Annotated in this window: 38 protein-coding genes and 1 pseudogene; 19 read left to right on the top strand and 20 right to left on the bottom strand. The window is 61.7% G+C overall.

Translation table 11 applies throughout. The annotated features are described in order from the left end of the window. Positions 1 to 224 precede the first annotated feature (224 nt). A complete protein-coding gene (locus DXB98_RS08445; protein WP_199407164.1) occupies positions 225 to 1,505 on the top strand; it encodes a hypothetical protein in 1,281 nt (426 codons plus the stop codon). A 2-nt stretch (positions 1,506 to 1,507) separates the two neighbouring features. Continuing rightward, positions 1,508 to 2,959 (top strand): hypothetical protein, encoded by a 1,452-nt coding sequence (locus DXB98_RS08440; RefSeq protein ID WP_117743808.1) that lies wholly within the window; start codon positions 1,508 to 1,510, stop codon positions 2,957 to 2,959. Between the two features lie 126 nt (positions 2,960 to 3,085). On the opposite strand, the gene DXB98_RS10480 is transcribed toward DXB98_RS08440, so the two are convergent. The 3 genes from DXB98_RS10480 to DXB98_RS08425 form a co-directional block, all read right to left on the bottom strand. After that, positions 3,086 to 3,625, bottom strand: a complete 540-nt coding sequence (locus DXB98_RS10480; protein WP_233505138.1) for a ParB N-terminal domain-containing protein — start codon at positions 3,623 to 3,625, stop codon at positions 3,086 to 3,088. Next, entirely contained in the window at positions 3,612 to 4,376 is a 765-nt protein-coding gene (locus DXB98_RS08430; protein WP_117743807.1) for a ParA family protein, read from the bottom strand. Before DXB98_RS08430 ends, DXB98_RS10480 begins: the two co-directional genes overlap by 14 nt. A 203-nt stretch (positions 4,377 to 4,579) precedes the next feature. Further along, entirely contained in the window at positions 4,580 to 4,951 is a 372-nt protein-coding gene (locus tag DXB98_RS08425) for a YraN family protein (RefSeq protein ID WP_117743806.1), read from the bottom strand. 548 nt (positions 4,952 to 5,499) lie between these two features. Between DXB98_RS08425 and DXB98_RS10475 the strand changes: the two genes are divergently transcribed. Next, positions 5,500 to 5,877 carry a hypothetical protein gene (locus DXB98_RS10475; protein WP_233505137.1) on the top strand — a complete coding sequence of 126 codons (378 nt, stop codon included), beginning with the start codon at positions 5,500 to 5,502 and terminating at the stop codon, positions 5,875 to 5,877. On the opposite strand, the gene DXB98_RS08415 is transcribed toward DXB98_RS10475, so the two are convergent. The 5 genes and pseudogenes from DXB98_RS08415 to DXB98_RS08395 all read right to left on the bottom strand — a co-directional run bounded on the left by DXB98_RS08415 (position 5,861) and on the right by DXB98_RS08395 (position 9,270). Next, positions 5,861 to 6,856 carry a nucleotidyl transferase AbiEii/AbiGii toxin family protein gene (locus tag DXB98_RS08415; protein WP_117743805.1) on the bottom strand — a complete coding sequence of 332 codons (996 nt, stop codon included), beginning with the start codon at positions 6,854 to 6,856 and terminating at the stop codon, positions 5,861 to 5,863. The two genes, DXB98_RS10475 and DXB98_RS08415, sit on opposite strands and share 17 nt — an antisense overlap. Further along, positions 6,840 to 7,457 carry a DUF6088 family protein gene (locus tag DXB98_RS08410; RefSeq protein WP_117743804.1) on the bottom strand — a complete coding sequence of 206 codons (618 nt, stop codon included), beginning with the start codon at positions 7,455 to 7,457 and terminating at the stop codon, positions 6,840 to 6,842. The genes DXB98_RS08415 and DXB98_RS08410 overlap by 17 nt, the downstream gene beginning before the upstream one ends. A 156-nt stretch (positions 7,458 to 7,613) precedes the next feature. Beyond that, complete coding sequence (locus tag DXB98_RS10325) at positions 7,614 to 7,994, bottom strand: hypothetical protein (protein ID WP_199407163.1); 381 nt, start codon at positions 7,992 to 7,994, stop codon at positions 7,614 to 7,616. A 1-nt stretch (position 7,995) separates the two neighbouring features. Then, positions 7,996 to 9,068, bottom strand: a pseudogene (locus DXB98_RS08400) (site-specific integrase). Continuing rightward, a complete protein-coding gene (locus DXB98_RS08395; RefSeq protein WP_117743803.1) occupies positions 9,055 to 9,270 on the bottom strand; it encodes a hypothetical protein in 216 nt (71 codons plus the stop codon). The pseudogene DXB98_RS08400 and the gene DXB98_RS08395 overlap by 14 nt, the downstream one beginning before the upstream one ends. Before the next feature lie 139 nt (positions 9,271 to 9,409). On the opposite strand from DXB98_RS08395, the gene DXB98_RS08390 reads away from it, so the two are divergent. Beyond that, positions 9,410 to 9,823: a helix-turn-helix domain-containing protein gene (locus DXB98_RS08390; protein ID WP_117743802.1), complete on the top strand. Its 414-nt coding sequence runs from the start codon at positions 9,410 to 9,412 to the stop codon at positions 9,821 to 9,823. Positions 9,824 to 10,380: 557 nt separating this feature from the next. On the opposite strand, the gene guaA is transcribed toward DXB98_RS08390, so the two are convergent. Continuing rightward, positions 10,381 to 11,979: a glutamine-hydrolyzing GMP synthase gene (guaA, locus tag DXB98_RS08385; RefSeq protein WP_117743801.1), complete on the bottom strand. Its 1,599-nt coding sequence runs from the start codon at positions 11,977 to 11,979 to the stop codon at positions 10,381 to 10,383. Between the two features lie 267 nt (positions 11,980 to 12,246). On the opposite strand from guaA, the gene DXB98_RS08380 reads away from it, so the two are divergent. Then, positions 12,247 to 13,260, top strand: a complete 1,014-nt coding sequence (locus DXB98_RS08380; RefSeq protein ID WP_117743800.1) for an asparaginase — start codon at positions 12,247 to 12,249, stop codon at positions 13,258 to 13,260. 22 nt (positions 13,261 to 13,282) lie between these two features. On the opposite strand, the gene DXB98_RS08375 is transcribed toward DXB98_RS08380, so the two are convergent. Then, the gene (locus DXB98_RS08375; RefSeq protein WP_099432713.1) at positions 13,283 to 13,501 is read right to left on the bottom strand and encodes a helix-turn-helix domain-containing protein; all 219 of its coding nucleotides are present in this window, start codon (positions 13,499 to 13,501) and stop codon (positions 13,283 to 13,285) included. Between the two features lie 76 nt (positions 13,502 to 13,577). Here DXB98_RS08375 and DXB98_RS08370 point away from each other — a divergent pair, with 76 nt between their 5' ends. Continuing rightward, on the top strand, positions 13,578 to 13,967 hold the full coding sequence (locus DXB98_RS08370; RefSeq protein WP_117734622.1) for a hypothetical protein: 390 nt from the start codon (positions 13,578 to 13,580) through the stop codon (positions 13,965 to 13,967). 9 nt (positions 13,968 to 13,976) lie between these two features. Here the strand turns inward: DXB98_RS08370 and DXB98_RS08365 are convergent, their stop codons facing one another. The 3 genes from DXB98_RS08365 to DXB98_RS08355 form a co-directional block, all read right to left on the bottom strand. Continuing rightward, complete coding sequence (locus DXB98_RS08365) at positions 13,977 to 14,360, bottom strand: DUF1648 domain-containing protein (RefSeq protein WP_089572786.1); 384 nt, start codon at positions 14,358 to 14,360, stop codon at positions 13,977 to 13,979. 11 nt (positions 14,361 to 14,371) lie between these two features. Next, positions 14,372 to 15,448: a redox-regulated ATPase YchF gene (ychF, locus tag DXB98_RS08360; protein ID WP_035136922.1), complete on the bottom strand. Its 1,077-nt coding sequence runs from the start codon at positions 15,446 to 15,448 to the stop codon at positions 14,372 to 14,374. A 114-nt stretch (positions 15,449 to 15,562) separates the two neighbouring features. Beyond that, a complete protein-coding gene (locus DXB98_RS08355) occupies positions 15,563 to 16,816 on the bottom strand; it encodes a 4Fe-4S binding protein (protein ID WP_117743799.1) in 1,254 nt (417 codons plus the stop codon). 257 nt (positions 16,817 to 17,073) lie between these two features. On the opposite strand from DXB98_RS08355, the gene DXB98_RS08350 reads away from it, so the two are divergent. Then, complete coding sequence (locus tag DXB98_RS08350; protein WP_199407162.1) at positions 17,074 to 18,318, top strand: alanine--glyoxylate aminotransferase family protein; 1,245 nt, start codon at positions 17,074 to 17,076, stop codon at positions 18,316 to 18,318. A 195-nt stretch (positions 18,319 to 18,513) separates the two neighbouring features. Here the strand turns inward: DXB98_RS08350 and arcC are convergent, their stop codons facing one another. The 4 genes from arcC to fdrA all read right to left on the bottom strand — a co-directional run bounded on the left by arcC (position 18,514) and on the right by fdrA (position 24,551). Then, entirely contained in the window at positions 18,514 to 19,452 is a 939-nt protein-coding gene (gene arcC / locus DXB98_RS08345; protein ID WP_117743798.1) for a carbamate kinase, read from the bottom strand. Between the two features lie 108 nt (positions 19,453 to 19,560). Next, positions 19,561 to 20,613: an ureidoglycolate dehydrogenase gene (gene allD, locus DXB98_RS08340; RefSeq protein WP_117743797.1), complete on the bottom strand. Its 1,053-nt coding sequence runs from the start codon at positions 20,611 to 20,613 to the stop codon at positions 19,561 to 19,563. A gap of 91 nt (positions 20,614 to 20,704) precedes the next feature. Further along, positions 20,705 to 21,547, bottom strand: coding sequence for a DUF2877 domain-containing protein (locus DXB98_RS08335; protein WP_117743796.1), 843 nt, complete (start codon positions 21,545 to 21,547; stop codon positions 20,705 to 20,707). A gap of 4 nt (positions 21,548 to 21,551) precedes the next feature. After that, positions 21,552 to 24,551, bottom strand: coding sequence for a DUF1116 domain-containing protein (gene fdrA, locus DXB98_RS08330; protein ID WP_117743810.1), 3,000 nt, complete (start codon positions 24,549 to 24,551; stop codon positions 21,552 to 21,554). Between the two features lie 265 nt (positions 24,552 to 24,816). Between fdrA and DXB98_RS10320 the strand changes: the two genes are divergently transcribed. The 9 genes from DXB98_RS10320 to DXB98_RS08290 all read left to right on the top strand — a co-directional run bounded on the left by DXB98_RS10320 (position 24,817) and on the right by DXB98_RS08290 (position 34,910). Next, positions 24,817 to 25,533 (top strand): hydantoinase/carbamoylase family amidase, encoded by a 717-nt coding sequence (locus DXB98_RS10320; RefSeq protein ID WP_199407161.1) that lies wholly within the window; start codon positions 24,817 to 24,819, stop codon positions 25,531 to 25,533. A 15-nt stretch (positions 25,534 to 25,548) separates the two neighbouring features. Then, entirely contained in the window at positions 25,549 to 26,043 is a 495-nt protein-coding gene (locus tag DXB98_RS10315; RefSeq protein ID WP_199407160.1) for a M20/M25/M40 family metallo-hydrolase, read from the top strand. A gap of 30 nt (positions 26,044 to 26,073) precedes the next feature. Further along, positions 26,074 to 27,558 carry a putative allantoin permease gene (locus DXB98_RS08320; RefSeq protein WP_117743795.1) on the top strand — a complete coding sequence of 495 codons (1,485 nt, stop codon included), beginning with the start codon at positions 26,074 to 26,076 and terminating at the stop codon, positions 27,556 to 27,558. A gap of 156 nt (positions 27,559 to 27,714) precedes the next feature. Further along, on the top strand, positions 27,715 to 29,079 hold the full coding sequence (gene allB / locus DXB98_RS08315) for an allantoinase AllB (RefSeq protein ID WP_117743794.1): 1,365 nt from the start codon (positions 27,715 to 27,717) through the stop codon (positions 29,077 to 29,079). Positions 29,080 to 29,113: 34 nt separating this feature from the next. Beyond that, complete coding sequence (locus DXB98_RS08310) at positions 29,114 to 30,415, top strand: MFS transporter (RefSeq protein WP_255413332.1); 1,302 nt, start codon at positions 29,114 to 29,116, stop codon at positions 30,413 to 30,415. Positions 30,416 to 30,515: 100 nt separating this feature from the next. After that, positions 30,516 to 31,304 (top strand): (S)-ureidoglycine aminohydrolase, encoded by a 789-nt coding sequence (gene allE, locus DXB98_RS08305; RefSeq protein ID WP_117743792.1) that lies wholly within the window; start codon positions 30,516 to 30,518, stop codon positions 31,302 to 31,304. Between the two features lie 174 nt (positions 31,305 to 31,478). Beyond that, positions 31,479 to 33,077: a PucR family transcriptional regulator gene (locus DXB98_RS08300; protein ID WP_158553184.1), complete on the top strand. Its 1,599-nt coding sequence runs from the start codon at positions 31,479 to 31,481 to the stop codon at positions 33,075 to 33,077. Next, a complete protein-coding gene (locus DXB98_RS08295) occupies positions 33,078 to 33,935 on the top strand; it encodes an alpha/beta hydrolase (protein ID WP_117743790.1) in 858 nt (285 codons plus the stop codon). A gap of 18 nt (positions 33,936 to 33,953) precedes the next feature. Continuing rightward, complete coding sequence (locus DXB98_RS08290; protein ID WP_117743789.1) at positions 33,954 to 34,910, top strand: 2-hydroxyacid dehydrogenase; 957 nt, start codon at positions 33,954 to 33,956, stop codon at positions 34,908 to 34,910. A gap of 102 nt (positions 34,911 to 35,012) precedes the next feature. On the opposite strand, the gene DXB98_RS08285 is transcribed toward DXB98_RS08290, so the two are convergent. The 3 genes from DXB98_RS08285 to DXB98_RS08275 form a co-directional block, all read right to left on the bottom strand. Beyond that, a complete protein-coding gene (locus tag DXB98_RS08285; protein ID WP_117743788.1) occupies positions 35,013 to 35,534 on the bottom strand; it encodes a nitroreductase family protein in 522 nt (173 codons plus the stop codon). A 287-nt stretch (positions 35,535 to 35,821) separates the two neighbouring features. Then, the gene (locus DXB98_RS08280) at positions 35,822 to 36,922 is read right to left on the bottom strand and encodes a glycerol dehydrogenase (protein WP_117743787.1); all 1,101 of its coding nucleotides are present in this window, start codon (positions 36,920 to 36,922) and stop codon (positions 35,822 to 35,824) included. Positions 36,923 to 36,998: 76 nt separating this feature from the next. After that, positions 36,999 to 38,213 carry an iron-containing alcohol dehydrogenase gene (locus DXB98_RS08275; protein ID WP_117734630.1) on the bottom strand — a complete coding sequence of 405 codons (1,215 nt, stop codon included), beginning with the start codon at positions 38,211 to 38,213 and terminating at the stop codon, positions 36,999 to 37,001. A gap of 500 nt (positions 38,214 to 38,713) precedes the next feature. Here DXB98_RS08275 and DXB98_RS08270 point away from each other — a divergent pair, with 500 nt between their 5' ends. From DXB98_RS08270 to DXB98_RS10470, 3 genes are read left to right on the top strand one after another with little or no spacing between them, the layout of a single operon-like run. Next, positions 38,714 to 39,790, top strand: coding sequence for a hypothetical protein (locus tag DXB98_RS08270; RefSeq protein WP_117743786.1), 1,077 nt, complete (start codon positions 38,714 to 38,716; stop codon positions 39,788 to 39,790). Next, positions 39,790 to 40,833, top strand: a complete 1,044-nt coding sequence (locus DXB98_RS08265; RefSeq protein ID WP_117743785.1) for a hypothetical protein — start codon at positions 39,790 to 39,792, stop codon at positions 40,831 to 40,833. The genes DXB98_RS08270 and DXB98_RS08265 overlap by 1 nt, the downstream gene beginning before the upstream one ends. 45 nt (positions 40,834 to 40,878) lie before the next feature. Continuing rightward, entirely contained in the window at positions 40,879 to 43,056 is a 2,178-nt protein-coding gene (locus DXB98_RS10470; RefSeq protein ID WP_233505136.1) for a MurT ligase domain-containing protein, read from the top strand. Positions 43,057 to 43,330 lie beyond the last annotated feature (274 nt).

Below are 43,330 nucleotides of genomic sequence, written 5' to 3'. Positions count from 1 at the left end.
CATTGCAACCTCCATCTCTCCTGATGATGGAATTGTCGCAATTGGGGGTCCTGCTGCGTGTACTGTGCATAGGACACTTATCCAAAGCGGTCTAACACAACGATAATGCTGTACACCGACGACGCTTTTCGCGCAGATAATGACCGGTGGTTAAATCACTGATAGAGACCAAATCCATCGGTGGGATAATGGCCTTTGATTGCAAATGGAGAAAGGCAGGGACGATGGGCTTCTTCGATAAAGGCTTCGACCCAATAAAAGAGGCGCAGAAGGCTGCGGCCGCTGCAGGAAAAGGAATCGCAAGCGCTGCCGAACAGGCATCGAATGCCGCCAAAACCGCCGCCGATCAGGCGGGACAGACCATCGGGGACATTGCAGGCAAGGCAAAAGGTGCCGTTCAGAGCATTGGAGATGCGATCAAGGACGGTCCAGAGCCGAAGAGCTTCAAATACAACACTGAGTTTGTCGATGAGCAAGACGCTGACGCATCGACCCAATCTCAAAGTCCAGCTCCCGAACATATGGCGAAAATGCTCGGCGGTGTAGCTGAAGGAGCCGCAAATGCCGCGAGCGCTGCGGCCGCCGGTGCTCAAGGCGCTGTCGCCGCCGTCGCAGGCAAAGCGGGAGAAATCGCCGACGGGATCAAGCAAGGTGTCGAGAATGCAAGGGCGAAAGAACCAGATGAGTACGAGCTCGCCGTCATCGAATACAACCAAGCCTATACAGATCTGGAGTCGGGAGGGATCGAACTCTACCAGTCCAGGCTGAGGAGCATCGACCTGCTGGACCTCGTTACCGACCTGGTGAACTCGATCGCGAACACGCCGAAGTCGTTCGTGGAGGATGTCGAGGAGGTGTCCCACAAGAAGCGAAGCTTCAAGGAGTCGGAGTCCTTCGCCCGCGAAGAGCTGGACTCGGCGCGGAAATCGGCGGCCAGCGCCGGCGCCGGCGTCGCAGCGGGCATGGCCGTTGCCAGCATAGCCCCATCCGCCGCCATGTGGGTTGCCACAACTTTCGGCACAGCCTCCACGGGCGCCGCGATCTCCACGCTGTCGGGCGCTGCCGCGACGAACGCGGCGATGGCCTGGCTCGGCGGAGGCGCATTAGCCGCCGGAGGAGGCGGGATGGCCGCAGGCAGCGCTTTCCTGGCAATGGCCGGCCCCATTGGATGGGGCGTCGCAGGCGCCACGTTGCTGACCTCCATCGCGCTTTTCGTGAAAAAACAGCACAAGATCGCTGAGGAAAAGCACGAGGAGCTCTTGTCGGTAAAGAGAAACACCGAGGCTCTTAGGGAGACGTCCGCAGCGATTGGGGCGCTTAGGGCGAAGACCGACGCCCTTCGCGAAGAGCTATCCGGGTCCTTCATGTCCTCATGCCGCCTGCATGGCGCCGACTACCTTTCCATCTCCGACGACGAGAAACTGGCCCTGGGCTCCTTGGTAAACAACGCGAAGTCCCTGGGCAGCCTCATCGTCGAGAGGGTGGCCACCCGGGACGGTGAATAGCCATGAAAGCAGAAAAGGTACTCAAGAGCTCACAGGAGCAGGCCGTCGCCGCATGGATCGGCTTGATCAACCAGATGAGAATCGACGACCTAATCGAGAATCTTAACCGCCAAGACCAGAACCTCGATTCCGCAATGGAGTCCATGAACTGGGCGCTCGGGAAGATCGAGGACCTCGTCGTTGCGAACAGGGGCGGTAACAAGGGCGTCCACGGGTTCATCGCCGAGGTGGCCGAATGCGGGCTGGAGAACGCGCAGAGCCTCGTCCATGGCGATAAACCGGTAATGGAATGGGTTAATGACAACGGCCCCGCCGACCTTTTGCGCAACGGCGTCGAGATACAGGTCAAGTTCGTGAACGCCGGCGGCAAGTTCTCCCTAGACGCTGTGGCCGCCCATTTGCAGAAGTACCCCGATTTCCTCGACAAAGACGGCATCTACCAGATTCCGAAGGACCATCTCGACGCGGTGCGCTCCCTGTATGAGATGCCAAAGGAGGAAGCGGCCAAGCTGGCGTCCTCGACCGGCGGCCCGTCTTACTCAACCTGGAGAAGCATCCATGAGTTCTTCGACTCAAGCGGGTTCAGCATCGATGACCTCGAGGCCTCCAAATTCGAGTACTCGGAAGTCCAGAAGAACGCTATCGCCGACAAGATGACCGAGGAGAAGAGCAGGCTCGCAGACGAGAGCGAGCGAATAAAGAAGGACATCTACGAGGAGCACAAGCCCACGCCCCAAGAGGGCGCGAAGGCCGCGGCGGCTGGTGCCGTTCTGGAAGCGGGAACGGCATTCGCCATTTCAATGAATCGCCATCTCGTGAACGGAAAGCGTATCGGCGACTTGACTCAGGATGACTGGGAGGAAATCGCCATAGATTCCGGCATGGGACTCGTCAAAGGTGGCGTTCGCGGCGGAGCTGTTTATTGGCTGAATAACTACACGGCTACCCCCTCATCTGTTGCAAGCGCGCTGGTTACGGCATCATTCGGCGTCGCTGAATGCGCTTACAGGTTCCGCAGCGGCGAGCTTACGGAGATTGAGTTTATAGAAAACTCCGAAATCGCGTGCCTCGATGCGTCTGTGAGCGCGTTCTCGAGCTTCGTGGGCCAGGTTGCCATTCCGATCCCGGTTCTGGGCGCCCTCGTCGGCAACGCCGTAGGCACGACCGTGTACGAATTGGGAAAGGATTTCTATAACAAACGAGAGGCGGAGCTGCTCGCGCACTATGCCCAGGAATTGAAGGTCCTCGATACTGAGCTCGATGGCGAATACGACGCATGCATCAGCGGCCTTCGTGAGAATATGAGCGCATACATCAGCCTTCTCGAGAAGGCTTTCTCCCCGAATGTCGCAATGGCTTTTTCCGGCTCCGTTGAGTTGGCGGCAAGCCTTAACGTCCCGGACGGCGAAATCCTGCACACGCGCGAAGAAGTCGATGATTTCTTCCTGAATTAGAATCAGTCAGGTTAAAGAAACAACGGCCGAGCGAAACCCAATCGCTCGGCCGTTTGCCGTTTAGAACGGATGAATCTCCTGTATTACCATCATGCTCACTTGCCTAGGCAGGCAAACTGCAATGGCCTACATCACCCACTTGAACACGGCGCGGAACAGCCAGACGAAAAAGCCCAGCGTGACCTTAAGCGCTGCCATGAGGAACCTACCAAGCCTCTTCATCGACGTCACCCCAATCTTCCTTGACCTTGCGGGCGCCCTCGTCGGCGCCCTCTTCCTTCTCTTTCGCGAGCAGCCTCGCCAGTTCGTCGGGCACGCCCGGGACCTCCGCCCTCCCCAGAGCGCGCTGCAGGGCATCCTCTCGTAGGCGGGGTCGTCCTTCGCGAGCAGCGCGTAGGCGGCCTTGCGCCGGTGCCCAGAGACCATCTGCCACGAGCCGTCGCCGACCTTGCGCACGAGCGGCAGGTCGGTGAGGCCGTCCTTGCGTATGGACTCGGCGAGCTCGGCTATGCCAGCCGGGTCCATGGAGTAGGCGGCGTTCGCCGGGTGGTCGGCGATGTCGGCCACCGCTATCTCGGACACCGGGTAGCGCCCGCGGGTGCGAGACGCGCCGTCGAGAAGCCCCGTGATAGTGAAGCCCGCGGCCACCTGGCTAGGAGAGCTCACGGGACACCTCGTCTGCGAGCGCCTCGTAGTCGCGCGCGGGGCGGCTCCCCGGCTCGAAGGCGGCCACCGGCTTCCACTGCCAGCTGCCCTCGCAGACCTTGCTGCTCGCGTGGATTACCGTCTCGAACTGCTCGCCCGGGAAGAAGCCGTCGAGCACGGCCGCGCCCGTGGCCTCGGCGTTGGTCATGCGGCCGGGCACGCAGGTGCGCAGTATCTTCCAGCGGGGCGTGGGCATGCGCAGGGCGTCCGCGATGGAGCGCGTCGCCTCCACGGTGAGCGCCGTGCCGCGCATCACGGTGGAGTCGAGCTTGACGGGGATGACGACCATGCCGCCCTCCGCTGCGGCGAGGTAGGCATTAAAGGCGAGCCTGCGCATCACTGGGCTGCAGTCGATCAGGCAGACGTCGTAGGAGCCCGAGGCGTCGTCGAGGGCGAACTTGAGGCGCTGCTCGCGCAGGAGCATCTCGTTCTGGTCGACGAGGTCGATGGTCGAGGCCACCACGTCGAGGCCCTCCCCGGCGGCGTAGGCGACCTCCTCCACGGGCACGCCGCCGTAGAGCAGCTCGACCGAGGTGCGCCGCTCGGAGGCGGCCCGGTCGTAGAGGCCGAAGAAGTCGGTGGCCGACGCCTGCGGGTCGAGGTCGACGAGCAGGGTCCGAAGGCCCCGGGCGGCGAAGATCGCCGCCAGGTTCACGGCGGTCGTCGTCTTGCCGACGCCGCCCTTGTAGTTGGAAATGGCTATCGTGCGCATGGGTCGCGTCCTCTCTAGCGTGGGGCGCGCCTCGCCGCATCCGGTCCGACGCGCCCCGAGTCTCGGAGCGTCGGGACAAAACCGTACGGATTTGTCCGACAAGCGGAGTGTACCATGAAAACGTACGGATATGTACGCTTTCATGGTACAAGGGGCGGATTCGGGGAAACCCGACCCCGGGAACCCGGGGCCGGGCGTGCCGCCTAGGAGAGCGGCTCCATCTCGCCGAAGCAGTTGATGTGGTGGCGCAGAAGCGCTCGGTTCTCCTTGACGACCATCATCGCCACCTCGTCGAAGCGGACCGGGGTGTCGGCGTAGTCGTCGCCGTTGCCGGCGAGCCACGTCGCCGCCAGCGCCTCGCGCAGCCCGCGCGCCCTGCGGGCCTCGGGGAAGCCGTCCGTCCCGATTCGGACCGTGGCGTCGACGAACACCAGGGTCCCGTCCTCGTCCACCGCCACGAGGTCGATCCCGCCGATGCCCTCGGGCCCCTGCCAGGCCTCGTCGACGATCTCGTAGCCCTTGCGCTCGAGGAAGATCCTGATCGCGCCCATCGCCTTTTCCTTCATGTCGTTCATGTCTTGCTCCTTAGACTCGGAGGCCCGCCCCTGTGGCGTGCCTTGCGTCGCGTGAGTCGCATGCAGCGCGGGCGTGCCGGCAAGGGAGGAAGCGGAGTCGGGCGTGGAAATGGAAGTATCCCGACGGCAGTTTTTCGCGTTGTTCGCGCGCGCAGCGCATGGGGCGAAGAACCCGAAAAAGTGTCGCGGCCCTTGCCGGCCGCCTGCCGGCGTGCGACCCTGCGCGTCCAAGGGGCGCCGGGGCGGGTTTCGGATCGGAGGGGCGCAGGCGTGCGGCATAGAATCGGGCATGGGTGCCGGGGCCCTCCGGGCATGGGATGCGGGCCCGTCGGCGGTTGCAGGGGCGCTCAAGGGAGTTAGCGGCGGCGTCGCGGCGAGGACGATTGCGCGCCCTCGTGTCCCGACGCCGCGGCATGAGCCGGCACGGACGGCTTTCCCGTGCCGCCTGCGGCCGATATGCGCACGGGATCGCTGGCGGTGAGACTTTTCGTTGCGCGGAACGGCTACGGTGCTGCGCGACACGTCCGTTGAGAGAAGGAGGCAAGCAGATGTTGGGCTACGAAGAGAAGGTGGAGCGCCTCGAACTGCTCGACGCGGTGGCGGAAGCCGGGAGGTTGGCGAGGGGCCTGGACCAGCTGCTCGAGTCCCTGGCGCACGCCGATCAGCTGGACCCGCTCGACGTCGAGGGCACCCTGGCCCTGAGGTCGATAAGCGAGAGGTGCGCCGGTCGCATCGAGGACGCCGCGCGCATTCTGGAGGCACAGAACGAGGTCTTTATGCCGAAGGGCAAGAGCCTGCTCTCAACGCCGCCCGTCGAAAGGGAACGCTCCGCTCTTGGCGGGGAAGCCGTCGCGTTGCTCGCTCCGCCTCTTCGATTCTGGCAGGCGCCCGGAATTGGGGCGGCCTTGATCAGCTTAGCCCGTTGATGGTCTCCTCGAGCTCCGCCATGTAGGCGACTATCTCATCGATGCTTGGGTAGCTGCCGAACAGCATCGGCCTCATCGAGGCGTAATCGGCCGCCAACTCGTCGAGCCTGCCCTTTGGAGGGGCGAGCCTGAGCGTGCCGGGCCTCGCGTCGGCCAGCTTGGCCCACGGCGTGCGGTAGAACTTCTCTTTGAACCTGACGACCTGTTCGAGGAGGCCAGGCTGCGCTACGGCGCGGCCGAGCACGAACGAGTGGCCAAGGCGGTACATGTCGTAGTAATGGCGGGAGTAGCGCCTGGGCATAGCCTTGCCCTCGGGCCTGTTGGCCTCCTGGTGCAGGATGGTGGCCTTCTCCCAGAACGTGCGCTCGGGGCTCGCGGTGCGCACCGTGGTCGACAGCTCGGGCCCGAACGGAACCACGTCCGCCGCGTACGGGGTTATCGCCGCCTCCTCGGAGGGCGACCATGCCGCCATGGGCCCTATCTCCAGCTTGATGGTGTCGAGCGTGCCCGCCGACTCGAAGGAGCGCGGGTAGTCGAAGTACACGGTCTCCTCCTCGGCCCCGCACCTAACGGACGCTTCGGTGCCGAGGGACTCGGAGAGCGTGGCCCTGAGCTTCGGGGCAAAGGCGTCGGCCAGGAAGGCGTTCGTGCGCTCGATGCTGTCGGCCTTGAACCGCTCCTGCGCCGAGTTGCTGCGCGGCTCCCACGGTTCGTCCTCGCCGTAGCCCAGGAGTCGCCAATCGAGTATGAGGTCGATGTCCTCCGAGAAGCGCTCGATGAGCCCGAAAGCCTTCGACAGGCTCGTGCCGCCCTTGAACACCATGGACTCGGCGAAGCCGCTTCTGTGGAAAAGGTGGTCCAAGGTGTAGCACACCCAGAAGTCCTTCTCGACGACGGCCGGCGCAAGCGCCATCCTCTGCGCGGCGGCCTCGAAGACCAGTCTGCGCTCGTCGGTCGAGGCCCTAGCGATCCTGTCCATGCTTCGCCTCCCATATCTTCTTCGCGGCGTCGGCAACCCAGGAGGTGAGCCCCGCCGACTCTTCCAGGAACGCGCCGGCCTGCTCCTCCGTGAGGTTGCGCGCGAGCGTTCCGATTTCCTCGTCGCCCACGTTCTCGCGCCCGAGCGCCTTGAGGGCCTGCACGATGGTGCAGGTGATCTGCGAGCAGTCGAGCAGGTCGCGGTTGGCGCGGTGCTGGAGCTCGATATCGTACGGCCCGTACTCGTAGCGCTTGTACGGACCGCTGCTGACGTAGACGAGCTTTGCGGGCACCTGCGTGTCGAGGCCCAGCGCATTGAGCGCCGCGTCGCCGGACGGTGCGACGATCCACTTGTTGGCACGGGCGACGGCGCGCACGACCTCGTCGGCGCTGGCCGGCACCTCGGTGCCCATGAGCGCGCTGCGCTCCGGCGCGTAGTAGACGCCGCGGATGGCGCGGGCGATCCCTCCCTTTGCATGCAAGCGCCCGAGCGCGTTGGCAGCGTTGCGTCGGCCTGCGACGTCGGAGAAGTCGGCGGCTGTGAAGGCCCTGCCGGCGCCGAAGCTCTCTATGCGCTTAGCGATGGCCTCTGCTTCTGTCATAGCGTTCCTCCTTTTTGATGAAAATAGTATATACCTTTTTCATCAAGTTGCCTCTGATTGCCTTGGTTGCCCACGCATCGCGCCTGCGGTCCCTCGCCGCGCCGGCACGCGCGCGTGCGCCCGGAAGCGGTTGAGTCTCCCAATCGCGGCCCGGGATTAGCATCGAGACATCTCGAAGAGATCGTCGCTGGGCCCTTTCTCGCGCTTTGCGCGCCTTCCGGGCGGCGGCGCCTCGCCGAACCCGTTGAAGATCTCCATGACCAGGGCGAGCTGCCTTTGGAGGTCCGCATCAAGCTCATCGGCGTCGCACACGGCGAGGAGCCGCTCCGCCAGTCCCTTCATGGAGTCGCGCAGCGCCCGCTGCGTCCGCGACGACGGCCTCACCGTTATCTCGGTCCCGGTCAGCCTCGCCATGATGTAGTCCTGCCTGCTCATGCCGCTCCAGGCGGCCATGTTGGCGATCAGCTCGTACTCCTCCGGGGTGCAGCGGAACGCCATCGTCTTGCTGCGCTTTCGGGCGCTGTTCTCGCACGGCATCCTATTCGCCCCTCAGCTCGGAGAGCGCGTCGGCGATCTGCGCGCGCTTGGCGGGGAAAAGGTGCGCGTAGCGGTATGTGATGTCGATGGCCTCGTGTCCCACGCGCTCGGCGATGTCGAGGGCGGAGAAGCCCATGTTGATGAGCAGGCTCACGTGGCTGTGGCGAAGGTCGTGGATGCGTATCCGCTTGACGCCCGACGCCTTGCAGCCGCGGTCCATCTCGTGCACGAGGAAATGCTTCGTGAAGCCGAAGAGCCGCTCGTCGGGCGCCACGTCATCGCGCATCTCGATGAAATCCGCCATCTCGTCGCGGAGGAACGCGGGCATCTTGATCGTGCGCACCGATTTGCGCGTCTTCGGCTTCGTGACCACATCCTCGCCGTGCAGCCGCTGGTAGGATTTGTTTATGCGAAGCCCGGACGTTTCCAGCGGGAAGCCCGAGGGCGTGAGCGCCATGAGCTCGCCGCAGCGTATGCCCATCCAGTAGAGAACCTCGAACGCGTAGAGGGCGAGCGGCTTGTCGGAGATTGCGTCTGAGAAGCGGAGGTACTCGTCCTTGGTCCTGAACTGCATCTCGCCGGCCTCCTTGCTACCCATCTTGTCCACCTTGTGCACCGGGTTTTTCTCCAGGTTGTAGTAGCGCTCGGCGTGGTTGAAGATGGCCTTGAGCTGGTTGTTGATGGTCCTCAGGTTGTGGGCTTGAAGCCGTCTCCGTCCGCCCTTGTGGACCCCGTGAGGGAGTTCTGCCACCTGACGATGTCGACGGGCCGAATGTCGCACATGCGCATGTCGCCGAAGAACGGGATGAGCTTGCTCTCGATGATGTTCTCCTTGGTGAGCCAGGTGTGCTCGCGGACCCTCGGCCTCACCTCCGCCTCGTAGACCTTGCCGAAGTCGGCGAAGGTCATGTCCATGGCGTCGTCCTTGAGGGCCTTGAAGTTCTTCTCCCACAGGAGCGCCTCGAGCTCGGTCTGGAAACCCTTCTTCGTCTTGTGTCGCTTGGCCCCGCGCGCGTCACGGTAGTAGAACTGCACGTAGAAGAGGCCTGTCTTCTTGTCCTTATAGGCCGGCATCGTCCACCTCCGGGAAGTAGCGGGCATCGAACAGGTCGCTGCGGACGCGTCCGCGGATCACCACGCGCCCGAGGGCCTCCTGCTCCTTGTTCATCTGGCGGATGACCTCGTAGGCGCTGCCTTTCTTGATCTTCAGGCGCTCCGCCACCTCGTCTGCGGTGAGCATGCTCGGTCTCGGCGTCCTCGCAACCGGTTGTTCCATCTTGAACCTCCTGTCTATTCGTACATATCCGTACGTTGATATTCCAGAGAATAACCGTACGAATCTGTACTGTCAATAGAATTGCGTACAAACCCGTACGCTGATAGAATGGTCGCCGACGAAATCTATAGGAGGGCACATGGCGACAGGCGACAACATCCGGCGGTACCGCAAGGCGAAGAGCTTTACGCAGGCCCAGCTCGCCGATGCCGTGGGGCTCACCGAGGGCGCGATCAGGCACTACGAGAGCGGCATCCGCGCTGTTAAGCCGGAGCTGCTCGAGAAGATCGCGAAGGCGCTCGAGGTCTCCGAGGGCGCGCTCAAGGATTACGGCGTCGAGACGTCGCAAGACCTCATGGCCCTGCTGCTGCAGCTGGAGGGGGGCTACGGCCTCGTGCCCAGCGAGGACGGCATGGGCCTGACGGTCGACCCCAAGGCGCCGCATGCCCCCAAGCTCGCGCAGTCGATCAAAACCTGGGCGGAAAAGCGCGCAGAGTTAGAGCGCGGCGAACTCGACGAGGACGCTTACGCTGACTGGAAGGCCTCTTTCTGACATCTTCCCAGGTGAATTGACGTTTCCTTGCGAACGGCCTCCGGTTTTCCGGGGGCTGTTCCATTATTCCCGTATGAAATCGGCACCCCGGAAGCCCTGTTCGGGGAATAATTGCATACCCGAGTACGGCAGAGTACGCGGCGTTATTCGGCGGTATTCTGGGTTGTCGAAACTGCGGAAACCGATTTTCGCGTTTTATTATTCCCGTTTGTTGACCTGGGCAAATGCGATTAACGAGGGCTTGAATCCGCCTCGCAGTTTCAACTTAGTTTCACTCGCTCGAAATAGGCCCTCCGGGGACCCGAATTGTGAATTATTCCCGCAGGGCCCTATTATTCCCGTACCGCCGAGTGCTCCGCCGTGCCGCCCAGTAGGGGTATGCGGGAATAATTGGGCCATTTCCCCAGGTAGGCATGCAAAAAGAAGGCCCCCGAACCAAAGGGTTCGGAGGCCGTTATTCCCGTTATTTCGCTGGTGGCTTTGCGCTATGGCGACATCGAAACAGCATCAGGCGATACTCGGCAGCACCAAAATGCGAGTTCAGAAGCCAGTTCCCATTATTCCCACTCGATCGTCGCGGGCGGCTTGGACGTGATGTCGTAGCACACGCGGTTGGCGCCGGGAACCTCGGCCACGATGCGGCCGGAGATGCGGGCCAGAACGTCATAGGGCAGCTTGGCCCAGTCGGCGGTCATGGCGTCGCTGGACTCGACGGCGCGCAGGATAATCGGACGCTGATAGGTACGCTCGTCACCCATAACGCCGACGGACTTAATGTCGGGCAGGACCGCAAAATACTGCCAGCAGCTGTGTTCGGAGTTGCGCTCGCCGGTCTGCTCAAACAGGCGCTGGTTGTAGGCGTCGAGCTCCTCGCGCACGATAGCGTCGGCGTTCTTGAGAATCTCGAGCTTCTCCTTATCGACCGCGCCGATGATGCGGATGGCCAGACCCGGGCCCGGGAAAGGCTGACGGAACACGATGTGGCCCGGCAGGCCCAGCGCCAGACCAAGTGCGCGGACCTCGTCCTTAAAGAAGTGGTCGAGCGGCTCGATGAGGTCGAAGTGCACGCCCTCGGGGAACGGGATCAGGTTGTGATGGCTCTTGATGGTGGCCGTCTTGCCGCCCGTCTTACGAGCGCCGGACTCGATGATGTCGGGGTAGATGGTGCCCTGAGCCAGGTACTTGACCGGCTTGCCATCGCACTCGAGCTGCTGGGCCACAGCGAAGAACTCTTTCCAGAACTGCGTGCCGATGATACGGCGCTTCTCCTCGGGCTCGGTCACACCGGCCAGAAGTTCGGCATAGCGGTCCTCGGCGTGGACGTGAATAAAGTCGACGTCGAACTGCTTGGTGAAGACCACCTCCACCTGCTCGGGCTCGCCCTTGCGCAGCAGGCCGTGGTTGATGAACACGCAGGTCATCTGCTTGCCCACGGCGCGGGCGCCCAGCGCAGCCACGACGGAAGAGTCGACGCCACCGGACAGGGCCAGAATCACGCGGTCGTCGCCGACCTTCTCGCGGAACTCGGCCGTCATGGTCTCGACCAGGTTGTCCATGCTCCAGTTGGGCTCCAGGCCGCAGATCTCAAACAGGAAGTTGCTCAGCAGCTGCTGACCGTACTCGGAATGCTTGACCTCGGGGTGGAACTGCGTAGTGAAGATCTTGCGCTCAACGCACTCCATGGCGGCAACCGGGCACACGTCGGTGCTGGCGGTGACGGTAAAGCCTTCGGGCACCTCGGAAACGGCGTCGCGGTGGCTCATCCACACGGTCTGCTCCATGGGCGTGGAGTTAAAGAGCTTGGCGCCAGCCGTGCGCGTAATGGTAGCGCGGCCGTACTCGCCCACCTCGGAGTGACCGACCTTGCCGCCGAGCGTCACGGCCGTGATCTGATGGCCGTAGCAAAAGCCCAGGACGGGAAGGCCCAGGTCAAAGATGGCAGGATCGATGGACGGAGCGTCCTCGGCATACACAGAAGCCGGGCCGCCAGAAAGGATGAGCGCAGAGGCGTTCATCTCGCGAATCTCATCGGCCGAGATGTCGCAGGGAACGATCTCGGAATACACGTTGAGGTCGCGGACGCGACGGGCAATGAGCTGACCGTACTGCGCACCAAAGTCGAGTACGAGGACCTTTGCGGAAGCCTTTTGATCCATGGTTTCCCCCTCTTGTTGGCGGGGAGCCGGTGCCCACCCGCGTGAATGAACGAAAATAACTTTCATAGTGTACACGTTATATGGGGTTTCTCGTCCCTCGCAGCCATCAGCGCACGGCAAACGCACGACCGGGGCCCTATTTGACGGCAATTGGAGTGATACTAAACGTTACAGATGATGTAATACGTTTGAACATTGGACGCCCTGTGCCACAATACTGCCGAACGACTCCGCCTCTGCGGCGGCAAATACGATAGGAATACCAGCATGAAGCGCATCCTTCTCATCGCCACGGGCGGCACCATCGCATCGACCGAGGACGGCAATGGCCTCTCCCCCGCCCTGACCGGTGAGGAGCTCGCCCAGAGCGTCCCCGAGATCTCGGGCCTCTGCGAGCTCGACGTCGTGCAGCCCATGAACATTGACAGCACCAATATGCGCCCCAGTGACTGGATGCGTATCCGCGACGTCATCGTCGAGGGTTATGCCGACCACGACGGCTTCGTGATTCTGCACGGCACCGACACCATGAGCTACACCGCGGCAGCGCTTTCCTACCTGATTCAGGACAGCCCCAAGCCCATCGTGCTCACCGGCTCGCAAAAGCCCATGGGCAATCCCTTTACCGACGCCAAGCTCAACCTGTACCAGAGCCTGCTCTATGCGCTCGACGAGCACTCGCATGACGTCTCGATCGTGTTTGGCGGCGTCGCCATTGCCGGCACACGCGCCCGTAAGCAGCGCACCATGAGCTTTAACGCGTTCATTAGCGTCAACTATCCGCCCATCGCCTATATCCGCAACGACCGTATCGTGCGCAGCGGGCTTCACGGCACGCATCGAGGCGAAAACCCGGTGCGCTTCTACGACCACATCGACCCACGCGTGTTTGTACTCAAGCTCACGCCCGGCGTGAACCCTGGCGTTCTGGACGCTCTGGCCGATAGCTACGACGCCGTGATTCTGGAGACCTTTGGCATTGGCGGCATCCCCGAGTTCGGCGAGTCCGGCGAGTCGTTCCAAGAGGCAATTTTCCGCTGGGTCGATTCGGGCCGCACCGTCGTTATGACCACGCAAGTCCCCGAAGAGGGCCTTGACCTGGGTGTTTACGAGGTCGGCCGTGCTTACGCCGATCATCCGGGCATTCTGCGCGGCGACGACATGACCACCGAGACGCTCGTGGCCAAGACCATGTGGGCACTCGGTCAGTCACGCGATGCCGCCGAGATCCAGCGCCTGTTTTACAGCCAAGTCAACCACGATCGCATCCCGATGGCGTAATTCAGCTGTCGACGGGTATCCCCTATTCGATACCCTCGAGAAGCTCTGACACCGTCATGCCAAGGGCGGGCGCGATCTTAAATAGAACCTTGAGCGTGAAATTTGCCGTTCCATCTTCGATTCTGTCGAGATAGGGGCGGCTGATTCCTGCTGCCACACAAAAATCGACCTTGGAGATACCAAGGTCCCTGCGCGTCTCTTCGACCCGCCTGCCAAGAATCTGTTTAGCACGTTCGTCCATGCAGACGAGTTTGAAATGGAGCCGAACATAAACGTAAACTATAGTTTACGTTTTGCCGAATACACAGGAGTTTTCTATGTCGGGTTCTTCGGTCCGCACGTACCGAGCCACGCTTCGCACAAACAGCGCACCGCCCAAGCTCGTCGTCGTTGAAGCAGAATGTCTTTCGCCCGATGAGCGCACAGCATTTGCATTGCTATCAAGTCGCGTCGCCGCCGTTCTGGTCCCTTGCCCGGCGCAAGGCGAACTTGCCATCCAATGCCAAGCGCACAGCTGCTCGCTCAATCAGGCTGCCGTAATCACAACCAGCCAACGCGGTCTGCCCCTTCTCCTAGAAGCCGGTACCGCGCTCACCCTTCGCGGCGCCGGATACGAAAACGAGGCCGCCGCCGATATGGTCTTTAAACCACGATCGAGCGGCGGCCTCGCAGCAGCCATTGAATATGCGTGCAGGCTCGTTGCCTAGAAGAACAAGTTAGAAACCAAAGCCAAAGCCCGTTCCGGTAATCGCCGAGTACATAAAGTAGACGTTGATTACGTTGAGAAACACACCCGTGATGCAGCCGTTTCGCAGGTAGCGCTCGCACACGATGCGCGCCATGGCGGCGGAGTCATCATTGTTTTTAGCCTGGCGTCCTGCCGTAAAGTACGTCGCCACGCTCAGCAGTAGGTTGAGCACCGGCAGTGCCAGCAACTCGTAGCTCTTGCCCCAGCGCGTCACCTCGCCGGCTGCGTTAAACTTCGTTGCCACCTCGGGACCAATGTTGGGGATAACACACGCTGCGACCACCAGCGGAATCACCGCAAGTACGAGCAGAGCAATACCCATGTAGCCAGCTTTTTTGCCATACTTAAACATATGCGTCGTCCTTACACGTTAAAGCGGAAGTGCACGACGTCGCCATCGGCCATGACATAGTCCTTGCCCTCAATACGCAGTTTGCCGGCGGCCTTGGCGCCCTGCTCACCGCCGAGCTCGATGTAGTCGTCATAGCCAATGACCTCGGCCTTAATAAAGCCGCGCTCAAAGTCGGTATGGATGACACCGGCAGCCTGCGGAGCGGTCGCACCCTGACGCACCGTCCAAGCCTTGACCTCCATCTCGCCAGCCGTAAAGAACGACTGCAGGCCAAGCAGCTTGTAGGCGGCCTGCGCGAGCACGTCCAGACCGGGCTGCTCCAGGCCCAAGCTCTCCAGGTAGTCGGCCGCATCCTCGGGATCGAGCTCGGAAAGCTCAGCCTCGATCTTGGCGCAGATGGGCAGTGGCTTGACACCATCGATGGGCGCCAGGTCGTCGTTGAGCATATCCTCGTCCACGTTGGCCACATACAGGATGGGCTTCATGGTGAGCAGGAACAGGCCCTTGGCAGCGGCGCGCTCCTCGTCGGTCATCTCCATGGATGCGGCGCGCTTGCCCTCGTTGAGCCAGGCAAGCAGGCGCTTGGCGACCTCAAACTTGGGCATGAGCTCCTTGTCGCGCTTGGCCTCCTTCTCGAGCTTAGGCAGCTGCTTCTCGAGCGTGCCCATGTCGGCCAGGATGAGCTCGGTCATGATGGTATCGGCGTCACCGGCGGGGTCGACGAACTCGCCCGTGCGGCCCACCTCGCGCATGACGTTGGGATCCTTAAAGTAGCGCACGACCTCGCAGATGGCGTCGGTCTCGCGAATGTTGGCCAAGAACTGGTTGCCCAGGCCCTCGCCCTCGTTGGCACCCTTCACCAGGCCAGCGATGTCGACAAACTCGACCGTAGCCGGCACAATGCGGCCGGGGTTAACGATGTCGGCGAGCTTTTGCAGGCGGCTATCGGGCACATCGACGATACCCACGTTGGGGTCGATCGTGGCAAACGGGTAGTTGGCGGCAAGGCCGGTCTTTTTGGTAAGCGCGGTGAACAACGTCGACTTGCCCACGTTGGGCAGGCCCACGATACCGATGGAAAGGGACACGACAGCTCCTTTTGGTACAGGTACTTCAAACTTCATAAGTATAGCGCCGCCGCAGCATCCGGGCGAATCCGGACACCGCGGCGGCGCAAATGAAGCAGAGATAGGGGTCGCTGACTAGTCTGCGAGCTTTTCCACCTGATCGAGCATCTTGTCAAGCTTGGCCTTTGCCTCGGCCTTGACCTTCTCTGCCTCCTCGTGGGCCTTGGCCTTCTGAGCGGCCTTTTCCTCGGCTTCGGGGTCGACGACAACCAAGTTGGACGCATCGTGCTCGACCAGCTTGAGCGCATGTTCGGGACAAACCTTGACACAGGCGCCACAACCCAAACAATACGTGGACTCCAGTGCAAAGCGACCGCTTCCCACCAAATCGCAGGCGGACGTGGGGCACGCGTTAACGCACTCGCCGCACGACGTGCACTTGTCAAAATCGCACTCCGGCGTGCTCACCTGCATGTTCTGGGCAAGCTCGGGGTGGTTTTGCAGCGTCGAGAGCACCAGCTGTCGTCCGTGTGTGAGCGAGCGGCGACGCTTGGTCGTTGTGGTACCGCACATGGTGTTGAGTGTGCGCTCCAGCTGGGTGATCTGATGGCGATGGGCTTTGAGCTTCTGCGTCACCGAAGCCAGTGCCGCCGTCGCCGGATTGAGTTTGGTCACGGTCAGGCCCGTGGTACGGGCAATCTTTTCCATGTATTCCTTGCGCTCGTACTCGCGACGCTTATGGCACTTGAGGCTCTTGGGATCGACCTCTAGGCCCATACCCGTACCGGCCCATTCCTCGGCCTTCGCAATCGCCTCGCCCAGCATGTCCTCGCCACCGGTGTTGCGGCATTTATCGCACACGCCCAGCGGCAGATACACGCTCACGTTGGGATAGTCGGCCAGTACCGAGAACCAAGTCTCGGCCGTAATATCGCCCACGCAGGCAACGACGACCTCATTCTCGCGCGGCATGCGCTTAAGGGCACGCGTGCAGGTAACGTAGGCGGTCTCGTGGCTCGTGGCCGCCGAGACAATGTCGTCATACAGGTTTTTGGGCGCCAGGCGCGGCGAGATAATCGCCTCGGTCGGGCAGGCGGCGGCGCACAGGCCGCACTTGCGGCAGGAGTCGAGAATCTCGATGGCGTCTTCCTCGACCTCGATGGCGTCCACCGGGCACACGTCCATGCACGCGGTACAGCCGCTCTTTTCGTTTTTGCAAGCCAGGCACGGTATGGTGTTACCGCGCGGGCGCTCCTTGTAGTCAGCAGGATTCCACTGCGGAGCCGACGGATCGAGCGCGTCGGTCACACCGCCAAGCGGGTTTTTAAGAAAGTCGAAACCCTTGCTGATCTCGATAATGTCATCAAACAGATCGTGTTCCTGCGCCATGCGCGGCCCCTCCCTGAGCAGTGCAAACAAGCGATAGATAATGATACGCTAACAGCTCACACGTCGGCCAAAATACATGCAGAGTATCTTTTGCGGAAACCGGCGGAAACTAAAAGCGAAAACCGTTCGACCCAACAAGATTCCCGTCTGTCAATTGCTCACCTGGATAAATTTCGACATAACTTCTTATCGTATCTTGCACCTTGTCTTGCTCTAACCTTTTGACGTCAACATACCTAAATCTTGGGAGACAGATTATGGACCAGACCGCAACCGATGTGCGCCATATCGAGCGCATCAACCCGCCGCACCGCCTGCTCATGGCGCCCGGCCCCACCACCGTCGACCCGCGCATCCTCTCGGCGATGGCCACGCCCACCGTGGGCCAGTTCGACCCTTACATGCTCAAGATCATGGGCGAGGTGCAGGACATGCTGCGCTACACCTTTAAGGCCCCCGGTTATGAGGCCCTGATGGTCGATGGTTCCTCGCGTGCCGCCATCGAGTGCGCGCTCGTTTCCATCATCGCCCCCGGCGACAAGGTGCTCGTCTGCTCCGCCGGCCGCTTTGGCTCGCTGCTGGCCGAGATCGCCACGCGTGTGGGCGGCGACGTCACCGTCATCACCAAGGAGTGGGGTCACGTCTTTGAGCTCGCCGAGATCAAGGCAGCCATCGACGAGGTGCAGCCCAAGCTCGTCTGCACCGTCGCGGGCGACACCTCGACCACCATGCTGCAGCCGCTCGAGGGCCTGGGCGACATCTGCCACGCCGCCGGAGCCTTCCTCATGACCGACGCCACCGCCTCCTTCGCCGGCAACGACCTGCGCTGCGCCGAGTGGGGCATCGATATCGCCACCGCCGGCATGCAGAAGTGCATGGGCGGCCCGGCCGGCATCTCCCCCATCGTCGTCTCGCCCGAGGCCTTTAAGGCCATGGTCGCGCGCAAGTCCATCGAGGAGGGCATTGCCGACTCCCCCGAGGACGTCCTGCCCGTCGAGAAGCGCATTCGCTCCAACTACTTCGACTTCCCGCAGCTCGTCGATTACTGGGGCCCGCGCCGCATCAACCACCACACCGAGGCCACGCACATGCTCTACGCCGCGCACGAGACCCTGCGCCTCATCTGCGAGGAGGGCATCGACGAGGACATTGAGCGCCACCGTCTGAACGGCGCCGCCATGGCCGCCGGCGTTGCCGGCATGGGCCTTGAGCTCTACGGCGACCAGTCCACGCGCATGAATGACGTCATCGGCATCGTCATCCCCGAGGGCGCAACCGACGCCGTGCGCGCCGCGCTGCTCGAGAACTACGCCGTCGAGATCGCCAGCTCCTTCGGCCCGCTCAAGGGTCACATCTGGCGCGTGGGCGTCATGGGCTGCAACGCCCGCAAGGACTGCATCATGACCACGCTGCTCGCCCTGGGCTCGGCCCTGCTCGATGCCGGCGTACAGGTGGACATCACGGCCGGCGTCGCCGCCGCCGAGGCCGTCTACGCAGCGTAGCGGCCACCAGCACAAATCAACCACGCAAAAGGGGGCAGGCCACATCGATGGCCCGCCCCCTTTTATTGAAGGAGCCGAGCAGACAAAACCCAGCACCATCGCACAAAAAAGCACCTGCGACTGTCAGCCTGTCGCAGGTGCCCCATCTATACAAACGCTGCCCGTGCCTCCCAGAGCTGCGTAAGTACCAAGTATTTAGCGCACGATCGTGGTGCCGGCGCCCTCGTTGAGCTTAGCCAGGCACTCGAGCGAGGTGATCGTGGCGCGACGGCCCTCGCCGGACTGCACAAAGCGCATGCAGCCGCGAACCTTGGGCAGCATCGAGCCTGCGGGGAACTGGCCCTCCTCGATGAACTGCTCAGCCTCGGCGATAGAGATCGTCGAAAGCGCGCGCTGCGTGGGCTTGCCGAAGTCGACGCAAACATTGTCCACGCCCGTGCAGATCACCAGGTGATCGGCATCGACGGTCTCGGCGATCTTCTCGGCCGTAAGGTCCTTGTCGATAACACCCTCGACACCATAGACGCCCTTGTCATCCTCGAGCACGGGGATGCCGCCGCCACCGGTGCAGATGACCACGATGCCGGCATCGGCGAGCGCGTTGATGCCCGCGCAGCCGGGAAGCTCCATGGGCTCCGGCGAGGGCACCACGCGACGCCAGCCGCGACCGGCATCCTCGATGTAGGTCTCGTTGGGGTTGGCAGCCATAAGCTCGCGAGCCTGCTCCTCGGAATAGAACGGGCCGATGGGCTTGGTGGGGTTCTTGAACGCCGGGTCGTCCGGGCTCACGGTCGCCGTCATGGCGAGCACCTGAACGAGCTTCTTGATGCCGGCACGCTTAAGGGCACCGCGCATGGCGAGCATAGTCCAGTAACCGATGGAGCCCTGAGTCATGGCGACGCAGGTGTCGAGCGGCATGGCCGGGTTCTTCTCGGAGTTGGCGGCCTCCTGCTGCAGCAGCAGATTGCCGACCTGCGGGCCGTTGCCGTGGGTGATGATAACCTCGTCGCCGGCGGCAATGAGCGGCACGATGTAGTCACACGTGGCGTCCAGCGCCTTCATCTGGGCTTGTGCGGTGGGGTCGTCGGTGAGGATGGCGTTGCCGCCCAGAGCGATAACGATACGCTCAGCCATAGATGGCCTCCTTCAAAACTGATGTCATATGAAACCCTGGGGCCGATCGAGCGAACCGGCCCCAGAAATCAAGCGGCGCACCGTACAGGCGACGCGCCGAGAAACCTGCTACTCGGCGAAGCGGTTCTTGTGGTCCCAGCTGTTGATGTACAGCTTGTCGGAGACCAGGTAATCGTAGATATCGTCGACGATCTCGATACCGCCGGCAGCGTCGCACTTGGCCTTACGGATGAGGGCGCGCTCGCCGGGGTAGTACACCTTGTCGTAGCCGGGAGCAGGCTTGACGGCGCCCAGCTCGTCGAGGGTCTTGGACATATGCTGCTTGAACTCGTCAAGACCGCAGAAACGGCTCGGGTCGATGACGATGTGCAGGTGACCAAGCTCGCGGCCCTCGGACAGATCGTGGTACATGGAGGAGACGTTCTGGCCGGCCGGCACGCCCAGCAGGATGCCGGAGAGGATGTCGACGACCATCATGAGGCCATAGCCCTTGGGGCCGGCGATGGCGCGCAGAGCGTTGACCTGGTGCGGGTCGGTGGTGGGGTTACCGTCGACGTCGACCGCCCAGTCATCGGGGATGGAACGACCGGCGCTCTTGGCGTCGAGGATCTTGCCCCAAGCCTGAACGGTGGTAGCCATGTCGAAGTTCACGAATCGATCGTCGGCCGTGGGGGCACCGAAGGCGATGGGGTTGGTGCCGTAGAAGGGCTCAGCGCCGCCGTAAGGAATAACCATGGGGTCGGACTGGCACATGGTGAGGCAGCACAGGTCGTTCTTGGCGGCCATCTCGGTGTAGTAGCCCAGAGCGCCGGTGTGGGAGACGCGCTTGACGCCCACGACGCCGATGCCGTTCTCCTTAGCGAGCTCCATGGCCTTCTCGAGGCCCAGGATAGCGAAGGGATAGCCGCAGCCGTTGTCACCGTCGACGATGCCGGTGCAGGGGCCGGTCTGGGTCCAGGTCCACTTGGGATCGGTGGTAATGCCGCCCTTGGAGATGCGCTCGGTGTAGTACTCGACACGAACCTCGCCGTGGCTGTGCAGGCCGCGCTCGGACGACCAGGTAAGCACCTCGGCGGTCTTCTCGGCGTGCTCCTCCGAAAGGCCGGCAGCCATGAACTTGTTCTTCATGAGGGTCTTGAGTTCTTCGCGCTTGACGAGCATGTTGACCTCCTATGGTCTACTTGAGGCAAGGCTAGGCGCTTGCCTCGGGTTTTAAACAAATCAAAAGATGAATCCAGTAACAGGCAAATCGTTACGCCGCTGTATGCACGGGACTCGCCGCATGTGTCGCCACGTAAGAAAAGCCAATCGAAAGACCCAGCAGGGCATCGACGCCCGACGTGCTGCCGATGTGCTCGATCGATGTCGCAGCGTCACCGAAGGCGGCGGCATCGCGATTGCGAGCCGCGAGCAGCAGATCGCGATACACCGGGTTCACGCCGCCGCGAGAAAACGCCTCGACATAGGAGCAGGCAACTGGCGTGGTGCGCCCTGTCGACTCCTTGGCGAGAAGATCGACGAGCCCGGTAGCTTGGCCAAAAGCGCTGCGAGCGCAGGCATAACCCAGGAGCACGTCGTCTCCCGAGGGCGTAAGGCCAAGACCCCTGCCGCACAGATAGCGCACGTGCTCGGCGATCCGCCGGGACGACGTGCCCTCGCGAAGGCCCGTGAGCGCCCGCATCGTTTCCGCACTGGGGGGAAGCCCCGAGCGCTCGCGCAAGCGACGCTCCCCCAACCAAGAAAGTGCCCATCGTGCCGATTCGACATCGAAGAGGGGCGGGACGGAGCAATTGACGGGCTCCGCCCCCTGCAAATCGATTGACACGGTGCCGTCGGAACGGTACAGGCGCAGATAATCGTTACGGACGGTCACGACCTGACCGGGTTTAAGGCCGTCCAGCACAAGCGGCATCTCGCCTGCGGGAATGGTGATGCTCGTGCACGAGAATGCATCGGCATCGCGCCCCACGTGTACCAGGGCGCCATCGAGCTCGACATTAAAGCTCGTATTGAACACGCTGTGCACATGGCCCATCAAGGGAGCGCGGAGCCCCTCGAGCGCATAGGGCGAAATCTGGACGGCCGTGAGTGCCATGGTGTTACTCGATTCCCAAGCTTGCGCAGTAGGCCTCGAGTGCCTTCTCAAAGCAGCCGAGCGGGGCGCGCACGGTGCCGGCGCCGATCTGACCGACGCCTGCCTTCTTGTGGGCAATGCCGGTGTTGATGAGCGGCGTGATGCCGGTGGCGACAACCTTGCGGATGTCAATTGCCTGGCAGGTGCCCTTAAAGTCCCACGTGGGGATGGTCCAAGCGGGGTTGTGGGTGACGCAGATCTTCTCCATCTCGTTGGAGGTGGCAAGTGCGTCCTCAAAGCCGCCGGCACCGACGAAGCGGGTGACGCCGGGGGCAGCGATCATAGCCATGGCGCCCACGCCCACGGTCTCGGTGATTGCAGAGTCACCGATATCGGGGTTGGCATCCTCGGGGGCAAAGCCGGTAAAGTACAGGCCGTTGGGCGTGTTGACGGGAGCGGTGAACCACTCGTCGCCGAGCGAGGAGATACGCACGCCAAAGTTCTCGCCGTTGCGGCACATGGTGGTGACGACGCAGCCCTCGTGGTCCTTGCGGACGTAGTCGACGATGGACTTGCCCATAGCCATCATGATGTTGAGGAAGAACTGGTCGGTATCGGCCAGGAACTGGATGACCTCTTCCTTCTCCTTGGCGTCCCACTCCATGTGGGTGATGAGGGGTGCGACCTCCTTAAGGAAGCACAGGGAAGCAGCGATGTTGCGCTGGTGGAACTCGTCGCCCATGGTAATGGCCTTGGCAACGAGAACGTTGAGGTTGATGCCACCCTCCTTGAGCTTGAGAGCCGCGGAGAGGACGGGGCCGAGCACGTCGCGCATCCAGCGCAGGCGATTGACGACTTCCTCGGAGTAGGCGCCAAAGCGCAGCACCTTGCCGATGCCCTCGTTCATGGTGCAGTAGCCCACGGTACCGTCAACGCGGTTCTCGACCACGACGAGCGGCATATTCTGCGAGGTGATGCCGCCCATGGGGCCCACGGCGTGGACATGGTGGCACGGAATGAACTTGACCTCGCCGCTCTCGAGCAGCTTGCGGGCGTCGGCCTCGTTGTCGGCCCACTCCTCAAAGAGGACGGCACCGACGCAGGAGCCCTGCATGGGGTCGGTCATGTGGCTGTACTCGATCGGAGGACCGGCATGGAGGATGACCTTGCCGTTGATCTCGGGGATGAGGTCCTTAGCCGGACGGACGTCCACCAGAAATGGCTGCGAGGCGCGGAAGCGCTCGACAATGCGATCGTTCTGCTCATCGATCTCGTCGTGCTTTGAGAGCTCGGTCAGAAGATGAATCATGCGCTTGTTGCCGCCTGCCATGGGCTTCCAGGCATACTGGACGGCCTTGGCGCCGTACTTGACGAGCGGGTCGACGAAGCTCTCGACACCGACGTTGATAACGCGGGGCTTGGTGGTGAGGAGCTCCATCATGGCCTCGGAAGGCTCGGGGAGCGGAGAGTTGTCCTTGACGGCGTAGTCGACGGTCGGACGGTCGGCCTCGGTGTAGTCGATACCCTTGAAGGCAAGCGCGGCACGAACGGCGCGGGCGTTGCTCGACTCCATGACGGCGCCGGCATCGGCCAGCAGCTTGACGGAGCGGTCGTAATCCTGCGGATCGCGGCTGGTGCCCACAACGGTGCCCACAAAGTGGAGCTCGCGGCCGTCGGCACGGGCGGTCTCGATGCACTCGGTGATGACCGGGGCAAGCTCGGCGGCCATATCGGGATGGCAACCATAGCCGAGCACGCAGTCGAAGACGATGACGCCCGTGGTGGGCTTGGCGGCGTACTCGCGCATCATCTTGACGCGGACCTCGGGGTCGATCATGGGGTGCGGGCGACCCTGGGTGTACACGTCGTCGCCCAGGTCGATGACGTCATAGCCGCCGTGACGCAGCATGTAGCCGTCTTCCTTGATGATGTGGCCGAGCTCAAGCGCCTCGGTGATCATCATCGCAGCCTCGCCGGCAAGGGTGCCACCGGAGTAGAGACCGACGACGGTCTTGTCCTCGGCGAGGGGTTCGGCGACCGTAACGTCGACGGGCTCGCAGTAGTTGGCCTTGACCTCGCGGCCGGCAGCCAGATCCACGGCGATCTGTGCGCACTCCTCCAGGGTGTGGGCCAGATGCACGTGACCCAGATGGGCCTCGGGCTTCTCGCCAATAAAGATCGCGACGACCGGCTTCTCGCACTTCTCGAGCAGGTCGATGACCTCGTCGCGGACCTCGGGCGCGGGCGGCTTGGAGATAACGCAGATGACGTCGGTGGCGTCATGGTTCTCGAGCGCCACGATAGCGTCCTTAACGGTCACGGCGCCGACCTTGGCGTTAAGGTCGCGGCCGCCGGTGCCGATGGCATGTACGCAGCCGCCACCCATACGGTCGATGGCGCAGGTGACTTCCTGGATGCCGGTGCCCGAAGCGCCGACGATACCGATGTTGCCGGGGTTGATCACGTTGGTGAAGGCCACGGGCACGGAGCTGATCACGCCGGTGCCGCAGTCGGGACCCATAAAGAGCAGGCCCTTCTCGTGCGCCTTCTGCTTTAGACGAACCTCGTCCTCCAGCGCGACGTTATCGGTAAAGGAGAACACGTTGAGGCCCAGGTCGAGTGCGCGCTCAAGCTCGGGCGCGGCATACTCGCCGGGGATGGAGAAGAGAGCCAGGTTGGCATCGGGAAGCGCCGCCACGGCCTCCTCCCAGGAGGTGGCGGTGGTGTTGCCGCCATCGGCAGCCTTCTTGACCGAAAGGTCATCGAGGAAGGCCTCGGTCTCGGAGAGCACCTCGTCCACGATCTTCTCGTCGTCGGCCTCGACGACGATCACCATATCGCTGGGGTTGGCAGCGGCGGCCTCGGGCGTCAAAAGGCCTGCGGCATCGTAGATGTCCTTGTTGGCATCGGTGCCCATCATGATCTGGCTCTGGACCACGCCGGGCATGGCGTTGATCTTATTGGTGAGCAGCATCAGGTTGATGGAGTCCTGATACGAGTTTTGCTTTACAACCGTATAAAGCATCTGCATCGCCGACTTTCTGTATCTGTATGTCTCGGTGGGTGTACCGTCACGCTGTAGGCCGTAACGGCAACGAGCGTCTGATGACAGTAAACCATGCACCAAGGTTCCATTCATTATCTTGAGTGTCTAGCGATTTGGACTCGACTTTATCCACAGTGGACATTGTTGGTGATTTCCTTAGTCAGTATTGTGTAAGCCAACGCACGGAATCGACGTTGCACCACACGCCTCGCCGATCCTCAACCAATTTATAAGGAGTGTAGATATGAGCACCTCCGTACAAGAAGTGGAATCGGTTCGCGACTGGCTCGCATCCTTCGGTACCGATGAGACCGGTGGCATGACCCGCCTGCTCTTTACGCCCGAATGGCTCGATGCCCAGCTCGCCCTCAAGCAGAAGTTTGAGGATATGGGCATGGTGGCCGAGTTCGACGAGGTCGGAAACCTTGTGGGCACCTACCCCGGTACCGACGGCACGGATGATGTCATCGCCTGCGGTAGCCACGTCGACACCGTCGTTCACGGCGGCAAGCTCGATGGCGCCCTCGGCATCTTCGGTGGCTACCTTGCCATCAAGGATCTGGTCGAGACCCACGGCGCCCCCAAGAAGTCCCTTCGCGTCATCTCTATGGCCGAGGAAGAGGGCAGCCGCTTCCCCTTCGTCTTCTGGGGCAGCAAGAACATGGTCGGCACCGTTCCCGAGTCCGCGCTCGAAGGCGTTGCCGATAACGACGGCGTTACCTTTACCGAGGCCATGAAGAACTGCGGCTTTGGCGTTCGCACCGCCCACACGAGTCCGCTCGACAACGTCAAGGCATTCCTGGAGCTCCACATCGAGCAGGGCAACACCCTCGAGATGGAAGGCAAGAAGGTGGGCGTCGTCACCGCCATCACCGGCCAGCGTCGCTACAACATCCGCCTGCACGGCGAGGCCAATCACGCCGGCACCACTCGTATGTGCTATCGCCACGACGTGATCTAGGTCTTCTCCCAGATTGTGACCGAGTCCATCGCCAAGGCTAATGCCGAGGGCGATCCGCTGGTACTCACCTTCGGTCATATTGAGGTTACCCCCAACACCGTCAACGTCGTTCCCGGCGATGCCATGTTCACCATGGACTGCCGTCACACCGACAAGGACACGCTCGTCCGCTTCTCCGAGGAGATCGAGGCCGATATGGCCCGCATCGCTGCCGAGCATGGTGTGGAGATCGAGATCGACCGCTGGATGGACGAGGACCCCGTTCCCATGAACGCCGAGCTCGTCACCAAGATCGAGCAGGTCGCTAAGGACTCCGGTGCCAACTATCGCATGATGCACTCCGGTGCCGGCCACGATTCCCAGGTTATCGCCCCGCATGTTCCGACCGGCATGTTGTTTGTCCCGAGCGTTAAGGGCATCAGCCATAACCCAGCCGAGTATACCGAGGGCGAAGACCTCAAGGCCGGCATCGACATGCTCGGCGCCGCCCTCTACAACCTTGCCTACTAGCGGCTATCAGCCCTTACGAAGGGAGGCATCATGCCTAACCCTCAATCCGTCGATTACCAGGTAACCGACGAGGAAGTCGAGCGTTACCGCGCCCGCGGCTACAACGACGACATGCTCCCCAAGACCGCCGAAAAGCGCAACATGGGGGTCAAGAACTACTTCACCCTGTGGATGGGCTCCGTCCACAACATCCCCAACTACGCTGCGGTGGGCGGATTCCTCTTCCTTGGTCTCTCCCCCATCAACGTTATGTTCGCCCTTGTGGTAAGCGCTGTTCTGGTTGCCGCCTTCATGGTAATCAACGGCGAGGCCGGATCAAAGTACGGCATCCCCTTTGCCATGCACCTGCGTTCGACCTATGGCAACCTGGGCGCTAAGCTCCCCGGCTTTCTGCGTGGCTGCGTCGCCGCCATCGCCTGGTTCGGTCTTCAGACCTACACCGGCTCGCTGGCACTCACCATTATCCTGGGCAAGATCTTCCCCGGTTTCCTAGAGATCGGTGACGGCGCTCAAATCCTGGGTATCGGCATCCCGCAGCTCATCTCATTTACCATCTTTTGGGTCCTCAACGTGGCCATCGGCCTGGGCGGCGGCGGAATCCTCAACAAGTTCACCGCTGTCCTCTCTCCGCTCATCTACGTCGTCGTCATCGGCATGACCGTCTGGGCAATCAGTGCTGCCGGCGGTCTGGGCAACATCCTTGCCTTTAGTCCCCAGGCAGCCGAGGACTTCAACCCCGTGTTCGTCTTCTTGATGATCCTGAACTCCGTCATCGCCGTTTGGGCAGCTCCGGGTGCCAGCGTCTCCGACTTTACGCAGAACGCCACGTCCACCGCTACCCAGCGTCGCGGTCAGACCCTCTCCCTGCTTGTCGCCTACGTGGTCTTTGCCTTCTGCAGCGTCGTCATCCTTATCGGTGCCTCGCTTGCCACCGGCACCCAGCACTGGGACATCACCACGGTCATCGACTCTTGGGATTCCGTCCCCCTCGTCGTCTGCGCCACGGGAGTCTTTTTGCTCACCACCATCTCCACCAACGCCACGGGCAACATCATCCCGGCTGGCTACCAGCTGGCAGCCCTGTTCCCCAAGAAGCTCACCTATCGTAGCGGCGTTGTGATCGCAAGCGTCATCAGCTTTGCCATCATGCCCTGGAAGCTCATGGAAAACTCCAGCTCCATCTATCTGTTCCTGAACACCATCGGCGCTGTACTCGGCCCCGTCGCCGGCGTCATGATCGCCCACTACTACTTTGTCGCCAATCGTCAGATCGACCTCGACGCGCTCTACATGGACATGAACGACCAGGACAAGTCCAACCCCTATCAGGGCGTCAACGTTCCGGCCTACATCGCGACCATCGCGGCGCTCGTTATCTCGCTCTCGGGCCAGTTTATCCCCGCACTCTCGTTTATCTCCGGCGTGTCTTGGTTCGCAGGCTCCATCTCGGCCTTCGTAATCTACCTCGCCATCCGCAAGTTCTCCTCGTCTCAGGCTAACGTCGAGGCCAAGTAAACCAACCGCGCAGGCCTCCACCTGCAGGAGCATCCGCTCCACCCCATCTTCAACCTCGCCAGGGATGCGTTGCTGGCGCGCAAACAACGCATCCCTGTAAAGGTCCTTTCCACAACGTCTGTTAAGAATGCAGACACCCTACCTAAGGGAGGAACAATGTACGACCTCGTAATTAAAGGCGGTACCGTCATCCTCGAAGACGGCGAGACCGTAACCGACGTCGCCGTAACCGATGGCAAGATCGCCGCTATCGGCGCCGATCTTGAGGGCACCGAGACCATCGATGCCACCGGCCTCGTTGTGAGCCCGGGCATGATCGACGGTCACGCTCACATCACCGACCCCGGCGGCGGTTATCGCGACGGCTGGGAGGGCTACCTCACCGGCACCGCCGCGTGCGCCAAGGGCGGCATCACCTCTATCGTCGAGATGCCCCTCAACCAGGTTCCCGCCACCACCAACGGCGAGCGCCTCGCTATCAAGGAGGCCGCCGGCGCCGGTAAGCTCCGCGTCGATGTCGCTTCCCTGGGCGGCCTGACCCCCTACAACCTCGACGGCGGCATTCAGGAGCTCGCCGACGGTGGCGTCGTGGGCTACAAGGCATTCGTCGCCAGCTGCGGCGACCGCACCATCCCCGACAACGGCGACTTTGAGGACGTCGACGACTACTCGCTGTGGGAGGGCATGCGCCAGATCGCCAAGACCGGCAAGGTGCTCGACGTTCACTGCGAGAACGCCCCCATCACCAACAAGCTCGGCGCACTCGCCAAGGCCGCTGGTAAGGGCAAGGTCTCTGACTACGTTGCCACCCGTCCCCCGTTCACCGAGGCCGAGGCTGTCCGTCGCGTGATCTTCTTTGCCAAGCAGACCGGCTGCCGCGTCAACATCTGTCACTGCACCTGCAAGGAGGCCGTGGCCGAGGTTATCGCCGCTCAGCAGGAGGGCTACGACATCACCTGCGAGACCTGCCCGCACTACCTGTACTTCACGACCGACGAGCTCGACGCCATCGGCAACATCACCAAGTGCTCTCCCCCGATCCGCGACAAGGCCCAGCAGGACGCCCTGTGGAAGCTGCTCGCCGACGGCGCCATCTCCATGGTCGTCTCCGACCACTCTCCCTGCACGCCCGACCTCAAGGCTCCCGAGAACGCCTTTGACGCCTGGGGCGGCATCTCCGGCATCCAGAACTGCATGGATGTCATGTACGATGAGATGGTCCAGAAGCGCGGTATGAGCGCCGCTCTGTTCGCCAAGGTCATGTCCACCAACGTCGCCGACCGCTTTGGCCTGGCCGACAAGGGTCGCATCGAGGTTGGCAAGGACGCCGACTTCTGCCTGATCGAGCCCAACAGCCCCTACACGCTGCAGGCTGAGGATCTTGAGTACAAGAACAAGATCACGCCGTATATCGGCCGTACCATCGGCTGCCAGGTCGCCCGCACCATCCTTCGCGGCGAGACCACCTATGCAAAGGGCGAGGGCGTCTGCAAGGACTTCCCCGGCAAGTTTGTCAAATAGCGCCCACACGCTTTAAAACGGGGCCCGCTCACCTTTGAGTGTCGGGCCCTTCACCTGTTCCATCGACCGTAAGGGGTTTCATCCCATGACCAACAGCGTGCAGCAAAAGCAAGACACGTACTGGAAGCGCATCGTCGCCATCCTCACCGCAGGATGGATCGTCATCTGGATTTACCGCTGCGCCCTCACGCCGGTTTATTCCGTTCTCTCTGAGTACTTTGGCGGAGCATCCGACGCAGCCCTCGGCAGTATCTCGAGCTTTTACTTTCTCGGTTACGTCATCATGCAGATCCCTTCCGGTCTGCTTGTTGACCGTTTTGGACAAAAGCGCGTCATCCTTCCCGGATTTACGCTCTTTGCCATCGGCGCCGCCGTCGTAAGCGCCTCAACCACCCTTCCCGTCCTCTATGCAGGATCGGTTCTCGCGGGCCTTGGTTGCGGAACGTTCTACGGCTGCGCCTACTCGCTCACGGCCGAAAATGTTCCGGCCGAGCGCAAGAGCCTTTCCACCGCCATCGTCAACTCCGGCATGGCCATCGGCTCGGGCCTGGGCCTCATCAGCGCTTCTGCGCTCGTGGGCTCCGGCGCCCTCCCCTGGCAGACCATGACCATCATTGCCTTGGTGCTCGCCCTCGTTATGGTGTTCGTCTTTAGCCGCACCGTTCGCTCGAGCAAGGAGGCCGCCGCTCATCAGACCGAAGGCGCCCCTGCCGCGACCGGCAAGACCGACATCAAGGCCCTCTTTAAGCCGCAGATGATCGCTGCGTACGTGCTGTACTTCTCCACCATGTATGCGTACTACCTCATCGACACCTGGTTGCCCAACTTCCTCGAGACCGAGCGTGGCTTCGAGGGCACGGCAATCGGCATCGCGAGCTCGCTCGTGTTCTTCGCCGCCATCCCCGGCGCTCTGCTCTTTAGCCGCCTGGCCGACAAGCTCCCCGAGCGCAAGGTGACCATCATCATCGCGCTCGAGCTCATCGCCGCCGCCATGCTCACCTTTATGATCAACACCGGCGACCAGACGCTCCTCATCATCGGCATCGTGGCCTATGGCTTCTTTGGCAAGCTCGCCGTCGAGCCCATTATCATCGCGTGGCTTTCGGGCTTCGCCTCGGGCGGATCGGTGGCAACCATGTACGGCGTGTTCAACTTCTTTGGCATGACGTCCTCGGTTATCGCTCCTGCCGTGACTGGAGCCATCTCCGACGCCACCGGATCCAAGATTCTGGGCTTCTACCTGGCAGTTGCCATCATCCTGGTCGGCACGCTCCTGTTCTTCCTGGTTGACAGGATGACGAAGGCCAAGGCCGCCAAGGCCGAGCAGGCCGCTTAAGGCTCACCCAACCCCGACTATCCCCGTGCGGGCAGCGCAAAGCCCGCCCGCACGCACTTCTCACCATTTACCTATACCGCCCAAAAGAAAGGAAACAATCATGGGCTACCGTAACGACAACACTGGCTATCGCGACGACATTCTGCAGAACCGCTCCGTCGTCAAGCGCAACTGGGCCGTCATCGAGCCCGACGGCTGCGTTAAGAACGTCATCCCCGGCTTCGAGAACTGCGACGTCACCATCCTGGGTTCGCCCAAGCTCGGCGGCACCTTCGCCGACTACCTGCTGACCGTGCATGAGGGCGGCAAGAACACCCAGGGCTGGGGCCAGCCGGGCGAGGAGCTCTTCATCTACTTCTTCGACGGCACCGTCGAGGTTTCCGATGGCGAGACCACCCAGACCGTTACCGACGGCGGCTACATCTTCGTCCCCGAGGGCAAGAAGATCTTCTTTGAGAACAAGGGTGATGGCGACGCTCACGGCTTTATGTACAAGCGTCTCTACGACCGCATCGAGGGCCACGAGGCTCACACCGTGATCGGCAACTCCAACGATCTGGAGTGGGTCGACTACGAGGACATGACCGACGTCAAGTGCTGCGACTTCCTGCCCAGCGCCACCGATCTTGGCTTTGACATGAACATCCACATCCTGGCCTTTAAGCCGGGCGCTTGCCACGGCTACGTGGAGACCCACTTCCAGGAGCACGGCGCCTACATCTTCTCCGGCGAGGGCATGTATGTGCTCGAGGACCAGTGGCTGCCCGTCAAGAAGGGTGATTACCTCTACATGGGCGCTTACTGCCCGCAGGCCGCCTACGGTATCGGCCGCGACGAGGACTTCGCCTACATCTACAGCAAGGACTGCAACCGCGACGTCCGTCTCTAAATCACTCCTGGGTTTCGGGGTACTCCTCTCCTCTCTCTCCTAACCACGTGTGAGGTGCCCTACCCGTCTTCAACCTGCCCCGCGGCGCCACGTGCGCCACGGGGCGCTTTTGCACTACCATCTGATGTGACAATGGACTGTCTCCCTGTCACATGCGACCGCAAAGGAGCCCTCATGAACGTATCAGACGCACTGCTGCTTCCCTCCTTCGAGGGCGCCACCGTCATCGCCGGCCGTGCGGGCCTGGATCGCGAGGTCTCCACTGCCATGATCGTCGAGGCTCCCGATATCGAGTCGTGGGGCAAATCCGGCCAGATGCTCATCACGAGCTTCTATGCCTTTGAGAACCTCTCCGCTGACGGGCTCACCTTCTTCTTTGATAAAGCAGATGAGCTTGGCATCGGGGCGATTGTCTTTAAGCCCGAGCGCCTTTTGGCTAAGGCGCCTGCTCAGATCGTCAAGCTTTGCGACAAGCACGATCTTCCGCTCATTCAGATTCCCGCCGACACCAAGTACGAGGGCCTGCTGCTCGACGTGCTCGGCAACTTCCTTGACTCCAACCTGACACTGCTCAACCGTTTTTACGACTTGCACCGTCAAACCATGGACCTGGCCCTGCGCGAGCCTACCGTGCTTGAGATTCTGCTCAAGCTGCGCGGCCTCATCCATGCCGATATCACGTTTTTCGACAGCACCAAGGATCGCCGCACCACCACGAGCCAAGAACTCTCGCGCTTTACCATGCCGCGCTTGACGGAGTTCGACGAAAACCAGTACCGCAGCCATCACTACTTTGACGCCGAGCTCACTTATCCAGAGCTCACGCGCCATGCGACCGCGGTGCTCATCCCCAGCTCCGATGACCAGATTTACTACCTGATCTTGCACGTTAAGGTCGCGCGCCTTTCCCCGCTCGACATCATGGCGGTCGAAAACGTCGTCTCGCTGCTACAGATGGAAATCCTTAAGCAAAACGCCCTCGATCGTAAGATCTTCTTCCAGAACAACAATGTGATGCGCGAGCTGCTCACCGAGCCTTCGCTCGACCCCGAACGCGTCATGAACAGCCTGCAGTCGCTGGGCATTGGTGCCTTCCCCCATTACGAAGCCCTGATGCTCAAGGTCAATCTCGACGACCCCAATGCCATCGATCGTCGCAGCGATATCTTGATTATGGCGCGTCGCCGCCTCAAGATGCTCTATCCCGAGACCGCCTACCTGGAGATGAACGATTCGATCGTCTTTTTGCATAACGTCAAATCGCCCCAGGCCCGCTACGATTCGACTGATATCAAGACGATTATGAAAGATGTCGCCATGGTGCCGGCGCTGCCAGCGTTTTCGTACTTGGGCGCTATCTCGTCGCTTGGAACGTCGTCGAACCTGCCCGACCTGATGCGCGAGGTCACCGAAATCGAGCGCTTCTTTGACGGCGAGCAGTATCACGGCCGCATCATGCGCTTTGAGGATCTGGGCATCTACAAGCTCTTTATGCAGGTAACCGACGCCACCGAGCTCACGCGCTTTATCGACCCGCGCGTGCGCGAGCTCCACGACCGCAGCTTTGAGTTCTTTGAGACCGCCTCGGTCCTGTGCGAGAACAACCTTAACTACCAGGAAACGGCCCGCCAGCTCTTTATGCACCCCAAGACGATCCGCTACCGCTCCGAGCGCATCCAAAAGACGACCGGCCTCGATTTCCACAACCCCGACGATCGTTTGCAGATTGCACTGGGCTCGCGCATCTTCCGTCTGCTCGATAAGGAGAACTAAATGGAACTTGAGATTTGCGCCGGCAAGATCAAGGTTCCGGCAACGGTTCATGCGATTGAGGGATTTTCCAATGGCTGCGCCATCGTCTACTACCACGGCGGCGGCTTTTTGTATGGCGAGCGTGGCGACCTGCCGGAGCCCTATATCGATATGATCACCGCCGCCGGCTATACGCTGGTGGCCGTCGACTATCCCCTCGCGCCCGAGTGGCCGCTCGAGTGCTCCGTAGAGCTTTCGTTCCAGGCACTTAGCCAGCTAATCGAGCACGAGCTTGCCGAGCTTGGCTGCGACCGTTACGTGCTCTTTGGACGCTCGGCAGGAGGCTATTTGGCGCTCAAGATGGCAGCAGAGCTTGCCTCCAAACGCCCCGATTTGCAGCAGCCTGCCGCCATCTGGGACTTCTATGGCTACTGGAACCTTGAGGACCCGTTTGTAAGCACACCGAGCGCCCATTACGCGGCCATGCCCGCCGTAGACACCGCAACGGTTAACGCGCTTACGGGACCTTCTGGCTCCTTGGTGTTTGAGGGCCCCAAGGCCACGAGGTTTTCCCTGTATGTGCATGCGCGCCAGCAGGGATCTTGGGGGCGCATGCTGGGCGTGGACGAGAACAACGCTGCAGCGCTGTCGCAGACGCGCGAGGATCTCGAGCGTCTGCCGCCCGTCTTTATTACCGCCAGCACCGGAGACAACGATGTTCCCCTCAAGCAGTCCAAGTCGCTCATGCGCGCCGCCAAACAGCGCCAGATGCACCAGGTGTACTATCTGGAACACGACTTTGACCGCGACACTGCCAATCCCGTAGGGCGCGAAACTTACCAAGCCGCCCTTGCCTACCTATCCGAAGTACTCGGCTAACAACGAAAGGACCGCATTATGAAAATTGCACTGCTCGAGCCGCTGGGAGTACCCACGCAGACCATCGACGAGCTTGCCACACCGCTCAAGGAAGCTGGCCACGAGTTTGTCTACTTTGACACCAAGACGACCGATCCGGCAGAGCTCGCACGCCGTAGCGAGGGCGCCGAGGTTGTCATGATCGCCAACAACCCCTACCCTGCCGAGGTTGTCGCCGGCGCCGACGCACTCAAGATGATCGCCGTCGCCTTTACCGGCATCGATCACGTGGGGCTTTCCGCCTGCCGCGAGCGCGGTGTTGAGGTGCGCAACTGTGCCGGCTACTCCGACGTGAGCGTGGCCGAGCTTACCCTTGGCCTTACCATCGATGTACTGCGCAAGGTGGGTGCTGCCGATGCCGCCGTTCGCGCCGGCCAGACGAGCGCCGGTCTTGTGGGCACCGAGATCTGCGGCAAGACCGTAGGCATCGTGGGCTGCGGCAAGATCGGCTGCGCCACGGGTCGCCTCTTTAAGGCCTTTGGAGCCCGCGTGCTGGGCTATGCCCGCCACGAGCATCCCGAGGCGGCCGAGGCCGGTATCGAGCAGGTCTCGCTCGAGCAGCTGCTTGCCGAGTCCGATATCGTGAGCCTGCACCTGCCCAATAACGACGCCACGCGCAAGAGCTTTGGTGCCGAGCAGTTCGCTCAGATGAAGGACGGCGCCGTCTTTATCAACTGTGCTCGCGGCGCCATCGTGGACAACGATGCCCTGGCCCAGGCGCTCAACGATGACAAGCTCGCCGGTGCCGGTATCGACGTCTTCGACATGGAGCCGCCGATTCCTGCCGGCTACGCCCTTGTCAACGCCAAGAACTGCATCTTCACGCCGCATGTTGGCTTCCTTACGCACGAGGCCATGCAGCGCCGCGCCAAGATCGAGTTCGACAACGTCCTCGCCTATGTTGAGGGCCGCGCGCAGAACGTCTGCGAGCTGTAACGCATTCTCGATACGAAAAGAGGCGGGCTCGTCGGGTTGGTTTCCCGGCGAGCCCGCCTCTTTTATGTCCTTGCAAGTTGCCCGGCTGGGCTGTCGACTGGCTTACTCGTCCCAGGTCACAAACGACCAGTCAACATCGGCCTTGGTATGATAGGTGGGGTGGCTGTGGATGCGGCCCACGAGCAGCACAGCCTCAAGCTCATAGCCGTTCTCGACACCGAGCACCTGGCGTGCGTAATCACTCGAAGCGCCGCCATTGTTGGCCTCGCGTAGACGGCTCTGGATCCACACGCTACCCAGACCCAGATCATCGGCCATAACATGCATGTTCTCCATGGCGATGGAGCAATCCTCCACCCAGGTATCGGACACGCCCGGATCGCCGAAAACCGCGATAGCGGCACCGGCGGTCTTAAACGCAGCCGGGGCGGGCTTGCGCATATCAGAGAGAGCCTCGAGCTTCTCGGGGTCGGTCACGACCACAAAACGCCACGGCTTCTTGCCCTTGCCCGTGGGACCAATGAGACCGGCCGCCAGAATCTTCTCGAGCTCCTTGCGGCTCACCGGCTCACCCGTATACGAACGAACGCTGCGGCGCTTCATCAAGATGTCCATTAAAGCCATCGTGTCCTCCTTTGTCGGTAGAATGCCACCCTTATTGTGGACCGGAGGCATGCGAGCTGGTATATCCTCAGCGGATAGAAATCGCTCCTCAAATTGCCCTCAATAGGCAAGGGGTCTAAAACAAGACGGCATATCCATCACTAGCGGACAAACAAACTGGTGCAAACAAACCTGACCCCTTTGCACCACTTGGTGCATGGGGGTCAGGTTTGTTTACACCAATACAACAAGGGGCAAAGCCGCTGCCGGCCTTGCCCCTTGTTCGTCGATTGGACTATTCACCTGAACTACTCGTCCATGAGGTAGTAGTGGCCCAGCGCGTCGGCACCCAGAATGGCGTTTGCGACCATCTCGGGCGTCACCTCAAACGGCATGTTGCACATGGTGTCCTCGGGCGCGCAAGCGGCCTCGGCAACGGTCATGGCCTGCTCGCGCGTAAACTCGGCAACGCCGAGCTCCTTCATCGTAACGGGGAGACCCAGCTCGATGCAGAAGCCCAAGACTTCCTCGAGCTTCTCGGTCGGGGCGTCCTCGAGCACCAACTGGACGATGGTGCCAAAGGCAACCTTCTCGCCGTGGTACATGCCGTGGCACTCGGGCAGCAGCGTCAGGCCGTTATGAATGGCGTGCGCGGCAGCAAGGCCGGAGCTCTCAAAGCCAATGCCCGAAAGCAGCGTATTGGCCTCGATGATATGCTCGACGGCAGGTGTCAGCGCGCCCTTCTCCAGCGCGACCTTGGCCTTGACGCCATCGGCCATGAGCGTCTCGTAGCAGAGCTTGGCGAGCGCCAAGCCGGCCATACCGCCCTTGCCGCCAGCACAGGTGCCGCCGTCGGCATCATGCGTCGCCTGAGCCTCAAAGTAGGTTGCGAGCGCATCACCCATGCCCGCCACCGTCAGGCGCACCGGGCTTGCGGCGATGACCGTGGTATCCATAAGGACAATGTTGGGGTTTGCCTTAAGGAAGAGATATTTATCGAACTGGCCGTCGTCGGTGTAGAGCACCGAAAGTGCCGAGCACGGTGCATCGGTCGAGGCGATGGTGGGGCAAATGATAACCGGGGACTCCAGGTAATAGGCGACGGCCTTCGCGGTGTCGAGGATCTTGCCGCCACCGACGCCGACGATGATGTCACAGCCGTTGTCGCGAGCGAGCGCAACCAGGCGATCGACCTCGCCCTTGGAGCACTCGCCGTTAAAGTCCTCAAACAGCAGCTCGGCCTTAGCCTCGGTAAAACCGCCCTCAATCTTGGCGCCGACACGTTTCTTGCCCGAAGGCGTCACGATGACGAGGGCCTTGCCGCCGAGCGGCTCAACGTAGGAGCCGAGCTTTGCAAGCTCATCGGGACCCTGGATATACTTGCTGGGGCTATTGAAAATTGCAGCCATGTTAATCCCAATCTCTAAAGAAAAAGGGCTCCGTACAGCTGTGTGCGGAGCCCCTCATCAGAACAAGGCGAACTGATTAGAACGTAACCGGGGTGTCGGTGTAGACGCACTCGAGCAGCTGCTCCATCTCCTCCTGGGACGGCTGGCGCGGGTTGGAGCCCGTGCAGGCGTCGAGGATGGCGTTGGCGGCAACGTCGTGCTTCTTGGCCTCGAACTCATCGTAATCGATGATGGACTCGTCGGCCTTCACGCCCTTGGCACCGTAGTTCTTGATGCCCTGCGGGATATCGAGCTTGTCGTTAAGGTCGCGGATCTCCTGAACCAGAGCCTCGACCAGCTCGTCCTCGGTCTCGCCGGCGAGATGCAGGATCTCCTTGGCGATGAAAGCGTAGCGGCTCTTGGCGCGAGCATCCTTGGCGTTGAACTGGATAACCTTGCCCAGGTACATGGCGTTGGCGCAACCGTGGATGATATGATCGCCGGAGAAGGCGGCACCGGTCTTGTGAGCCATAGAGTGGACGATGCCCAGCAGACCCGAGGAGAAGGCGATGCCGGCGATGCACTGAGCGTCATGCATGTGCTGGCGAGCCTCATGATCGCCAGCATAGGACTTGGGCAGCCACTCGACGATCTCGCGGATGGCGTGCAGGGCGTTGGCGTCGGTGTACATGGAACCGGCAGTGGAGACATAGGCCTCGATGGCATGGGTCAAAGCGTCCATACCGGTGTGAGCGCACAGCTTGGCAGGCATGGTGTAGGTGAGCTCGGGGTCGACGATGGCGACATCAGGGGTGATGTTGAAGTCGGCCAGCGGGTACTTGATGCCCTTGGCGTAGTCAGTGATGACGGAGAACGCGGTGACCTCGGTAGCGGTACCGGAGGTAGAGGAGATGGCGCAGAAGTGAGCCTTCTGACGGAGCTCGGGGAAGGAGAACGGGACGACGGCCTCCTCGAAGGTCTCCTCGGGATACTCGTAGAACAGCCACATAGCCTTAGCGGCATCGATGGGCGAGCCGCCGCCAATGGCGACAATCCAGTCGGGCTCGAACTCGCGCATGGCCTCGGCGCCCTTCATGACCGTCTCGACGGACGGGTCGGACTCGACGCCCTCGAACAGCTTGACCTCGAAACCGGCCTCCTTAAGGTCGGCCTCGACGTCCTGCAGAAAACCGCCGCGGCGCATGGAGCCGCCGCCGCTCACGATGATGGCCTTGCTGCCCTTGAGGTTCTTGACCTCGTGACGAGCGCCCTCACCAAAGTACAGATCGCGAGGATTGGTAAAACGTCCCATACTGTGCCTCCTAAACAAGCCCCTCTTAGACTTGCGTATATAACGGAGCACCCGATTGGCTCCGTTAGGACCATTTTGCGCGTTGCCGGCGATGACAATGCGCAATGTCTAAACGTCTCAACGCTCAGACAAACACTATTTTACCGTTCTGGTTGGTCAGTTATTCACCTAAAGCCGCCAATGATGAAACGTTTTTTCTATCCCTGAAGACCCTTGTGCGGCATCCATACTCCCAAGCTGGGCAAACGTTTTATCAAGGTTGACTACATATCCCGGGCAGGACTGTGCCCCTCCAAAATATGCACCGTTCGCCGCCAAAAATCGACCGTTTGCGGCACCGTGATACCACTCGGTCGTCCAAGGTGCCGACATTTGTGTGACATCCGTCTTCGTGGTGCAAAGGTGCAAGTCCAAGTGCGGCACCCCCGGTGTGCCACATGCGGGTAAACTAGAACCTTATATAGAGATATTTGAACCCTAACCGCAGCAAAGGAGGCCCCATGGCATTCGATCCCATTCAAGAGAATTGCCATCGCCTCGTTCTTGAGGCCTTGCGCCGCGACAATATCCCGCTCACCGACGGCCCCGCCGTCGAGCGTCTGATGGAGCAATTCACCCGCAACCCCGCGCCGCTCATCGTGCACGACCGCGACCGCGCCGGGCATCTGATTGCCAAGGTGGTCGAGGCCGTCGACTACCGCATTCCCTTTATTCCTGACGATGCCCAGGCAGAGCAGGAAGAGGCAGCTGCCGAGAACATGCTTCGCGAGGCGGCCGCACTCGATCCGGCCAACTGGGATGCCCAGCGCATGCTGACGGCACTCACCGCCGACTCCAACGAGGACTACGTGCAGTATCTGGTGTCCAAGTGCGACGAGGTGGAGCACGATCTGGCACTCAAGATCGCCTCGGCGCAAGACCCCTACGAGCGTGAGGCTGCAGGCGACCTGACCCGCCGTCCCTACCTGCGCTGGCTTGCCGCCTTAGCATCGCGCGCGCTCATTAGCGGCCGTTACCGCATGTCACTGGAGGCAGCGAATCGCAGCTTGGACTTTGCGCCCAACGACCCCGCAGGTGTCCGCCACACCGCGATGCTCGCCATGGCAAAGCTCGAATACCCCGCCGAGGAGCTCAAGCGCTTTCGCTCCGCCCACTCCGTCCCCTATCTCGCCAACACACCGCTGCGCCGTCGTCCCAAGGACGCGGAGCGCGACTTAGACCCGTGGACGCTCATCGCGCTGATGAGCGCTGCCTGGCGCGAGCTAGACTACGAGGACGCCGAGCACTACCTGCGCATCCTTGCACGCTCATGCCCGCACGCAGCCGAGGCGCTCTACTTCCAAACCGAATTTCCCGATGGCGTCTATGCCCGCGTCAACGTGGGCGTGGGCTCCACCGATGAGCTCGTCCTTGCACTGTCCGAGGCGACGCCGGTGCTGCAGGAGGGCCTGGGCGCTCCCGACAACGCCAGCTTTGCCGCCTGGGTCGCCACCAACGACATCGTGCGTTCCCAGATCGACGAGCGCATCCTACGCGCAGCCGAGCAGGGGCTTCCATTTAAGGGAGGGGACCTCTAATGGATCCGAGCGTCTACATCCCCGCCTACTTGGAGCGCACCTATCTGGCGTCGCACCCCGAGCTCACCGATGCAGCACGCGAGCTTGTCCATAACGACATTAGCGCGAATCCCCAAAAGTATGCGCAGTCCGAGCATGCCCAGGCGCTGCTGTCCTATGCCGGTGTTCACCGCCACCTGCTCGACGAGCTCCATCGCATCGAGGACATGGGCAGCGACGAGGAGTTTGAGCAGACGCGCAACCGCCTGTTCGACGATATGCGCGATGAGCTGCTCAAGATCGTCCGTATCGATGCGCTTGCCGTCGATGCCCAGTTGCTCGCCATCATCCTGGCCGACACACCCGTTGACGCCTGCCTGGGCGACCTGATGAAGCTCGAGGCAACCACGGCCGATTACCTCCAACAAAGCGTGCCCGGGTTTGATATGGAAGCCCCGCACTACTGGGCCAACAAGGTTTTGACGGACGGTGTGACGGCGTCAGATCTCACCGTGAGCGAGCCGGCACTTATCGGGTGGCTCCACACGCTCGAGGCCACCTCGCAGCTGTGCATGGCGAGCGCCCGCTACCGCGCTGCCGCCAACTACGCCCGCCGCGTCCTTAAGGCAGAAGGCTATCCCACCCGAGCTGCCGGCACCGTGTTGCTCGCCCTCGCTCGCCTGGAAGACCAGGACGGCTTTTTTGCCCTGGCTCACCAGCTCGAGGAACAGGTGGGGGCCGATGCACTCGAGAACTCCCCCTGGTACCTGCTCGCCCGCACGATCCTCTTGTTCAAAACGAACAAGATGCGTCCGGCGGCGCGTGCGCTGCGTGAGTTCGCTAACCGCTGCGAGGGCGGCGCGTTCTTCTTGCTGAATCCCATGTACCAGACACCGTACCTTCCCTGCCGACCCGAGCCACGCGATCCCTGGGATCTTTCGCACCAAGCCGTTTGGGAAGCGGACGGCATTATCTCGGACACCCCCGACTTTGCCCCCTGGGCCAATGCCTGCGAAGACGTGTCGCAGCTTGCCCAGGAATTTGCGCGCCGCTACGGATTTTAGTGACGCACTCGACCCGACCATGTCGTTTACGTTAGGAACGGTTTCATGAACCTCCGCTCATCTCTTGCCTGCACCTCGAGCGATATCGCTCGCTGGGGACTGCGCTCCGTCCTTAAGCGCCAGGGCGGCGTACTCCCCGGCCGCATCGCCATGAAGATCGACCCCGAGTTGCTGAGCGACCTCGCGGGCCTTGTCGACCGCAGCGTAGTGATCACCGGCACCAACGGCAAGACCACCACTTCGAACCTGATCGCCGACGCCGTTGCCGCCAGTGGCGCCACCGTGGTGTGCAACCGCGCCGGCAACAACATGGAGCCGGGCGTGGTGGGCGCGCTGCTCGAGGCCCGCGGCGGCCTTAAGCACACTGCCAGCGGCAAGCGCGTGGGCGTTTTTGAGTGCGATGAGCTTTACACCGTACGCGTTCTGCCCAAGCTCAAGCCGACGTACTTTGTGCTGCTCAACCTGTTCCGCGACCAGCTAGACCGCTACGGCGAGATCGACCATACCCAAGACGTCATCGCCCATGCGTTGGAGCTCTCTCCGGCAACAACGCTCATCTACAACGCCGACGACCCGCTGTGTGCCGCGATCGCCGCGCGCGTTCCCAATGCAAGCATCGCCTTTGGCATCGACGGCGCCACCAACACCGAGTCCGACCGCATTAGCGACTCACGTTTTTGCTCACAGTGCAACGCACCGTTGGAGTACGACTATGTGCAGTACGGGCAACTTGGCGCCTATCATTGCCCCTCGTGCGGCTGGGCCCGCCCTGGGCTTGTCCGTCGCGTGACGGGCGTGGAGCTCGGCTGCGACGGCTACGGCTTTGACCTGGTCTTTGGATCTGCGCCCGACGCGGCTGCCGTACACATCGCCACGCGCTACAACGGCCTGTACATGGTCTATAACGTTGCCGCCGCCTTCTTTACCGCGCACGAATTGGGCGTGGACGCGGCGCTTCTGCAGCCTACGCTCGATGCCTATGTGCCCGCCGGTGGTCGTATGGGGCGCTGGGATATCGCCGGCCGCACCGTCGAGGCCAACCTGGCCAAGAATCCCGTAGGCTTCGATCGACAAATCCAGTCCATCAAGACGGCCGGCGGCAGACTCTGCGCTTTCTTCCTCAATGACAACGATGCCGACGGCCACGATGTATCGTGGATCTACGACGTCGACTTTGAGCGCATCGCCGACACAACGGGGCTTGTCGCCTTTGCCGGCGGCACACGCGCGCACGACATGCAAGTGCGCCTCAAGTACGCCGGCATCGATGCCACGATCATCTCGAGCGTCGAGCAGGCGATTGGTGCCGTGGCAGACGAAGCTGCCGGCGACACTTTCTACGCCGTCGCCAACTACACGGCCTTTCCACCGCTGGTCAAGGAGCTCGACGGACTTAAAGACACCGATGCGGCTACGGTTGCCGCCCACGCTGCAAAGTGCACCAATGGCAGTGCCGTCCCCGTTGGCGTCGCGCCAGTCGAGCTCTCGCATCCGCTGCGCATCGTCTACCTGTATCCCGATGCCCTCAACCTCTATGGCGACGGCGGCAACGTCATCGCCCTCGAGCGCCGCTGCGCCTGGCGCGGCATCCCCGTCCGCGTGGATGAGGTCCGCATGGGCGAGGTGCTCGATCTGCATTATGCCGATATCGTCATGATGGGCGGCGGATCCGATCGCGACCAGCTAGCCGTGGCACACGAGCTGCTCGCCCAAAAAGACAAGGTCGCAGCCTATGTTGAGGACGGCGGTTCGCTGCTCGCCATCTGCGGCAGCTATCAGCTGCTCGGCCGTTCGTACTATATGGGCGAAAATCGCATCGAGGGCCTGGGCGTCATTGCCGCCGAGACTGTGCGCGGCTCCGACCGCCTGATCGGCAACGTCGCCGTCAAGACCGACCTGGCGCCCGAGCCCTTTGTTGGCTTCGAGAACCACGGCGGCCGCACGCTTTTGGACGCCGATGCCACGCCGCTTGGAACGTCCGTCGTCACGGGCACCGGCAACAACGGCGACGATGGCTTTGAGGGTCTCATCTACAAGGGTGTCATCGGCACGTACCTACACGGACCGGCACTGCCCAAGAACCCCGAGCTCGCCGACCGGCTCATCGCCCACGCCCTCGAGCGCCGTGGCGACGCACAGGCCGCCGCCCTGCTGCCGCTCAAACCCCTCGACGACACCTACGAGCACGCCGCCCACGACGCCGCGATGAAGCTCCTCCCCTAGCACCCCACCACCACAAAGGGGACAGGCACCTTTGTGGTGGTTTTGACCCGTCCCAGCGGTTTGTCTCAATCTGTAACATCTAGACCGTTAAAAGTCGTCTTACTGTTACAGAATGAGATGTTCGTCCCGACGCCTGCCTTTTGTCTCGATCTGTAACACATAGAGCCGATTTATCAGCCCAGATGTTACAGATTGAGATGTTTGAAAATCGGGATAGAGAGCCAGCTCCTATGTGGGGTTGATTTCCGATCTCAGCCGAACACATTGAGCAAAT

Source organism: Collinsella sp. OM07-12 (assembly GCF_003438275.1).
In the GTDB taxonomy this organism is placed as follows: domain Bacteria; phylum Actinomycetota; class Coriobacteriia; order Coriobacteriales; family Coriobacteriaceae; genus Collinsella.
This window is presented reverse-complemented; position numbering and strand designations above follow the sequence as displayed.

Bases quoted from the DNA above. Each gene is read 5' to 3' on its own strand.
- DXB98_RS08350 (WP_199407162.1), top strand. From the start codon at position 17,074: ATGGACCAGACCGCAACCGATGTGCGCCATATCGAGCGCATCAACCCG.
- allB (WP_117743794.1), top strand. From the start codon at position 27,715: ATGTACGACCTCGTAATTAAAGGCGGTACCGTCATCCTCGAAGACGGC.
- DXB98_RS08335 (WP_117743796.1), bottom strand. From the start codon at position 21,547: ATGGCACTCACGGCCGTCCAGATTTCGCCCTATGCGCTCGAGGGGCTC.
- DXB98_RS10320 (WP_199407161.1), top strand. From the start codon at position 24,817: ATGAGCACCTCCGTACAAGAAGTGGAATCGGTTCGCGACTGGCTCGCA.
- DXB98_RS08355 (WP_117743799.1), bottom strand. From the start codon at position 16,816: ATGGCGCAGGAACACGATCTGTTTGATGACATTATCGAGATCAGCAAG.
- guaA (WP_117743801.1), bottom strand. From the start codon at position 11,979: ATGGATCAAAAGGCTTCCGCAAAGGTCCTCGTACTCGACTTTGGTGCG.
- DXB98_RS08415 (WP_117743805.1), bottom strand. From the start codon at position 6,856: ATGGACAGGATCGCTAGGGCCTCGACCGACGAGCGCAGACTGGTCTTC.
- DXB98_RS08380 (WP_117743800.1), top strand. From the start codon at position 12,247: ATGAAGCGCATCCTTCTCATCGCCACGGGCGGCACCATCGCATCGACC.
- DXB98_RS08280 (WP_117743787.1), bottom strand. From the start codon at position 36,922: ATGGCTGCAATTTTCAATAGCCCCAGCAAGTATATCCAGGGTCCCGAT.
- DXB98_RS08375 (WP_099432713.1), bottom strand. From the start codon at position 13,501: ATGGACGAACGTGCTAAACAGATTCTTGGCAGGCGGGTCGAAGAGACG.
- DXB98_RS08265 (WP_117743785.1), top strand. From the start codon at position 39,790: ATGGATCCGAGCGTCTACATCCCCGCCTACTTGGAGCGCACCTATCTG.
- allD (WP_117743797.1), bottom strand. From the start codon at position 20,613: ATGCTCGTCAAGCGCGAAGAACTCAAGACCCTCATGAAGAACAAGTTC.
- arcC (WP_117743798.1), bottom strand. From the start codon at position 19,452: ATGGCTGAGCGTATCGTTATCGCTCTGGGCGGCAACGCCATCCTCACC.
- DXB98_RS08425 (WP_117743806.1), bottom strand. From the start codon at position 4,951: ATGAACGACATGAAGGAAAAGGCGATGGGCGCGATCAGGATCTTCCTC.
- DXB98_RS08395 (WP_117743803.1), bottom strand. From the start codon at position 9,270: ATGGAACAACCGGTTGCGAGGACGCCGAGACCGAGCATGCTCACCGCA.
- DXB98_RS08290 (WP_117743789.1), top strand. From the start codon at position 33,954: ATGAAAATTGCACTGCTCGAGCCGCTGGGAGTACCCACGCAGACCATC.
- allE (WP_117743792.1), top strand. From the start codon at position 30,516: ATGGGCTACCGTAACGACAACACTGGCTATCGCGACGACATTCTGCAG.
- DXB98_RS10475 (WP_233505137.1), top strand. From the start codon at position 5,500: ATGTTGGGCTACGAAGAGAAGGTGGAGCGCCTCGAACTGCTCGACGCG.
- DXB98_RS10325 (WP_199407163.1), bottom strand. From the start codon at position 7,994: ATGCCGTGCGAGAACAGCGCCCGAAAGCGCAGCAAGACGATGGCGTTC.
- DXB98_RS08300 (WP_158553184.1), top strand. From the start codon at position 31,479: ATGAACGTATCAGACGCACTGCTGCTTCCCTCCTTCGAGGGCGCCACC.
- DXB98_RS08370 (WP_117734622.1), top strand. From the start codon at position 13,578: ATGTCGGGTTCTTCGGTCCGCACGTACCGAGCCACGCTTCGCACAAAC.
- DXB98_RS08365 (WP_089572786.1), bottom strand. From the start codon at position 14,360: ATGTTTAAGTATGGCAAAAAAGCTGGCTACATGGGTATTGCTCTGCTC.
- fdrA (WP_117743810.1), bottom strand. From the start codon at position 24,551: ATGCTTTATACGGTTGTAAAGCAAAACTCGTATCAGGACTCCATCAAC.
- DXB98_RS08270 (WP_117743786.1), top strand. From the start codon at position 38,714: ATGGCATTCGATCCCATTCAAGAGAATTGCCATCGCCTCGTTCTTGAG.
- DXB98_RS08440 (WP_117743808.1), top strand. From the start codon at position 1,508: ATGAAAGCAGAAAAGGTACTCAAGAGCTCACAGGAGCAGGCCGTCGCC.
- DXB98_RS08320 (WP_117743795.1), top strand. From the start codon at position 26,074: ATGCCTAACCCTCAATCCGTCGATTACCAGGTAACCGACGAGGAAGTC.
- DXB98_RS08410 (WP_117743804.1), bottom strand. From the start codon at position 7,457: ATGACAGAAGCAGAGGCCATCGCTAAGCGCATAGAGAGCTTCGGCGCC.
- DXB98_RS08285 (WP_117743788.1), bottom strand. From the start codon at position 35,534: ATGGCTTTAATGGACATCTTGATGAAGCGCCGCAGCGTTCGTTCGTAT.
- DXB98_RS08295 (WP_117743790.1), top strand. From the start codon at position 33,078: ATGGAACTTGAGATTTGCGCCGGCAAGATCAAGGTTCCGGCAACGGTT.
- DXB98_RS08275 (WP_117734630.1), bottom strand. From the start codon at position 38,213: ATGGGACGTTTTACCAATCCTCGCGATCTGTACTTTGGTGAGGGCGCT.
- DXB98_RS08430 (WP_117743807.1), bottom strand. From the start codon at position 4,376: ATGCGCACGATAGCCATTTCCAACTACAAGGGCGGCGTCGGCAAGACG.
- DXB98_RS10470 (WP_233505136.1), top strand. From the start codon at position 40,879: ATGAACCTCCGCTCATCTCTTGCCTGCACCTCGAGCGATATCGCTCGC.
- DXB98_RS08445 (WP_199407164.1), top strand. From the start codon at position 225: ATGGGCTTCTTCGATAAAGGCTTCGACCCAATAAAAGAGGCGCAGAAG.
- DXB98_RS08390 (WP_117743802.1), top strand. From the start codon at position 9,410: ATGGCGACAGGCGACAACATCCGGCGGTACCGCAAGGCGAAGAGCTTT.